Origin of the sequence: Pseudomonas sp. SWRI50 (genome assembly GCF_014269095.1) — a bacterium.
GTDB classification, from domain to species: domain Bacteria; phylum Pseudomonadota; class Gammaproteobacteria; order Pseudomonadales; family Pseudomonadaceae; genus Aquipseudomonas; species Aquipseudomonas kermanshahensis.
The window spans coordinates 1-56,522 of sequence record NZ_JABWRW010000030.1; the positions used below are offsets into that span (position 1 = coordinate 1).

The 56,522-nt window shown below is 63.2% G+C and carries 52 protein-coding genes (1 of these 52 running past the window's edge); 29 read left to right on the forward strand and 23 right to left on the reverse strand.

Annotated elements, in window-relative coordinates:
* Positions 1-387 precede the first annotated feature (387 nt).
* Complete coding sequence (locus HU750_RS23600; RefSeq protein WP_186682716.1) at positions 388-1,284, forward strand: formate/nitrite transporter family protein; 897 nt, start codon at positions 388-390, stop codon at positions 1,282-1,284.
* 3 nt (positions 1,285-1,287) lie between these two features.
* Here the strand turns inward: HU750_RS23600 and HU750_RS23605 are convergent, their stop codons facing one another.
* Complete coding sequence (locus HU750_RS23605; RefSeq protein WP_186682718.1) at positions 1,288-2,382, reverse strand: MBL fold metallo-hydrolase; 1,095 nt, start codon at positions 2,380-2,382, stop codon at positions 1,288-1,290.
* A gap of 130 nt (positions 2,383-2,512) precedes the next feature.
* Here HU750_RS23605 and HU750_RS23610 point away from each other — a divergent pair, with 130 nt between their 5' ends.
* Both HU750_RS23610 and HU750_RS23615 read left to right on the forward strand, forming a co-directional pair.
* On the forward strand, positions 2,513-3,586 hold the full coding sequence (locus tag HU750_RS23610) for a diguanylate cyclase (RefSeq protein ID WP_186682777.1): 1,074 nt from the start codon (positions 2,513-2,515) through the stop codon (positions 3,584-3,586).
* Between the two features lie 56 nt (positions 3,587-3,642).
* Complete coding sequence (locus HU750_RS23615; protein WP_186682720.1) at positions 3,643-6,231, forward strand: bifunctional diguanylate cyclase/phosphodiesterase; 2,589 nt, start codon at positions 3,643-3,645, stop codon at positions 6,229-6,231.
* 45 nt (positions 6,232-6,276) lie between these two features.
* Here HU750_RS23615 and HU750_RS23620 read toward each other — a convergent pair whose 3' ends face one another.
* The 8 genes from HU750_RS23620 to HU750_RS23650 form a co-directional block, all read right to left on the reverse strand.
* Positions 6,277-6,597: a DUF2025 family protein gene (locus HU750_RS23620; protein WP_186682722.1), complete on the reverse strand. Its 321-nt coding sequence runs from the start codon at positions 6,595-6,597 to the stop codon at positions 6,277-6,279.
* A 160-nt stretch (positions 6,598-6,757) separates the two neighbouring features.
* Positions 6,758-7,627, reverse strand: a complete 870-nt coding sequence (locus tag HU750_RS23625) for an efflux RND transporter periplasmic adaptor subunit (RefSeq protein WP_027594248.1) — start codon at positions 7,625-7,627, stop codon at positions 6,758-6,760.
* A gap of 35 nt (positions 7,628-7,662) precedes the next feature.
* Complete coding sequence (locus HU750_RS23630) at positions 7,663-7,869, reverse strand: DUF1656 domain-containing protein (protein WP_186682724.1); 207 nt, start codon at positions 7,867-7,869, stop codon at positions 7,663-7,665.
* Positions 7,856-9,844: an FUSC family protein gene (locus tag HU750_RS23635; protein WP_186682726.1), complete on the reverse strand. Its 1,989-nt coding sequence runs from the start codon at positions 9,842-9,844 to the stop codon at positions 7,856-7,858. The genes HU750_RS23630 and HU750_RS23635 overlap by 14 nt, the downstream gene beginning before the upstream one ends.
* 181 nt (positions 9,845-10,025) lie before the next feature.
* A complete protein-coding gene (gene ccoM / locus HU750_RS27370; protein WP_003254862.1) occupies positions 10,026-10,142 on the reverse strand; it encodes a cytochrome c oxidase subunit CcoM in 117 nt (38 codons plus the stop codon).
* 135 nt (positions 10,143-10,277) lie between these two features.
* Positions 10,278-10,439 carry a hypothetical protein gene (locus HU750_RS23640; protein ID WP_077068735.1) on the reverse strand — a complete coding sequence of 54 codons (162 nt, stop codon included), beginning with the start codon at positions 10,437-10,439 and terminating at the stop codon, positions 10,278-10,280.
* 67 nt (positions 10,440-10,506) lie between these two features.
* Positions 10,507-10,836 carry a hypothetical protein gene (locus HU750_RS23645; protein ID WP_027594245.1) on the reverse strand — a complete coding sequence of 110 codons (330 nt, stop codon included), beginning with the start codon at positions 10,834-10,836 and terminating at the stop codon, positions 10,507-10,509.
* A gap of 61 nt (positions 10,837-10,897) precedes the next feature.
* Complete coding sequence (locus tag HU750_RS23650; RefSeq protein WP_027594244.1) at positions 10,898-11,593, reverse strand: M949_RS01915 family surface polysaccharide biosynthesis protein; 696 nt, start codon at positions 11,591-11,593, stop codon at positions 10,898-10,900.
* Between the two features lie 151 nt (positions 11,594-11,744).
* On the opposite strand from HU750_RS23650, the gene rapA reads away from it, so the two are divergent.
* Positions 11,745-14,591 carry an RNA polymerase-associated protein RapA gene (gene rapA, locus HU750_RS23655; protein ID WP_099455117.1) on the forward strand — a complete coding sequence of 949 codons (2,847 nt, stop codon included), beginning with the start codon at positions 11,745-11,747 and terminating at the stop codon, positions 14,589-14,591.
* Positions 14,592-14,807: 216 nt separating this feature from the next.
* The gene (locus tag HU750_RS23660) at positions 14,808-17,072 is read left to right on the forward strand and encodes a putative bifunctional diguanylate cyclase/phosphodiesterase (RefSeq protein WP_186682728.1); all 2,265 of its coding nucleotides are present in this window, start codon (positions 14,808-14,810) and stop codon (positions 17,070-17,072) included.
* Here HU750_RS23660 and HU750_RS23665 read toward each other — a convergent pair.
* Both HU750_RS23665 and HU750_RS23670 read right to left on the reverse strand, forming a co-directional pair.
* Positions 16,972-17,859 (reverse strand): NAD(P)-dependent oxidoreductase, encoded by an 888-nt coding sequence (locus HU750_RS23665; protein WP_027594242.1) that lies wholly within the window; start codon positions 17,857-17,859, stop codon positions 16,972-16,974. The two genes, HU750_RS23660 and HU750_RS23665, sit on opposite strands and share 101 nt — an antisense overlap.
* Positions 17,860-18,064: 205 nt before the next feature.
* Positions 18,065-18,376, reverse strand: coding sequence for a DUF2288 domain-containing protein (locus HU750_RS23670; protein WP_027594241.1), 312 nt, complete (start codon positions 18,374-18,376; stop codon positions 18,065-18,067).
* Positions 18,377-18,736: 360 nt separating this feature from the next.
* Between HU750_RS23670 and HU750_RS23675 the strand changes: the two genes are divergently transcribed.
* The 8 genes from HU750_RS23675 (at position 18,737) to nhaA (ending at position 27,812) form a co-directional block, all read left to right on the forward strand.
* Complete coding sequence (locus HU750_RS23675) at positions 18,737-19,852, forward strand: branched-chain amino acid ABC transporter substrate-binding protein (protein ID WP_186682730.1); 1,116 nt, start codon at positions 18,737-18,739, stop codon at positions 19,850-19,852.
* A gap of 187 nt (positions 19,853-20,039) precedes the next feature.
* Complete coding sequence (gene livH, locus HU750_RS23680; protein WP_008097482.1) at positions 20,040-20,963, forward strand: high-affinity branched-chain amino acid ABC transporter permease LivH; 924 nt, start codon at positions 20,040-20,042, stop codon at positions 20,961-20,963.
* Complete coding sequence (locus HU750_RS23685) at positions 20,960-22,216, forward strand: high-affinity branched-chain amino acid ABC transporter permease LivM (protein WP_085273537.1); 1,257 nt, start codon at positions 20,960-20,962, stop codon at positions 22,214-22,216. The genes livH and HU750_RS23685 overlap by 4 nt, the downstream gene beginning before the upstream one ends.
* Entirely contained in the window at positions 22,213-22,980 is a 768-nt protein-coding gene (gene livG / locus HU750_RS23690) for a high-affinity branched-chain amino acid ABC transporter ATP-binding protein LivG (protein WP_027594237.1), read from the forward strand. Before HU750_RS23685 ends, livG begins: the two co-directional genes overlap by 4 nt.
* The gene (locus tag HU750_RS23695) at positions 22,981-23,682 is read left to right on the forward strand and encodes an ABC transporter ATP-binding protein (protein ID WP_085273538.1); all 702 of its coding nucleotides are present in this window, start codon (positions 22,981-22,983) and stop codon (positions 23,680-23,682) included.
* Between the two features lie 237 nt (positions 23,683-23,919).
* The gene (locus HU750_RS23700; RefSeq protein WP_186682732.1) at positions 23,920-24,594 is read left to right on the forward strand and encodes a COG3650 family protein; all 675 of its coding nucleotides are present in this window, start codon (positions 23,920-23,922) and stop codon (positions 24,592-24,594) included.
* Between the two features lie 103 nt (positions 24,595-24,697).
* Positions 24,698-26,311 (forward strand): NAD(P)/FAD-dependent oxidoreductase, encoded by a 1,614-nt coding sequence (locus HU750_RS23705; protein ID WP_186682734.1) that lies wholly within the window; start codon positions 24,698-24,700, stop codon positions 26,309-26,311.
* 325 nt (positions 26,312-26,636) lie between these two features.
* Positions 26,637-27,812 carry a Na+/H+ antiporter NhaA gene (nhaA, locus tag HU750_RS23710; protein WP_186682736.1) on the forward strand — a complete coding sequence of 392 codons (1,176 nt, stop codon included), beginning with the start codon at positions 26,637-26,639 and terminating at the stop codon, positions 27,810-27,812.
* A gap of 78 nt (positions 27,813-27,890) precedes the next feature.
* On the opposite strand, the gene HU750_RS23715 is transcribed toward nhaA, so the two are convergent.
* A complete protein-coding gene (locus tag HU750_RS23715; RefSeq protein WP_027594232.1) occupies positions 27,891-28,355 on the reverse strand; it encodes an outer membrane lipoprotein in 465 nt (154 codons plus the stop codon).
* A 151-nt stretch (positions 28,356-28,506) separates the two neighbouring features.
* On the opposite strand from HU750_RS23715, the gene HU750_RS23720 reads away from it, so the two are divergent.
* Positions 28,507-28,749 carry a 30S ribosomal protein S3 gene (locus HU750_RS23720; RefSeq protein ID WP_085273541.1) on the forward strand — a complete coding sequence of 81 codons (243 nt, stop codon included), beginning with the start codon at positions 28,507-28,509 and terminating at the stop codon, positions 28,747-28,749.
* 30 nt (positions 28,750-28,779) lie between these two features.
* Here HU750_RS23720 and pdxH read toward each other — a convergent pair whose 3' ends face one another.
* The 5 genes from pdxH to dinG all read right to left on the reverse strand — a co-directional run bounded on the left by pdxH (position 28,780) and on the right by dinG (position 36,262).
* On the reverse strand, positions 28,780-29,427 hold the full coding sequence (gene pdxH / locus HU750_RS23725) for a pyridoxamine 5'-phosphate oxidase (RefSeq protein ID WP_027594230.1): 648 nt from the start codon (positions 29,425-29,427) through the stop codon (positions 28,780-28,782).
* A gap of 19 nt (positions 29,428-29,446) precedes the next feature.
* Positions 29,447-30,433: an OmpA family protein gene (locus HU750_RS23730; protein ID WP_099455126.1), complete on the reverse strand. Its 987-nt coding sequence runs from the start codon at positions 30,431-30,433 to the stop codon at positions 29,447-29,449.
* Positions 30,434-30,532: 99 nt separating this feature from the next.
* A complete protein-coding gene (locus HU750_RS23735) occupies positions 30,533-31,678 on the reverse strand; it encodes a serine hydrolase domain-containing protein (RefSeq protein WP_099455127.1) in 1,146 nt (381 codons plus the stop codon).
* Positions 31,679-31,798: 120 nt separating this feature from the next.
* On the reverse strand, positions 31,799-34,036 hold the full coding sequence (locus HU750_RS23740; RefSeq protein ID WP_186682738.1) for a beta-galactosidase: 2,238 nt from the start codon (positions 34,034-34,036) through the stop codon (positions 31,799-31,801).
* Positions 34,037-34,117: 81 nt separating this feature from the next.
* The gene (gene dinG / locus HU750_RS23745; RefSeq protein WP_027594226.1) at positions 34,118-36,262 is read right to left on the reverse strand and encodes an ATP-dependent DNA helicase DinG; all 2,145 of its coding nucleotides are present in this window, start codon (positions 36,260-36,262) and stop codon (positions 34,118-34,120) included.
* A 97-nt stretch (positions 36,263-36,359) separates the two neighbouring features.
* Between dinG and HU750_RS23750 the strand changes: the two genes are divergently transcribed.
* The gene (locus HU750_RS23750; protein WP_186682740.1) at positions 36,360-36,824 is read left to right on the forward strand and encodes a CopD family protein; all 465 of its coding nucleotides are present in this window, start codon (positions 36,360-36,362) and stop codon (positions 36,822-36,824) included.
* A gap of 34 nt (positions 36,825-36,858) precedes the next feature.
* On the opposite strand, the gene HU750_RS23755 is transcribed toward HU750_RS23750, so the two are convergent.
* The 3 genes from HU750_RS23755 to HU750_RS23765 all read right to left on the reverse strand — a co-directional run bounded on the left by HU750_RS23755 (position 36,859) and on the right by HU750_RS23765 (position 38,759).
* Complete coding sequence (locus tag HU750_RS23755) at positions 36,859-37,617, reverse strand: hypothetical protein (RefSeq protein ID WP_099430253.1); 759 nt, start codon at positions 37,615-37,617, stop codon at positions 36,859-36,861.
* Complete coding sequence (locus tag HU750_RS23760) at positions 37,610-37,885, reverse strand: DUF1145 domain-containing protein (protein WP_027594223.1); 276 nt, start codon at positions 37,883-37,885, stop codon at positions 37,610-37,612. Before HU750_RS23760 ends, HU750_RS23755 begins: the two co-directional genes overlap by 8 nt.
* A 181-nt stretch (positions 37,886-38,066) precedes the next feature.
* Positions 38,067-38,759 (reverse strand): PA1041 family peptidoglycan-binding anchor lipoprotein, encoded by a 693-nt coding sequence (locus tag HU750_RS23765; RefSeq protein WP_027594222.1) that lies wholly within the window; start codon positions 38,757-38,759, stop codon positions 38,067-38,069.
* Between the two features lie 159 nt (positions 38,760-38,918).
* Between HU750_RS23765 and HU750_RS23770 the strand changes: the two genes are divergently transcribed.
* From HU750_RS23770 to pdeM, 10 genes are all read left to right on the forward strand, one after another.
* Entirely contained in the window at positions 38,919-39,413 is a 495-nt protein-coding gene (locus HU750_RS23770; RefSeq protein ID WP_027594221.1) for a DUF6231 family protein, read from the forward strand.
* Positions 39,414-39,415: 2 nt separating this feature from the next.
* Complete coding sequence (locus tag HU750_RS23775; protein ID WP_186682742.1) at positions 39,416-39,892, forward strand: YchJ family protein; 477 nt, start codon at positions 39,416-39,418, stop codon at positions 39,890-39,892.
* A gap of 2 nt (positions 39,893-39,894) precedes the next feature.
* On the forward strand, positions 39,895-40,371 hold the full coding sequence (locus HU750_RS23780; RefSeq protein WP_186682779.1) for an LEA/WHy family protein: 477 nt from the start codon (positions 39,895-39,897) through the stop codon (positions 40,369-40,371).
* A 7-nt stretch (positions 40,372-40,378) separates the two neighbouring features.
* Positions 40,379-40,582: an SEC-C metal-binding domain-containing protein gene (locus tag HU750_RS23785; protein ID WP_033694179.1), complete on the forward strand. Its 204-nt coding sequence runs from the start codon at positions 40,379-40,381 to the stop codon at positions 40,580-40,582.
* A 429-nt stretch (positions 40,583-41,011) separates the two neighbouring features.
* Positions 41,012-43,453, forward strand: coding sequence for a penicillin acylase family protein (locus HU750_RS23790; protein WP_186682744.1), 2,442 nt, complete (start codon positions 41,012-41,014; stop codon positions 43,451-43,453).
* Between the two features lie 175 nt (positions 43,454-43,628).
* The gene (locus HU750_RS23795; RefSeq protein ID WP_186682746.1) at positions 43,629-44,645 is read left to right on the forward strand and encodes a ligase-associated DNA damage response exonuclease; all 1,017 of its coding nucleotides are present in this window, start codon (positions 43,629-43,631) and stop codon (positions 44,643-44,645) included.
* Complete coding sequence (locus HU750_RS23800; RefSeq protein WP_186682747.1) at positions 44,642-46,300, forward strand: ATP-dependent DNA ligase; 1,659 nt, start codon at positions 44,642-44,644, stop codon at positions 46,298-46,300. Before HU750_RS23795 ends, HU750_RS23800 begins: the two co-directional genes overlap by 4 nt.
* Positions 46,301-46,398: 98 nt before the next feature.
* Positions 46,399-47,514, forward strand: a complete 1,116-nt coding sequence (locus HU750_RS23805; RefSeq protein WP_027594211.1) for a succinylglutamate desuccinylase/aspartoacylase family protein — start codon at positions 46,399-46,401, stop codon at positions 47,512-47,514.
* 67 nt (positions 47,515-47,581) lie between these two features.
* Positions 47,582-50,035, forward strand: a complete 2,454-nt coding sequence (locus tag HU750_RS23810) for a ligase-associated DNA damage response DEXH box helicase (RefSeq protein WP_186682749.1) — start codon at positions 47,582-47,584, stop codon at positions 50,033-50,035.
* Positions 50,032-50,685: a ligase-associated DNA damage response endonuclease PdeM gene (gene pdeM / locus HU750_RS23815; RefSeq protein ID WP_027594209.1), complete on the forward strand. Its 654-nt coding sequence runs from the start codon at positions 50,032-50,034 to the stop codon at positions 50,683-50,685. The genes HU750_RS23810 and pdeM overlap by 4 nt, the downstream gene beginning before the upstream one ends.
* Before the next feature lie 12 nt (positions 50,686-50,697).
* Here the strand turns inward: pdeM and HU750_RS23820 are convergent, their stop codons facing one another.
* Together HU750_RS23820 and dcd are read right to left on the reverse strand one after the other, a co-directional pair.
* Positions 50,698-50,925 carry a hypothetical protein gene (locus HU750_RS23820; protein ID WP_099455137.1) on the reverse strand — a complete coding sequence of 76 codons (228 nt, stop codon included), beginning with the start codon at positions 50,923-50,925 and terminating at the stop codon, positions 50,698-50,700.
* 95 nt (positions 50,926-51,020) lie between these two features.
* Positions 51,021-51,587 (reverse strand): dCTP deaminase, encoded by a 567-nt coding sequence (gene dcd, locus HU750_RS23825; protein ID WP_012313046.1) that lies wholly within the window; start codon positions 51,585-51,587, stop codon positions 51,021-51,023.
* A 340-nt stretch (positions 51,588-51,927) separates the two neighbouring features.
* Here dcd and HU750_RS23830 point away from each other — a divergent pair, with 340 nt between their 5' ends.
* Positions 51,928-52,137 carry a cold-shock protein gene (locus HU750_RS23830; protein ID WP_027594207.1) on the forward strand — a complete coding sequence of 70 codons (210 nt, stop codon included), beginning with the start codon at positions 51,928-51,930 and terminating at the stop codon, positions 52,135-52,137.
* Positions 52,138-52,279: 142 nt separating this feature from the next.
* Here the strand turns inward: HU750_RS23830 and apbC are convergent, their stop codons facing one another.
* On the reverse strand, positions 52,280-53,374 hold the full coding sequence (apbC, locus tag HU750_RS23835) for an iron-sulfur cluster carrier protein ApbC (protein ID WP_027594206.1): 1,095 nt from the start codon (positions 53,372-53,374) through the stop codon (positions 52,280-52,282).
* Positions 53,375-53,532: 158 nt separating this feature from the next.
* Between apbC and metG the strand changes: the two genes are divergently transcribed.
* The 3 genes from metG to HU750_RS23850 all read left to right on the forward strand — a co-directional run.
* A complete protein-coding gene (gene metG / locus HU750_RS23840; protein WP_027594205.1) occupies positions 53,533-55,572 on the forward strand; it encodes a methionine--tRNA ligase in 2,040 nt (679 codons plus the stop codon).
* An 87-nt stretch (positions 55,573-55,659) separates the two neighbouring features.
* Positions 55,660-56,208, forward strand: a complete 549-nt coding sequence (locus HU750_RS23845; protein ID WP_186682751.1) for an Rnf-Nqr domain containing protein — start codon at positions 55,660-55,662, stop codon at positions 56,206-56,208.
* Positions 56,205-56,522, forward strand: the start of a protein-coding gene (locus HU750_RS23850) for an RnfABCDGE type electron transport complex subunit D (RefSeq protein ID WP_225935670.1). 666 nt of this gene lie beyond the right edge of the window; 318 of the gene's 984 nt are visible here — the first part of the coding sequence; it begins with the start codon at positions 56,205-56,207; the stop codon falls past the right edge of the window. The genes HU750_RS23845 and HU750_RS23850 overlap by 4 nt, the downstream gene beginning before the upstream one ends.

Below are 56,522 nucleotides of genomic sequence, written 5' to 3' on the forward strand. Positions count from 1 at the left end.
CATGGTCACTTGTGATGCTGATAATCTTTGTGACTATCAGTCCGTACTCACAAGCACCCACACGAATTGCTTGATTCAATTTGTTAAAGAGCGTTTGGTTAAGAGCTTTTCATCTCAACCGAGGCGCGCATTCTACGCTTTCCTCATTTGCTGTCAAGCGTTTATTTTGAAGTTTTTTAACTTCGCTTTCTTTCGAAAGCTTTTAACTTCAACAACTTGCCGCTTGCCCCGAAGCGTTCATCGCTGCGAGGAGGCGAATAATACGCGCTTTGAAATCAGAGTCAACACCCTGATCTGAAAAAACTTTCCAGCAGTACTTGGCCGGCCTTCGCAACTAATGAACACGCAACCGATCTGTAGATAAACACCCCACGGAGCGTGGCAACCATGAGCGAGACGCAAAGCGAGAAAACGCCAGGCCTGTCGGCGGACGAAGAGCAGGAGGTCAGCCATAACCAGCCGCCAAGGGCAGCGGTGCTGCACGAGATCATTCGCTACCAAGGCGACCAAGAGCTTGAGCGCACGATCGCAGCCCTGTGGTGGTCAGCGCTGGCCGCCGGGTTGTCGATGGGGCTCTCGCTCATGGCCATGGGGTTGTTCTATGCCCGCCTCCCCGAGGGCGACAGCGCCCAGGTGATTGCAAGCATTGGCTACAGTGCAGGTTTCCTGGCGGTGATCCTCGCCCGCCAGCAACTGTTTACAGAGAACACACTCACCGCCGTGCTGCCGGTGATGACCTCGCCTACCCTGGCCAACTTGGGTCGCCTGCTGCGCCTATGGAGCGTGGTATTGCTCGGCAACCTGGCCGGTACCCTGCTGGTCGCCTGGGTCATGCTGGAACTGCCGATCTTCGACGGCAAGACCGACGTGGCATTTCTGGAGGTCGGGCGCAAGGTAATGAAGAACGATATCGGCCAGATGTTCGCCAAAGGCATCGTGTCGGGCTGGATGATCGCCACCATGGTCTGGATGATCCCGTCGATGGAGCACGCCAAGATCTGGATCATCCTGATGATCACTTACTTCATGGCGCTGGGTGACTTCACCCATATTGTCGTCGGTTCGGTGGAAGTGTCCTACCTGGTCTGGGCCGGTGAAGAGACCTGGCGCAGCTTCTTGCTGGCATTCGCCCTGCCGACCCTCGCCGGTAACATCATTGGTGGCAGCTTCATCTTCGCGCTGATCAGCCATGCGCAGGTGCGCAGTGACAGCGGTAAGCCACCTTCGCGTTTACTGGACGACCAGAAGCCGCCCTCACCTCGCCAGCGAGACGCTGAAAAATGACCCTCAGCGCACCGCCACAGCGCGCTCTGTCGACCGCTCTCGCTGATGCGCAGGTTTGGGCTGCCACCAGTTCTGCCCGGCATGCGGCGAGTCCAGGCTGACCCGCTCGCCCATCTGCGGGGTGCATAGCCGCACCTGCGCTTGCTCAGTGAGGGCCAGGATGCGCTCGAATGGCTCTTGCCAGGCATGGGTGGACAAGTCGAAGGTGCCGTTATGAATCGGCAGCATCCAGCGCCCCTGCAGGTCGAGGTGTGCCTGCAGGCTCTGCTCCGGCTGCATGTGCACGCTCGGCCAGGCGACGTTATAGGCCCCGGTCTCGATCAGGGTCAGGTCGAAAGGCCCGAAACGCTCACCGATCTGCTTGAAGCCCTCGAAGTAGCCTGTATCGCCGCTGAAAAACACCCGCAGCTGTTCATCGATCACCACCCAGGACGCCCACAAGGTCCGGTTACTGTCGAACAGGCCACGCCCTGAAAAGTGCTGGGCTGGGGTCGCGACAAAGCGTACCCCTTCAACTTCAGTGTCCTGCCACCAATCCAGTTGGCGCACCTTGTCTGCTGCAACCCCCCATTCGATCAAGAGGTCACCCACCCCAAGCGGTGCCAGAAACACCCCCGTACGCGGGGCAAGCCGTCGAATCGCCTGCTCATCCAGATGATCGAAGTGATCATGGGACAGGATCACCGCGGCCAATGGCGGCAGTTCGTCCAGGCCAAGCGGTGGCGCATGGAAACGTTGCGGCCCTGCCCACTGCACCGGTGAGGCGCGCTCGGCGAATACCGGGTCGGTAATAAAGAAGCGCCCGCGCAACTTCAGCAATATCGTCGAATGGCCAAGGCGCCACAGGCTGTGATCAGGTGCATCAAGCACCTGCTGCCGGGTCATGGGCTGCACATGGAGGGGGGTGGAGGGCCGAGTGTCGGGCGGCTTGCGCAAAAACAGGTACTTGAGGCCGATGCGCAGCTTTTTCATCACGCCGTCTTGAGGCAGGCGGGCCTGGTTATGGAAACGACCGTCCCGTTGAGGCGCCGACTCGCCGGCAGCGTTAGCCATGGGAACCATGAGCATGAGCACTCCAAGCAACAGGAAAGCCTTCATATTACCCCACAGTGATCAGATCAACCGTGAATTGGCTTGTAAGGTCATTTTTCATAGATGAAACACTGTTCAACAATATTCACACGCGTTATGCGATAAACGGCGCCTTAGCAGAAGAACGATGACCATGATGGACAACCGCAGCGGCAAGGGCCTTTCTTTCGTCAAGCGCATCTACCTGCCGCGCATCATCGGCATGGGCATCGGCCTGTTCAGTGTAATGGCTGCCATGGCGCCGCTATCGCCGCCTACCTGGGTCTGGCTGCTGGTGCTGTTCAACGGGATTGTCTGGCCGCATTTAGCCTACCTGTGGGCGATGCGCTCGGCAGCGCCTTATCAGGCAGAACAGCGCAATCTGCTGCTGGACTCGCTGATGGGCGGTTTCTGGACCGCCGCCATGCACTTCAACCCACTGCCCAGCGTGACCGTGCTGTCGATGATGACCATGAACAACGTGGCCGCGGGCGGCAAACGCCTGGTCGTTCGTGGCGTGCTGGCCCAGCTTGCCGGCATGCTCGTGGCCACGCTCGTGCTCGGCCCTGGCTTGCAACTCACTGCCACGCCCTTGCAGGTTTACGCGTGCTTGCCAATGCTGACGCTCTACCCGCTGGCCCTGGGCTGGGTCTGCTACCGCCTGGCAATCAAACTGGCAGAGCATAAGCGCCGCCTCAGTGCGCTCAGCCTTACCGACAGCCTGACCGGGTTGCTCAACCACGGTGCCTGGAAAGACCTGCTGCTGGTCAAGTTTCAGACTTGCCAGCAACAACAGCAACAGGCGGTCATCGCCCTGATCGACATCGACCACTTCAAGACCATCAACGACACGTTTGGCCACGTAGTCGGCGATTGCGTGCTGCGTCAGATGAGCGAAGAGCTCAAACGCAACCTGCGTGAGGTCGACCAGGCCGGGCGCTACGGTGGCGACGAGTTCTGCGTGATCCTGCCGGACACCAACGAGGCCCAGGCCTGCCTGGCCATGGAGCGCTTGCGCGAGCGGGTGGCGAGCTACCGTAACCCGCAATTACCACACTTGCGGATCAGCCTCAGCATCGGCCTGTCTGCCTTCGACGCCGACCTTGAATCCCCCGAACACTGGCTCGAACAGGCCGACAAGGCGCTCTACACCGCCAAGCACGCTGGCCGCGACCAGGTCAATTTCGCGCAACGCGAGGCCACCGGCCTCAGGCTGGCCTATCCTGACTGAACCTCCTTCCTGATTGCCTTGCAGGAGGCTGCTGTTCTTGAAGGAGTCACCCGCACATGGCCAGGACCGCCAACCTTCCACCCACCCTACCCACACCCCGATTTCAAGTTCGCCGCTTGATTGCAGGCTTTTGCGTGGTCTTTGGCCTGGCCTGCCTGGTCACCTTGGGCGCATTGCTCAACATCGCCGCCACCCTCGATCACCAAGAGCAACAGCGCAGCGCTTTCCATGCCTCGCAAGCGCTCGAGCAACGGCTGCTTGCCTCACGCCAGTTCCTGTCCAGCTATGCCGTGTGGGATGCCGCCTTTGAACACCTGGCCGGCAAGGCGGACTGGCAGTGGGCCTATGAAGAGAAGAACGTCGGTGAATCGCTGTACAGCGCCAGTGGCTACGAAGGTGTGTTCGTGGTGGACGACCAGCGCACCACCTACGCCCTGTTCAAAGGCAAGCCCAGTGAAGCGAGCGCCAGCACTTATATAGAAGCGCCGCTACAACCCATCATCAATGAAGCACGGGGGGCTGCCAGCGCCCGCGAACAAATCACCCGGTTCGTGCTGTTCAACGGATGGCCCGCCGTGCTTAGCGCCGCGGCCGTACGGCCAGACAAGGACGTGTCGGACAGCGAAGTACGCCAGGCACCCGTCATGCTGTTCGTCGACCAGCTGACCGACGACAAACTCACACGGTTGGGTACCGGCGCCGGCCTGGCGGGCATGCACCTCGAGAAAGACGCTACCGGCGAGCATGGCCAGCAGCGTATCGCGCTGGGCGATACCGGCTTCCACCTGGCCTGGACCAGCCCGCTGCCGGGCCAGCAATTGCTGTGGGCGATGCTGCCGCCGCTGCTGTGCGCGCTGCTGATACTCGGCCTGGTGATGCTTTACCTGTTCTGCCACGCCTTGCGCAGCTCCCGCGCCATCGACCTTAGCCTGGCGCGCCTGCAGCAGAGCAACCAGGCCCTGGAGGCCAGCGAGCAGCGTTTTCGCGCCGTCGCCGAAGCCGCATCCGACTGGATCTGGGAAACCGACCGACAACAACGCCTGACCTATCTTTCACAGCGTTTCGTCAGCGTCACCGGCTACCCGGTGGACGACTGGCTGGGCCAGCCGGTGAACCAGCTGCTGGCCTGCGACACCACGCCACTCTCACCCTGGCTGGACGCGTTGGCCGCCGCCGACCCACAGCAGTTGGCAAACCTGCGCTGTACCTACCGTGACCATAACGGGCAAAACCGCTATTGCCGCATCTCGGCACGGGCGATCTGGTACGACGGCAAGCCGACGGGTTTTCGTGGCACCGCCAGCGACATCACTGACGAGGTCGACGCCCATGCACGCATCCAGCACCTGTCACTGCATGACCCGCTGACCGGTCTTGCCAACCGCAACAAACTCGCCCGGCACCTTGAGCAGTTGTTATTGCGCGGCAGCGACGCGCCCCCACTCACGTTGCTGCTGCTGGACCTGGACAACTTCAAGCCGATCAACGATTCCCTCGGCCATGCCGCCGGTGACGCTGTGCTGCAAGAGGTGGCGACACGCCTGCGCGACACCACCCGCGATGTCGACCTGGTGGCGCGCCTGGGTGGCGATGAGTTCATTCTGGTGCTCAATGGCATGGATAACCGCACTGAAGTCGACCGTTTCTGCGCTCGCCTGATTAGCCTGCTGCAGCAACCCATCGTCTTCGACAACCAGCCCCTGCACATCGGCGCCAGCATCGGCGTCGCCCAGAGCCGCACCCAGGGCTTCGATGCCGGCGAACTGATCCGCTGCGCCGATATCGCGCTGTACCAGGCCAAAGCGGAGGGCAAGAACACCTGGCGCTACTTCGCCGCCGAAATGAACAAACAGATCCAGTACCGCCGACAACTGGAGAATGATCTGCGCCGGGCCCTGCAAAACCAGGAATTCGCGTTGCATTACCAGCCACGCTATCGCCTGGGCGACCTGCGCATCGTCGCCGTCGAAGCCCTGCTGCGCTGGCAGCACCCGCAGGAGGGGTTGCTCGGGCCAGACACCTTCATCCCGCTGGCCGAGCAGAGCGACATCATTGTCGCGCTGGGCCGCTGGGTGCTGCGCGAAGCCTGCCGCACGGCCCACGACTGGCCGGTGGGCCTGCTGATATCGGTAAACCTGTCACCTGCGCAGTTCTTGCGCAGCGACGTGGTGGCCGACGTTCGCGAGATCCTGCTGGAAACCGCGTTCCCCGCCCAGCGCCTTGAACTGGAAATCACCGAAAACGTGATGCTCAACGACATCGAAGGCGCGCTAAGCACCATGCTTTCGCTAAAGGAGCTGGGTGTTCGCCTGAACATGGATGACTTTGGCACCGGTTACTCATCACTGGGCTATCTGCGCACGTACCCGTTCGACAGCATCAAGATCGACAAACGCTTCATAGCCGGGCTGAACAACACCAGTGGCAATGATCGCGCCGTGGTGCAAGCCATCATCAACCTGGGTGAAGCCATGGGGCTGACGGTGACGGCCGAGGGCGTAGAAAGTGAACAGCAGCTCAAAACACTGGAGAAGGACGGCTGCCATGAGGTGCAGGGTTATTTCCTGAGCCGGCCTTTACCTAAAGAGGCGCTCGAAGCCTTGCTGCAACAGGCGCCCACAGGCTCGGCCAGGCGCCTGCTGTAAAGGCAGCCTTCGCAGAACAAGGCTGCCCCCGTGAACAGCAGGGCGTCAGCGCTTGTTGCGCTCGGCCACGATCTCGGGCAAATCACTGCGCCGCAGGTAAGCGCGCAAGGGCTCGCCAATGTTCAAGCGATCATCCACATGCTGGTCCAGCAGCAGTGCCAGGCGTTGTCGGCACAACGCCATGCGCGGGCCTTGCTCGGGCCGCCAGACGAATTCGCTGCAGGGGGTGATACTGTCGTCGGCCACGTCCATGCCGAACGAGTCCTCGGAAAAACGCACGATATGAACGCCGCGCTTGCCATGAAAGCCAACGAAACCGTTGAGCTGCTCCGCCGCGTTGCAGATGTCCTGGGAAGTGATGGCCATGCCGTAACCTCGCAATCAAGTCGAAAGTGACGCACGCCGGGCTGCAAACGGTCGCCTCTGCCGGGCAACTCGCAGCGGCCAGCCTAACGCAAGTCACCGCGCATTCGCCAAGGTTTTCCGCCAGCCGCCGACAGCCCCGGAAAAGGGTTCGGCATTCCCTTCATTGCGTAACCCGGTCCTCGTGCACCTGCACGCTGGCAGTCATGCCGGCACTCAGGTTCATGCCCTGCGGGATCTCGTCCAGGCGGATCCGCACAGGTATCCGCTGCGCCAGGCGCACCCAGTTGAAGGTCGGCTCCACCTCCGGCAACAGTTGGCTATCCGGATTACTGTTGCGGTCGGTGATGCCCCGGCTGATGCTCTCCACATGCCCCTGCATTGCCTCGCCCGCCCCCATCAGCCAGACCTTGACCGTGTCACCGACGCGGATGCGCGGCAGTTTGGTTTCTTCGAAGTAGGCCTGGATATAGAAGGTCGAATCGTCCACCAGGGCCATCACCGACTCCCCGGTGTTCACGTAGTTGCCCTGGGCCAGGCGCAGGTTGGTGATATGGCCACTGCGCGGCGCCCGCACTTCGCTGCGCGCCAGGTTGATCTTGGCCACTTGCAGTTGCGCCTCGGCCTCATGCAGTTCACCGCGGGCGATGGCGGCGTTGATCTGGGCATTTTCACGCAGCTCGGCACTGATTGCCTCCGGCCCCAGGGCAGTACGCCGCGCCGCTTCGCGCTCGCGCAAGCGCAGTTGCTGGGCACGGGTCTCGGTCACGGCGCTGGCCTGGTCGAAGGCTGCCTGGAAGCGTTCACGGTCGATGCTCATGAGCAAATCGCCCGCCTTGACCTGCTGGTTGTCATGCACCTTGAGCTCGCGCACCCAACCGGATACGTCTGGGGCGATCACCACCACGTCGGCGCGCACCCGGGCATCGCGGGTCCAGGGTGTCAGCATGTAGTACTGCCACAGCTGGTAGCCTGCCAACAGGGCAAGGGCCACCACACACAGGGTTACCAGGGTACGTACGGCAGCACGCATTGAATCACTCCTTACAAAAATCGTTACAAGAGCCTTTAGGCAGCCCCCAGTACTCGCACCACCAGGAACAACACACACACGAACAACGCCGCGTCGAACAGCGCTTCATGCCAGATCCAGCGACCCAACGGCGTGGCGTGCACCAACAAGCGCAACACCCCGGTGAGCACCAGCGCCAGCAGCACATAAATCAGAAACGGGCTCAGCAGCACCCCGCCCAGCGCCCACTCACGCAACCCCATGCACGTCCTCCTGCCAGCGGCACCATTTGCCCCAGCTCTTCTGCAACTGCAGCACTGCACCTTCAGCCAGGCGCAACGGGTCGCTTGCCGGCAGCCGACGCAAGGCGGCGATGAATTGCTCACTGGCGCTGTCCAGGCGTTGCCCACGGCCCGGCGCCGGCCCCTTGGCCAGTACCGCCTCCACCTGCTGCAGGTACTCGCGTTCAGCGCGGCCCAACGGCGCCTGGGCGACCGCCAGGCACATGCGCAGGTGCACCAGTTCGTCGCCGATGTCCAGGCCGTGCAAGCCGTCATCCCAACGCTTGCGCTCGCTTTCGGGCAATTCGCCGGCATGCCGCGCCAGTTGCAAGAGGCGATCGGCCATTCGCCCGCCAAACCAGCTGTCGGCGCCGCGCAGGTCGCGCCGGGTCAGGCGCACCAGGTCGCTTTGGGTCGCCGCCCGCAGGCGCTTGCCCAGCCAGGCCGGGTGACGGAACACCAACAAACGAAAGGCCATCACCGCAGCAGACACGCCCACCAGCATCGCCAGCGCGCTGTTGAGCATGCTGGCCACGCCAAACTGCATGGCATTGAGCGGTGATACCAACACGATGAAGTGCAGGCAATACGAAGTCGCGGTCGCGCCGGTACGCGGGTGGGCCATGCCCAACGCACCCAGAAACAGCGGCACACCCATGCCCAGGCAGAGCATGGCGAAGCTGCTCCACTGCGGCAAAAGAATCTGCCCGACCAGAAACGCCGCGGGGATCGCCAAAAAGATGCCGCGCAAGAAACTAAGGCCGATCTGAGCGCCGTTTTCGCGGCTGGCAAACAGGCTGCAAACCACACAGGTCAGCACCAGGCCGCCCGGCGCAGAGGGCCAGGCGGTCGCCAGCCAGAAGCCACTCATCACCAGAAACGCCAGCGCGCTGCGTGAACCGAACAACAGTGCCAGCGACCAGTCGCGGTGTGCGGCCAGGCCCTGGGACACATCCTTGGGCGCCCTGCCCGCTTCGACGTCGTCCAACGCCTGGGTCGCAGCCATCGCGTAGTCCAGCAACAGCGTCATGCGCGCCAGGCAGTAATGTTCGGCAGCGCTTATCTGCTCATCATGGGCGGCATCCCAGATGCGTTGGCGCAACAGCAACAGGCCGGGTTGGTCGGGTGCGCCCAACTGCGCGCGCACCGCCTCCAGCCAGGGCGCCAGGTGCCGAGCTTCACCTTCATCGAGCTGGCGCCACTGCCGGCGCACCGAGCGGGAGATACGCAGCAGCACCATCAGCTTCTGGCTCAGGCCGCGAATGGCGCGCGCCCGCTGACGCCCGCGATTGCCTTCGAACCAGGCATGTTCGCGCTGGCTGTCGATGGCGACGATGCGCCCAAGGCTTTCCAGCAGCCCTTTGCGCGCCTCATCCTCTCCCCCCAGCATGGCACTGGCCGCCTGCAGGCCATTTTGCCAAGCCTGCCGGGCTTGTCCGCCCAGTTGCTGTTCCACACGCAGCGGCCAGATCAGGGCGCTGGTGGCGGTAGCGCAGAAAATCCCCAGGCAGATCTCGGTGCAGCGCGCCACGGCCTGGTCGAACACCTGCAACGGGTGGTCGATCGCCGGCAGGGCGATGATCGCGGCGGTGTAGCCGGCTAGCACAAAAGCGTAGGCCCAGGCACTGCGCAGTTGGGTCGACGCGGCCGTGCACAGTGCCAGCCACAGCGCGAGGGTGATCAGGAACAGGCCTGGCGTCTGGGCGAACAAGCCGATAAATACTACCGACATGAACGTGCCGACCAGGGTGCCGGCCAGGCGCGCAAGGCCCTTCTGCACCACCATGCCGGACAACGGCTGAGCCACGATGAACGCCGTCATCAATGCCCATGACGGCTGTTCCAACCCCCAGCGCATCGCCAGCCAAAGCGCCAGGCCGCCACCGAGCACGGTCTTGATGGCGAACTTGAGGGCGAGGCTGCTGGGAGCGAACAGGGCCTGGAAAGTGATGGGCACGAGGCGGACCTTGCGGGGATGATCAGGTAAACGATAGACAATGAAGCGAAGGATAATGCGGAAACGATTAATTAGCTAGCTAATCATCTTTATTGGGATGCGCTGCCCGACATTTCGCAGGCAAAAAAAATGGGCGACCGAAGTCGCCCTAAATGCCTTGCGTGCTCGTGAACCCGGAAGGTCAGCGCGGCTTGCGCTTGTTCGAGTCCTTCCAGATGAAAATGCCCAGACCGGCAAAGAATGCGACCATCAACCCAACCGTTACCACACCTGCGATAACCACGTTGTCGAAGAACATGTCGGCCTCCCTCTTCGTTTGCCGTTGTCCGATGGATGCAAGGTAACGAATGTGGGGGCGGGGAAAATTGACCGGGGTCAATGGTGCCCGGGACCGGGCACGCGGGGCGGGCGCAGGGTTGACCTGCGTCAAGTTTCAGCGCTTCTTGGGCTTGCCCTTGGGCTTCTTTTTCTTTGCCGCGCTCAGGGGCATGGCTTGCTCGAAGGCCTGGCGCACTTCGTTCAGGCGCTTTTCCTTGAGGTCGTGGACGCGCTTGGCACGTTCGGCATCAAAATCGATGAGGTTGTCTTGGCTCATGGGTGGGCTCGACGATCAACAGAGACTTGCATGATGAAGCCAGCCAGTGACGCTGACCAGCCCCGCGTCAGACTTCGATGTCGACCAACAGCCCCTGACGTGGGCTCTCACCCATCAAGGGGGCGACCGGTACGGTGTTGTCGGCGTTGACTTCATCACCTGGTAACGCGCTGTAAAGCTCGCCGTCGCTTTTTTGCCGACGTTGCTGTTGACGACGCTGTTCATCACGCAGGATCAAAGCTTGCTCCTGCGGGTCGCGCTGCTGCTTGAGGTTGATGGCGCTTTCACCGGAGGTCGGCTGCGCGGGGACCACCGGCTTGATGTCGGGAGTGGGTTTGACCGGGTCCTGTTGCGAGGTTACCGGGGCTGCACTGAGCGGAATAATCGGCGGCAACATGGAAAGTCTCCTATTACCCCTGTATCGGCGGGCGTTGTCCTACCTTGAATAGAGACAACGCTTATTCGACTTCGTCATCGGGGTCGTCATCGCTCGGCGGGCTCGCCTCGCTCCAGGGCCGCTTGTAGACCTGCTGCCAGACCGCGTCCATGTGCTCGCGCAGTACCTGCGGCGCGCTTTTGAGCGAGGCGCTGTCTTCGCGCTCGCCGCCGATCGGCTCCTCGCCCGCCGGGGTGATCAGTGATTGGCCAGTAATGGTGTAGATGGCCTGGCCTTCGCGCATTTCGATGGCGATATCGTGAGGGTCGATGCCGCCGCCGCAGAAGGCATGGCTGGCAACCGTCAGTTCAGCGATACCGTCCTTGTTCAGGTCACTGACATCGCTGACATCGGAATAGAAGTCGACATCCAGGTCCAGCCCCGGGCAGGTGGTTTCCTGTTCGATCTGCCAACGTGCCTTGAATGCATCGCTTTCGGCCGTGCGCCCATACAGCGTGGCCTTGAGCACTACCTTGTCCACTTCCTGCTGGTTTTCCGCGTCGGTGGCCTGGCCGTCGGTGCGGCTCAGCACCAGCAGGCCTTCGCCGTCGCGGTCACGAAAGTGCACGCTCTTGATCGGCGTCTGCACGCCCAGTGCCTCAAGCTGCCCAGGCGTAATCGCCGGCAAGGTCTCGAAGCTTTTTTGCTCGCAGCCGGCCAGCAGCACAAGGCTGCTCACGGCCAGGGAAACGTTCAACCAGCGGTGCTTGGCGGACATGTTGGTGCGCGGCCCTCGTCTACAAGACGGTGTTGGTCGATGAAACGGCTAGACTGTTGGTCTTCGGCACCCTTCGGTGCACTTCAACACTTTGGTCTGACCGGCCGATCCGTTAACATAGCCGGCTTTTCATCGCGGGAGTTCAGGCAGTATGGCGCAGCAGTATCAACCGGGGCAACGCTGGATCAGCGACAGCGAAGCAGAGCTCGGCCTGGGTACCATCCTGGCGCAGGATGGCCGCCTGTTGACCGTGCTCTACCCGGCCACTGGCGACACCCGCCAGTATTCCCTGCGCAATGCGCCGCTGACCCGCGTGCGCTTCTCGCCAGGTGACCAGATCACCCACTTCGACGGTTGGAAGCTGACCGTGCGCGAGGTCGACGATGTCGATGGCCTGTTGGTGTACCACGGCCTGGACGGGCAAAACCAGCCGCGTACCCTGCCGGAAACCCAACTGTCGAACTTCATTCAGTTCCGCCTGGCCAGCGACCGCCTGTTCGCCGGCCAGATCGACCCGCTGTCGTGGTTCAGCCTGCGTTACAACACCTTGCAGCACACCAGCAAGCAGATGCAGTCGTCGCTCTGGGGCCTGGGTGGCTGCCGCGCACAACCGATCGCCCACCAGTTGCACATCGCCCGTGAAGTCGCTGACCGCAGTGCACCGCGGGTGCTGCTGGCGGACGAAGTCGGCCTGGGCAAAACCATCGAGGCAGGCCTGATCATCCATCGCCAGCTGCTTTCAGGGCGTGCCAGCCGCGTACTGATCCTGGTCCCGGAAAACCTCCAGCATCAATGGCTGGTGGAAATGCGCCGGCGCTTCAACCTGCAAGTGGCGTTGTTCGACGCCGAGCGCTTCATCGAGAGCGATGCCAGCAACCCGTTCGAAGACGCCCAGCTCGCGCTGGTGGCCCTGGAATGGCTGGTTGACGACGAAAAAGCCCAGGACGCGCTGTTTGCCGCAGGCTGGGACCTGATGGTGGTCGACGAAGCCCACCACCTGGTCTGGCATGAAGACCAGGTCAGCGCCGAGTACGGCCTGGTCGAGCAACTGGCCCAGGTGATCCCTGGCGTGCTGCTGCTCACCGCCACCCCCGAACAGCTCGGCCAGGACAGCCACTTCGCCCGGCTGCGCCTGCTCGACCCCAACCGTTTCCACGACCTTGTGGCGTTCCGTGCCGAGAGCGAAAACTATCGCCCGGTCGCCGAGGCGGTACAGGAGCTGCTTGACGAAGGTCGCCTGTCGCCGGAGGCCCACGCCACCATCCATGGTTTCCTCGGGGCCGAAGGCGAAGCTTTGCTGGCAGCCGTCAGCGATGGCGACACCCAAGCCAGCGCGCGCCTGATCCGCGAGCTGCTCGACCGCCACGGCACTGGCCGCGTGCTGTTCCGCAACACCCGCGCAGCCGTTCAGGGCTTCCCCGAGCGCGAGCTGCATGCTTACCCGGTAGCGATGCCGGAGCAATACCGCGACCTGCCGCCTGGCGAAAAAGCCGAGCTGTACCCGGAAGTCGCCTTCCAGGCGCAGGGCGACATCACTGACGACGAGCGCTGGTGGCGTTTCGACCCTCGGGTCGACTGGCTGATTGATACCCTGAAGATGCTCAAGCGCACCAAAGTACTGGTGATCTGCGCCCATGCCGAAACCGCCATGGACCTGGAAGACGCCCTGCGCGTGCGCTCCGGCATTCCTGCCTCGGTCTTCCACGAAGGCATGAGCATTCTCGAGCGTGACCGCGCCGCCGCCTATTTCGCAGACGAAGAGTTCGGCGCCCAGGTGCTGATCTGCTCCGAGATCGGTAGCGAAGGCCGCAACTTCCAGTTCTCTCATCACCTGGTGATGTTCGACCTGCCGGCCCACCCGGACCTGCTCGAGCAGCGTATCGGCCGTCTCGACCGGATCGGCCAGAAGCACACCATCCAGTTGCACGTGCCCTACCTGCAGGACAGCCCGCAAGAGCGCCTGTTCCAGTGGTACCACGAAGCGCTCAACGCCTTCCTCAACACCTGCCCGACCGGCAATGCCCTGCAGCATCAGTTCGGCCCTCGCCTGCTGCCGCTGCTCGAAAGCGGTGACAGCAAAGCCTGGGATGCACTGGTGGCCGATGCCCGCGGCGAACGCGAGCGCCTGGAAGCCGAGCTGCACAGCGGCCGCGACCGCCTGCTGGAGCTCAATTCTGGCGGGGCCGGTGAGGGCCAGGCACTGGTCGAGGCGATTCTCGAACAGGATGACCAGTTCGCCCTGCCGATCTACATGGAAACCCTGTTCGACGCGTTCGGCATCGACAGCGAAGACCATTCGGAAAACGCCCTGATCCTCAAACCGAGCGAGAAAATGCTCGACGCCAGCTTCCCGCTGGGTGACGACGAAGGCGTGACCATCACCTACGACCGCGCCCAGGCGTTGTCCCGCGAGGACATGCAGTTCCTGACCTGGGAGCACCCGATGGTTCAGGGTGGCATGGATCTGGTCTTGTCCGGCTCGATGGGCAACACCGCTGTTGCGCTGATCAAGAACAAGGCGCTGAAGCCAGGTACCGTGTTGCTCGAACTGCTGTTCGTCAGCGAGGTGGTAGCACCGCGCGCCCTGCAGTTGGGACGTTACCTGCCGCCGGCAGCCCTGCGCTGCCTGCTCGACACCAACGGCAACGACCTGGCGTCGCGCGTGGCATTCGAAACGCTCAACGACCAGCTCGAAAGCGTGCCGCGCGCCAGCGCCAACAAGTTCGTCCAGGCGCAACGTGATGTGCTGGCCCAGCGCATCAGTGGTGGTGAAGCCAAGATCATGCCGACCCACGTCGAGCGGGTGGCCGAAGCGCAGCGTCGCTTGCAGGCCGAGGCCGACGAAGAGTTGGCGCGCATGGTTGCCCTGCAAGCCGTCAACCCAAGCGTGCGCGACAGCGAAATCGACGCCCTGCGCAAGCAGCGTGAAGAAGGCCTGGCGATGCTTGAAAAAGCTGCCCTGCGCCTCGAAGCCATTCGCGTGCTGGTAGCCGGCTGATACACCCCGCCCCTGTAGGAGCAGCGCAAGGCTGCTCCTACACGTGGCGCGGCACAAGCAGTCATATTCCTGGCTGCTATTGAACGCATAACCAAATCGTAGCAATCAAAGTGCCATTAGTCAGGAAGGCCTAACCACCTCTTCCTATACTGCCTCTGGACAGTCTCCCAAGGCGTTGTACCGGAGACGCGTGAAAACTCGGCCAAGAGGCACGCAATGGACTGGTTGGGACTGCAACTGTTCGCCGATCTGCCGGCAACCGGACGCATCGTCATCGATTGTCGCCACGAGCCTTTCCTTGTTCTGCTCGCCTTTAGCGTGGCCTGCGCGGCTTGCTTCGCGACCCTGGACATGGCCGAGCGCCAATCCCACAACGAACACCCCACCGCACAACGCCAGTGGCGCGTGCTTGGCGCCTGTTGCCTGGCCGGCGGTGTCTGGGCCATGCATTTCATCAGCATGCTGGCCTTCCAGGCGCCGGTGGAAGTCCACTACGACGTCTCGCTGACCGTCCTCTCGTTGCTCATTGCATTGATCGTTGCCTGGCTGGGCATGAACAGCCTCAACCGCAGCCAAATGCGAGTGCAGCATTACCTGCAAAGTGCCGTGCTGATTGGTGCCGGTATTATCCTGATGCACTTTGTCGGCATGGCCGCCCTCGAGACCGGCGCCCGGCAGTACTACCAGACCGGGCTGTTACTGGCCTGCGTGGTCATCGCCATACTCACCAGCCTCGCGGCGTTGCTGTTGGCGCGGTATTTCCGCAATGGCAGCGGCACGTTGCACCAAGCCCTGAAGTACGGCGCCAGCCTGGTGATGGCCGGTGGCATCGTAGCGACTCACTTCACTGCGATGTCGGCCATGACCCTGGTCATCCCCGCCGATACCGCCCTGCGCCTGCCCTCGGCAGACAACAGCCTGCAACTGGGGCTGACCATTGCCTTCATTACCCTGCTGATCAGCGGCGCCAGCATCAGTGCGGCACTGGCCGACAAGAAGCTGCAAAGTAAGGAGCATGACCTGCGCCGGGTCAGCATCCTGCTCAGCCAATTGGACCAGGCACGGGCCTCGCTGCAACAGGCCGCGCATTACGACGCCCTGACCAACCTGATCAACCGCCGCGGTTTCAATCAGGTATTCGCCGAACGCCTCGCCGAACAGACCACCAGTCAAAACCGCCTGGCGGTGATGTTCCTCGACATCGACCATTTCAAGCGGATCAACGACAGCCTTGGCCATGCCGCCGGCGACGAACTACTCAAGGTGATTGCCAACCACATCAAGGCAGCCACCCGCAGCCACGACCTGGTGGCGCGTTTCGGGGGCGACGAGTTTTGCGTGGTCACCAGCCTCAACAACCGTGACGAGGCACGTCACCTGGCGCAGCGCATCATGCAACGGATGAAGGAACCCATCGACCTGGGTGGCCGGCGCATGGTCATGACCACCAGTATCGGTATCAGCATTTTCCCCGACGATGGCCACACCGCTGAAGAGCTGCTCAAGCACGCCGACCTTGCCCTGTACCAGTCCAAGGGCAACGGCCGCAACAGCCTCAACTTCTTCAACGACAGCCTGAAAACCCGCGCCACCCTCGCCCTGCAGCTGGAAGAAGAACTGCGCATCGCGCTGCTGGAGGAACGCGGGCTGTGCGTGCACTACCAGCCCATCTTCGACCTGCGCAATGGCCAGGTGGCCAAGCTCGAAGCCTTGGTCCGCTGGCAGCACCCGCAACACGGCTTGCTCGGGCCCGACCGGTTCATCGGTATCGCCGAAGCGAATGGTTTGATCATCGACCTCGACCTGTGGGTGCTGCGCCACGCCTGCGCCGACCTGGCGCAACTGCACCGTCACGGCTTTGCCGACCTTAAGGTCACCGTCAACTGCTCGGCGGTAACCCTCAGCCACGATGAGCTACCCAGCGAAGTGGAGAAAGCGCTGTATCACTCGGCGCTGGCGCCCCGCCACCTGGAGCTTGAAGTCACCGAGAATGCCTTGATGGGCGATATTCAGCGCACGGTCAACCTGCTCAAGCGCGTGCGCGCCCTCGGCGTGGCCTTGTCGATTGATGACTTTGGTACCGGTTATTCGTCACTGGCCTACCTCAAGCGCCTGCCGCTGGACGTGCTGAAAATCGACCGGACCTTCCTGCAGGAGGTACCCGGCAGCCAGAAAGACCGCGAGATCGTCCAGGCCATCATCGTCATGGCCCACACCCTGCACTTGCAGGTAGTCAGTGAGGGGGTGGAAACCGTCGAGCAACTTGAATTCCTCGAAACCCACGGCTGCGACTACCTGCAAGGCTACCTGCTCGGCCGCCCGGTGGCGTTGGGCGAATTGCGGCCCATCCTGGAGCGGCTGGAGCGCGACAAAGGCGTGCTCAGCCCTTGCTGCGATACAGCGATACCAGGGTCGCCGGATCTTTTTGCAAGTAGCCCTGGCTACCGTGCAAGCGCATCAATTGCGCGGCGAGGCCACTGAGCGGTGTCGCCGAACCCTGCTCGCGGGCAAATTTGACCGCGCTGTCGAGGTCTTTGAGCAGCGTACGCACATGCCACTTGATCGGCTCGAAGCGGCTTTCGGCCATTTGCGGGGCGAGGATCTGCAAGGGTTTCGAATCGGCAAAACCTCCCGCCAACGCCTCAGCGATCAGTGTCGCATCAACCCCCGATTGCTCGGCCAACGCCACCACTTCGGCGATCACCAACGCATTGCAGGCCACAATCATCTGGTTGCAAGCCTTGGTCACCTGGCCTGCACCCACGGCGCCCATGTGCGTTACACGTTGGCCCAGGGTCAGCAGCACCGGCTGCGCGCGTTGCAAGTCAGCCGCTTCGCCACCCACCATGATTGCCAGGGTGCCGGCCTCGGCCCCCGGCGTGCCACCGGACACCGGCGCATCCAGCCAGGCCATGCCACACAGCGCCGCGAGCTCGGCAGCCATCTCACGGGTGGCGGTCGGTTCGAGGCTGGAGAAGTCGATCAGCAGTTGGCCACTGCGCCCGCCCTGGGCAATGCCCTGTTCACCAAACACCACCTCGCGCACCACCGGCGTGTCAGCCAGGCACAGCAGCACCATATCGCTGTCGCGGCACAATGCGGCCGGGCTTGCTGCCAGGCGCGCGCCTGCCGCCACCAGTTCGGCGCATTTGTCCGGGCTGCGGTTCCACACCGTCAAGGGGTAGCCGGCAGCCAGCAGGCGCCGACACATCGGCAGGCCCATCAGGCCAATGCCGGCGAATCCTAGCGAAGGTAGTTGTGAACTCATGAACGACTCCTTGCACATTTGTTATTTTTTGAGGCCGCAATCAGGGCCTAAGGCGCGCGTGTACCCGCGAGGGGGCGCGCAGCGGCCACATTACGCATCCCGTAAACTGTTACCGCCACGCCGAATTGTTACTTACCTCTACCCGGCTGATCGCCTTCAAGCACCAAATTAAGGCGGGCTGCGCATTTTCACGCACCAAAAACGATCACGCCGATTCCGAACGCTTCGCTTGAATCACGATAAACGGTGAAACCACCACCGCCCAGATCTCTGGGTCGCGGTTTTGCAGGTCCAATGCCTGCTCAGCAGTCACCGGCCCCACAGTGCCATCACTGCGCCACTTGGCGAAGATCTCGCTGCGATTCTCGGCCATTGCTTCGGCAACGGCGATCAGGTCCAGGCTAGGGTCGACCCAAATCAGGTCACCCTTCGCCCAGAAGCGCTCCAGTGCTTTCCACTCGATGATTGCCGTCTCGCCAAGCAATTTGGCATAGAGGGTGCTTGTTTGATCAGTCATGGGTTTGTACCCGCAAAAATCGGCCAATAAAAAAGGCCGGTATTTTTGCAGAAAAACCCGGTTTCAAATACGTAATTTGGTCGATCGGCCCCGAACTTGTGGGGTGGGGCCGCAGATACAGGCAAATTGATGGCGCCTTTCTGTATCTTTGTGTCGATCAAGCGACAACCCAGGAAACAGGCTCTTTTTGACCGCTTTTCAAGCGCTCGGACAGCGCTCTACACTGTACCGGTACAGTTCCGGGACATGTTCCGGGGGAAGGTGGGCATGCAGTATGGCGTGGCCATACCGCACATCCCGCCCGGTCTGTAGCCCTGGCCGCCAGGACTATAAGAATTACAACAGAATGAGTGGAGCACTATGATCAAGATTTCCAAGCTGTTCGCCGCAATGGTTCTGGCCGGGGTAGCCAGCCATTCGTTTGCCGCCGATACCATCAAGATCGGGATCGCAGGGCCTAAGACCGGCCCTGTCACCCAGTACGGCGACATGCAGTTCATCGGCGCCAAGCAAGCCATCAAAGACATCAACGCCAAGGGCGGCGTCGATGGCAAGATGCTCGAAGCCAAGGAATACGACGACGCCTGCGACCCTAAACAGGCCGTGGCAGTCGCCAACAAAGTGGTCAACGACGGCGTCAAGTTCGTCATCGGCCACCTGTGCTCCAGCTCCACCCAGCCTGCGTCCGACATCTACGAAGACGAAGGCGTGATCATGATCACCCCCGCCGCCACCAGCCCAGAAATCACCGCCCGTGGTTACAAGCTGATCTTCCGCACCATCGGCCTGGACAGCGCCCAGGGCCCGGCAGCCGGCAACTACATCGCCGACCACGTCAAGCCCAAGGTCGTTGCGGTCCTGCACGACAAGCAGCAGTACGGTGAAGGCATCGCCACCGCGGTCAAGCAGACCCTGGAAGGCAAAGGCACCAAGGTAGCCGTCTTCGAAGGCCTGAACGCCGGTGACAAGGACTTCTCCTCGATCATCCAGAAGCTCAAGCAGAACAACGTCGACTTCGTCTACTACGGCGGCTACCACCCAGAGCTGGGCCTGATCCTGCGTCAAGCTCAGGAAAAAGGCCTGAAAGCCAAGTTCATGGGGCCGGAAGGTGTCGGCAACGACTCCATTTCGCAGATCGCCCAGGGCGCTTCCGAAGGCCTGCTGGTTACCCTGCCGAAGTCGTTTGACGCAGACCCTGCGAACAAGGCCATCGTCGACGCCATCAAGGCTGACGGCAAAGACCCAAGCGGCCCGTTCGTGTTCCCGGCCTACTCGGCTGTCGAGCTGATCGCTCAAGGCATCAAGGCCGCCAAGTCGGAAGACACCGACAAGGTGGCAGCCGCCATCCACGCCGGTTCCTTCAAGACCCCTACCGGCACCCTGTCGTATGACGAGAAGGGCGACCTGAAAGACTTCAAATTCGTGGTCTACGAATGGCACTTCGGCAAGCCGAAGACTGAAGTTTCCCCTCAGTAACTGCGTGACTAAATAGCTGACCGTAGAAGCCCACTGTGCGAGCAGTGGGCTTTGTTTTACGAGGTTCATGGGCCTGATCCCCGCGATCCGGGGGCCGGTCCACCTGAAAATCTTAAAACCGTCACCCGCGGTTTCCTGGCCGTACCCCTGCCAGTGAAATGCAAATCAGGTTTTTAGGAGCGCTGTAATGCCTGAGATCTACCATTTCTTCCAACAACTGGTTAATGGATTGACCATCGGCAGCACCTATGCCTTGATCGCCATCGGTTACACGATGGTGTACGGCATCATTGGCATGATCAACTTCGCCCACGGCGAGGTGTACATGATCGGTTCCTACGTGGCCTTCATCGCCCTGGCGGGCCTGGCCATGATGGGTATCCATTCGCTGCCGATCCTGATGACCGTCGCCTTCGTCGCGACGATCTTCGTCACCAGTGCCTATGGTTACAGCATCGAACGGGTTGCCTACCGCCCCTTGCGCAACAGCAACCGTCTGATCCCGCTGATTTCCGCCATCGGCATGTCGATTTTCCTGCAGAACACCGTCTTGCTTTCGCAGGACTCCAAGGACAAATCCATCCCCAACCTGATCCCTGGGAGCTTCTCTTTCGGGCCAGGCGGTGCTGAAGAAGTACTGATCAGCTACATGCAGATCCTGGTGTTCGTCGTCACCCTGGTGGCCATGACCCTGCTCACCCTGTTCATCTCCCGTTCCCGCCTGGGCCGCGCCTGCCGTGCCTGCGCCGAGGACATCAAGATGGCCAACCTGCTGGGCATCAACACCAACAACATCATCGCCCTCACCTTCGTCATCGGTGCCGCACTGGCGGCGGTGGCGGCCGTGCTGCTGAGCATGCAGTACGGGGTGATCAACCCCAACGCCGGCTTCCTGGTGGGCCTCAAAGCCTTCACCGCCGCTGTGCTGGGTGGCATCGGCAGCATTCCGGGCGCCATGCTCGGTGGGCTGGTGCTGGGTGTGGCCGAAGCCTTCGGCGCCGACATTTTCGGCGACCAGTACAAGGATGTGGTGGCATTCGGTCTCTTGGTACTTGTCCTGCTGTTCCGGCCGACCGGCATCCTGGGCCGCCCGGAGGTTGAAAAAGTATGAACAAAAATCTTAAACAGGCGTTCTTCAGCGCCTTGCTGGTCTGGGCCGTGGCCTTCCCGGTGCTCGGCCTGAAACTGAGCATCGACGGCATCAGCCTGGCCGTGCACAGCCAAGGGTCGTTCACCATCAGCATCATCGCCGTCTGCTCGGTGCTGATGTTCCTGCGCGTGCTGTTCGACAAGCAGTGGAGTTCGGTGATGGGCCGCCGCTCGGATCGCAAGCTGGTCCCGCCTGCGGTGAGCAACTACCTGACCCTGCCCAAGACCCAGCGCTGGATCATCATGGGGCTGATCGTGGCTGCGCTGGTCTGGCCGTTCTTCGGCTCGCGCGGTGCGGTCGACATCGCCACGCTGATTCTGATCTACGTGTTGCTGGGCCTGGGCCTGAACATCGTGGTCGGCCTCGCGGGCCTGCTCGACCTGGGTTATGTGGGCTTCTATGCCGTGGGTGCCTACAGCTATGCCATGCTGTCGCATTACCTGGGCTGGAGCTTCTGGGTCTGCCTGCCGATCGCCGGCCTGATGGCCGCCACCTTTGGCTTCCTGCTCGGCTTCCCGGTGCTGCGCTTGCGCGGTGACTACCTGGCGATCGTGACCCTGGGCTTCGGCGAGATCATCCGCCTGTTCCTGCGTAACCTCACCGACTGGACCGGTGGCCCTAACGGCATCAGCAACATCCCCAAGCCAGAGTTCTTCGGCCTGACCTTCGAACGCCGTGCCGCCGAGGGCATGCAGACCTTCCACGAGTTCTTCGGGCTGGAATACAACTCGATCAACAAGGTCATCTTCCTCTACCTGGTAGCGCTGCTGCTGGCCTTGCTGGCACTGTTCGTCATCAACCGCCTGCTGCGCATGCCGATCGGTCGTGCCTGGGAAGCCTTGCGTGAAGACGAGATCGCCTGCCGCGCACTGGGCCTGAACCCTACCGTGATCAAGCTCTCGGCGTTCACCCTGGGTGCCTGCTTCGCTGGTTTCGCCGGCAGCTTCTTCGCGGCTCGCCAAGGCCTGGTGACCCCCGAGTCGTTCACCTTCATTGAATCGGCGATCATCCTCGCCATCGTCGTGCTCGGCGGCATGGGCTCACAACTGGGCGTGATCCTCGCGGCCATCGTGATGATCCTGTTGCCTGAGCTGATGCGTGAGTTCAGCGAATACCGGATGCTGATGTTCGGTGCGCTGATGGTGTTGATGATGATTTGGCGTCCGCAAGGCCTGCTGCCTATGCAACGTCCACACATGGAGCTGCGTCGATGAGCCGCGAAATTCTGCAAGTCAGCGGCCTGAGCATGCGCTTCGGCGGCTTGTTGGCGGTCAACGGCGTGGCCCTGACCGTCAAGGAAAAACAAGTGGTGGCGCTGATCGGCCCGAACGGCGCCGGCAAGACCACCGTGTTCAACTGCCTGACCGGCTTCTACAAGCCCAGCGGCGGCACCATCTTGCTCGATGGCCAGCCGATCCAGGGCCTGGCCGGCCACCAGATCGCCCGCAAGGGCGTGGTACGGACCTTCCAGAACGTACGCCTGTTCAAGGAAATGACCGCGCTGGAGAACCTGCTGATCGCCCAGCACCGGCACTTGAACACCAACTTCTTCGCAGGCTTGTTCAAGACCCCGAGCTTCCGCCGCAGCGAGAAGGAGGCCATGGAGCGCGCGCAGTACTGGCTGGAAAAGGTCAACCTGACCGAATTCGCCAACCGCACCGCCGGCACCCTCGCCTACGGCCAGCAACGCCGCCTGGAAATCGCCCGCTGCATGATGACCCAGCCACGGATCATCATGCTCGACGAACCGGCAGCAGGCCTGAACCCGAAAGAGACCGAAGACCTCAAGGCACTGATCGCCTACCTGCGCGAATCACACAACGTTACCGTGCTGCTGATCGAGCACGACATGAAGCTGGTGATGAGCATCTCCGACCATATCGTGGTGATCAACCAGGGTACCCCCCTGGCCGACGGCACGCCGGAGCAGATTCGCGACAATCCTGATGTGATCAAGGCTTACCTGGGGGAAGCGTAAATGCTGAAGTTCGAGAACGTTTCCACCTTCTACGGCAAGATCCAGGCACTGCACAGCGTCAACGTGGAAATCAACCAGGGCGAGATCGTCACCTTGATCGGCGCCAACGGCGCAGGCAAGTCGACCCTGCTGATGACCTTGTGCGGCTCGCCGCAGGCGCACAGTGGCAGCATCAAGTACCTGGGTGAAGAACTGGTCGGCCAGACCTCCTCGCACATCATGCGCAAGAGCATCGCCGTAGTCCCCGAAGGGCGCCGCGTGTTCGCCCGCCTGACGGTCGAAGAGAACCTCGCCATGGGCGGTTTCTTCACCGACAAGGGCGATTACCAGGAGCAGTTGGACAAGGTCCTGCAGCTGTTCCCGCGCCTGAAGGAGCGCTATATCCAGCGCGGCGGCACCATGTCCGGTGGCGAGCAGCAGATGCTCGCCATTGGCCGGGCGCTGATGAGCAAACCCAAGTTGCTGTTGCTCGACGAGCCCTCGCTGGGCCTGGCCCCGATCATCATCCAGCAGATCTTCGACATCATCGAACAGCTGCGCCGTGACGGCGTGACCGTGTTCCTGGTGGAGCAGAACGCCAACCAGGCGCTGAAGATCGCTGACCGTGCCTATGTACTGGAAAACGGACGGGTGGTGATGCAGGGCACGGGTGAAGCGCTGCTGAGTGACCCGAAGGTGCGTGACGCGTATCTGGGTGGTTGATGAGCAAAGGGCCTTCGGGCCCTTTGTTCTACCTGCTGCATTTTTATGGCCTGTGCCGGCCTCTTCGCGGGTAAACCCGCTCCCACAGGTACTGCACAGCTTTGAAAGTCTCTGCGGGTCTGTGGGAGCGGGTTTACCCGCGAAGAGGCCGGCACAGGCTATCAACAAAGCTTGTGATCGCCGCGCACCCTGAGTAACGTGGCCAGCTCTTTTGCAACGATCGCCGGAGCCCGCCCCATGCGCCTCACCCCCTCCCTGCTGCTCGCCGCCATGCTGCCCCTGTTCGCCGGCTGCCAGCTCATGGCTGCCACGCCGACCGACCCGAACATCGGCACCACGCGCATGCAGGGCGAACTGAGCGCCGCCGGGGGCCAGTTGCTGTTCAAACCCTGTAATGAAAGCCGCCGTTTCGTGATCAACGACGCCGCCAGCACTGGCATCCTGCAGGAAGCCGCCAACCTCGCCAAGGATGCTGGCGACAAGCTGTTCGTCGACGTGCGCGGCCGCCTGACTGGCAGCAAGCAGGCCAACACCGACGGCCAGCTCGACGTCCGCCGCCTGTACCGCCTGGAGCCCTCGACCCGGGCCTGTGAAGACCCCAACTTCAAACAACTGACCCTGCGTGCCAACGGCCACGAACCCGACTGGGACATCAAAGCCAGCGGCAAAGGCATGGTCGTCAACCGCGTAGGCCAGGCGCCGCTGCCCCTGCCGTTCCTGGAAGAAGAAGTACCCGGTGGCGGCCTGACCCTGACCAGCGAAGCCAACGGCCAGCACGTGGAGCTTTGGGTCGCACCGCAACGCTGCGTGGACAGCGCGACCGGGGCAGTCCGTCACTTGCGCGCCGAGCTGCGCATCGATGGCAAGACCCTACAAGGCTGCGGTTACTACGGTGGTGCACGCGACAACTGATCGCCGGGCGCTTTTATCCTGCCAGTCAGGGCGGCGAACAGCTTATACTTGGCGGTTTGTGTAAAGCCGCCGGCCGCCCATGGCCGGGATACTGGACCCTGCCATGCTACGAATCACCGAACTGAAGCTGCCCTTGGACCACCCTGACGAAGCCCTGCGCGAAGCCATCGTCCAGCGCCTGGGCATCCGCGATGAGCAATTGCTCAGCTTCAACCTGTTCAAGCGCAGCTACGACGCACGCAAGAAAAACAGCGAACTGCTGTTCATCTACACCATCGACCTCGAAGCCAGCAACGAAGCCGAGCTGCTTCGCACATTCGCAGACGATCGCAACATCGGCGTCGCGCCTGACGTTACCTACAAGTACGTCGGCCACGCCCCTGCCGAGGTCGAGCAACGCCCGATCGTGGTCGGCTTCGGCCCCTGCGGCATCTTTGCCGGCCTGTTGCTGGCGCAGATGGGCTTCAAGCCGATCATCCTCGAGCGCGGCAAAGAAGTGCGCCAGCGCACCAAGGACACCTGGGGCCTGTGGCGCAAAAGCGTGCTCAACCCGGAGTCCAACGTGCAGTTCGGCGAAGGCGGCGCCGGGACGTTCTCCGACGGCAAGCTGTACAGCCAGATCAAGGACCCGCTGCACCACGGCCGCAAGGTGCTGGAAGAGTTCGTCAAGGCCGGTGCGCCCGATGAGATCCTCTACATCAACAAGCCGCACATCGGTACCTTCCGCCTGACCGGTATGGTCGAGCAGATGCGTCAGGACATCATCGCCCTGGGCGGCGAAGTGCGCTTCCAGGAGAAAGTCACCGACCTGCTGACCGATGATGGGCAACTGACCGGCGTGGTATTGGAAAGCGGCGAGCAGCTGCATTCGCGCCATGTGGTCCTGGCCCTGGGCCACAGTGCCCGCGACACGTTCCGCATGCTGCACGCCAAGGGCGTGTTCATGGAGGCCAAGCCCTTCTCGGTCGGCTTCCGTATCGAGCACCCGCAAACGCTGATCGACAAGGCGCGCCTGGGCAAGTACGCCGGCCACCCGAAGCTCGGCGCCGCCGACTACAAACTGGTGTATCACGCCAAGAACGGCCGTTCGGTCTACAGCTTCTGCATGTGCCCAGGCGGCACCGTGGTCGCAGCCACCAGCGAGCCCGGCCGCGTCGTTACCAACGGCATGAGCCAGTACTCGCGTAACGAACGCAATGCCAACTCCGGCATCGTCGTCGGCATCGACCCGGAACGCGACTACCCGGGTGGCCCGTTGGCCGGTATCGAGCTGCAGGAGCGCCTGGAAGCCCACGCCTACGTGATGGGTGGCAGCAACTATCAGGCACCGGCGCAGTTGGTTGGCGACTTCGTGGCCGGCAGACCGTCCACTGCCCTGGGCAGTGTCGAACCGTCGTATAAACCGGGCGTGACCCTCGGCGACCTGGCGCCGAGCCTGCCGGACTTCGCCATCGAGGCGATCCGCGAAGCACTGCCGGCATTCGATCGGCAGATCAAAGGCTACAACCTGCACGATGCGGTGCTGACCGGTATCGAGACGCGCACGTCTTCACCGCTGCGGATTACCCGGGGTGAGGACTTCCAGAGCCTGAACCTGAAGGGGCTGTTCCCAGCGGGCGAAGGTGCGGGTTATGCGGGCGGTATTCTGTCCGCTGGCGTCGATGGCATTCGCATTGCCGAGGCGGTGGCGCGGGATATGCTCGGGCTGAACGCATAAGGCCCGCTTCGGGTAGGAGCAGCCTTGTGCTGCGAAGAGGGCGGTGAAAGCAGCGAAGCGCTATGTGCTGCCACTGGCCTCTTCGCAGCGCAAGGCTGCTCCTACACGGCATCGAGTCTGCGGGGCTCTGCAGTGCCAGAAAAGCCTGCAGAGATAATCGGATTCCCCCTACCCACGCTTTCCGCAACACCGTCTAGGCTTGCCACAGCCCAGGCAGCAATAACATATAACAAAAACGAATATAGTTTTTGTTTTAAAGCATATCGCCACAGGCTAGGGTGTACGCCCGTTCCATCCTTAATCTCTCAGGGAGAGCCCATAGCCCGTGCGTAGCCTCTTCACCCGATTCTTTCAGCTCGAAGCTGCCAGCGGTCTGCTGTTGATCGCCGCGGCCGTTCTTGCGCTGGTCATCAACAACTCACCTTTGTCCTACCTGTACAACGGCCTGCTCGAGGTCCCGGTGGCGGTCAAAGTTGGCGCGCTGGAAATCGCCAAGCCCTTGCTGCTGTGGATCAACGACGGCCTGATGGCGCTGTTCTTCCTGCTCATCGGCCTGGAGGTCAAGCGCGAGGTGGTCGACGGCCACCTCTCCAAGCCCTCGCAGATAGTCCTGCCCGCTACCGCTGCGGTGGGTGGCATGGTGATACCAGCCCTGATCTACTGGTTCATCAACCGCGACGACCCCGCTGCGGTCGCCGGCTGGGCCATCCCCACCGCCACCGACATTGCCTTCGCCCTCGGCGTGCTAGCACTGCTGGGCAAGCGCGTACCGGTTTCGCTGAAGCTGTTCCTGATGACCCTGGCGATCATCGATGACCTGGGTGCGATCATTGTCATTGCCCTGTTCTATTCGGGCACCTTGTCGAGCGTCTCGCTGTTGCTGGCCGGCGCCTGCCTGGTAGCGCTGCTGGCCATGAACCGGCTTGGCGTGGTCAAACTCGGGCCCTACCTGATCATCGGCCTGGTGCTTTGGGTGTGCGTGCTCAAGAGCGGTGTTCACGCCACGCTGGCGGGTGTCGCCCTGGCGCTGTGCATCCCACTGCGCACCCGCAACGCCGAAACGTCGCCGCTGCTGTCCCTGGAGCATGCCCTGCATCCTTGGGTTGCCTACGCCATTCTGCCGCTGTTCGCCTTCGCCAACGCCGGTGTTTCGCTGGCAGGCATGAACCTGGAAAGCTTCACTCATCCAGTACCGATGGGTATCGCTGTCGGCTTGCTGCTGGGTAAGACGGTAGGGGTCTTCGGCCTGACCTGGGTGGCGATCAAACTTGGCCTGGCCGCGTTGCCGGCAGGCGCAAACTGGGGGCAATTGCTGGGGGTGGCGATCCTCTGTGGCATCGGCTTCACCATGAGCTTGTTCGTGGGCTCGCTGGCATTCGTGCCCGGCAGTAGCGATTATGCGGGCATGGACCGCATGGGCATCCTTACGGGCTCGTTCTTCGCCGCGGTCATCGGCTATGCCGTCACTGCGATGGCCAGCCGCAAACCCCTCGCAAGCTAAAAACAGTGGCATTAAAAAACCCCGACTGGCGTGGCCATGTCGGGGTTTTTTATTGTAGCGCTACAACCGGGTCAAGGCTCAGTGCGAGACGCGGCTGGTACCGTCGACGGTCATGATGCGAACACGGTCGCCAACCCGGAAAATCTCGTTTTCCTGAACGGCCTGCACATAGGCACGCATGCTGCCGTCATCTTCACGCACGGTGATTTCAACACCCTGGGTGCGAGTGATGCCTTCCTCGGCGGCAGAACCTGCCAGGCCACCGGCCACTGCACCAATTACGGCCGCAACGATGCTGCCGCGGCCACCACCGACTGCACTGCCGGCAACGCCACCGACAATGGCGCCAGCGCCACCGCCGATTGGGGTCTTGGTGCCTTCGATCTTGACCGGACGGAGGGATTCGATGGTACCCATACGCACTGTCTGCACGCGACGGGCCTCATCACGGGAGTAGCTATCGCCGGTCAGGCTCGAGGCACAGCCCCCCAGCAACAGCGACATGGTGGTAAAGGTCGCCACCAGCAAAGCGGATTTACGCATAGGTAAAATCTCCAAAAGTCATCGGTGTCCATTAGACGCTGCGCGTTGACGGCTGTCACGACGCAGACGCAATAAAATTGTTTTCATTCAGCCTGGGTACAGCCTGCATGGACTGTATCGTGGGGCCTTTCAAGTGAGACCAAGGATAGCCATGGATTACTTCATCGTCGTGGTGACAACTGTCGCAGGGCTGTACTTCCATGGGTGGCTGTATGTGCGCATGCGCCGCTGGATGGACCGCGACCTGGCGCTATCGATGGCCGGGAAGGATGCGCAGAAGCGTGACTACATGTTGCAGCGGCTGGAGCAGGCACGCAGAGAGAAGGTCAAGCGCAAGGCGCTGGCGAGTTGGTTGGCACGTGAGGCCGAGGCTTATCCCGGCGTAGCGGAATAAACACCTGGGGCCGCAAGCGGCCCAGGGTTATCAAGGCGCCAGCCGCTCTCGCAGCCATTGCCCATCGACCAGGCGGTAATTCAACCGGTCATGCAGGCGGCTCGCCCGCCCCTGCCAGAACTCGATACGCTCAGGCAACAGACGGTACCCTCCCCAGTGCTCGGGGCAATGCGGCTGAGTGTCACAAAACCGCGCCTCGGTCGCCTTTACCAGCGCTTCCAACGCTTCGCGGCCGGTTATTACCTGGCTTTGCGGCGAGGCCCAAGCCCCCAGGCGGCTGCCCAGCGGTCGCACCTGGTAGTAGTCGTCCGACTCCTTGGCCGTGACCTTTTCCACACGCCCTTCGATACGTACCTGGCGCTCCAGCGCCGGCCAGAAGAACGTCATGGCGGCGAAAGGGTTGGCCTGCAGTTGCTGGCCCTTGGCACTTTCGTAGTTGGTGAAGAAGGTAAAACCACGGTCATCGAGCCCCTTGAGCAGCAAGACGCGGCAATGGGGCCGGCCCTCGCCATCGACCGTGGCGAGGGTCAAGGCGTTGGCCTCGACCGGGGGCTGTTCAGTCTTCACCGCATCGGCGAACCACTGGTGGAACAAAGCGAACGGCTCCCCCGGGGCCTGGGCTTCTGCCAGGCCATCACGGGTGTAGTCGCGGCGCATATCGGCCAGGGTTTGAGTCATGGCTGCGTTTCCTTGACGATCAGTTGGTCTTCGCAGGGCTGTTGGCGGCTACTTTCTTGTCGGTGGTCGCCTTCTTGGCAGCGGGCTTGGCCGGCGCGGCTTTGCTTTTTGCAGCCGTCTTGGCGGGTGCCTTGGCCTTGGCGACAGGCTTTTTCGCGGCCGGTTTGGCAGCGGCCTTGGCAGCCGGTTTGGTGCTGACAGCCTTGGCGGCGGGTGCCTTGGCATCCTGAACCGCGACCATCGACGCTGGGGTCGGTGCTGGCGCGGCCTGTTGGTATTTGGCCAGCAGCGCGACCATGGTGTTCTGAGGCGTCAGCAGCAATTCCACACGGCGGTTCAGTGCACGGCCTTCGGCGCTATCATTGGCGGCGCGCGGCATCACCGACCCCATCCCCTTAAGGCTCAGGCGATCACGTTGCAGGCCGCTGAGGCGGAAAATCGCCGACACCGAGGCGGCGCGCTCCAGGCTGAGCTTCTGGTTAGCCGCAGCAACACCGCTGCTGTCGGCATGGCCCAGCACCAACACGGCGGTCTTGGAATCGCCCTCGACGGTCTTGGCTACACGGGTGATCGGGCCCAGGGTCATCGGCAGCAGCATGTTCGGGCGGTCAGGGTTGTACGAACTGTCCACCGGAATGGTCACAGCCAGCACGTTGTCACGGCGCTCCAGTTCCAACTTGCTGTCCTTGATCGCTTCACGCAGCTTGGGCTCGTATTCGTCCAACCAGGCCTGGGTGGCTTTCTGGTCGATCTTGGGTACAACAGGCCCTTTGGCCGTGTCGTCGCCGCCAAACGGCCACCACCAGCGGCTGGCGCTTTCGGACTTGGCATCGGCCTTGGCGACCTTTTCGGTGACGGCTTGCTTCACTTCCTGCTCGGCAACCTGGTCCGACCCAAAAGGCCACCAGTTGAAACCACTGCCCTTCGCGGCGTCCGGGGAGTGACTGGCGCAGCCGGTGACGGCGGTCAGGCACAGGGCGAGTGCTAAGGTTTTATGTGAAGACATCAGCGATACACCATGAAATAGAAGAAAATTTTGCCAACGCACTTAAAGCGTAGACATTGAGGATAGTCAAAGGGGTCAGCCAATACCCGCATTACCCGATCAAAGGCAACGGGCAAGGACGCGGACCAACTTCTGGGCTCTTGGGTCCATGAGCACATACGGGCCAAGGGTATTGACCACAAAACCGAATGCCACATCGTGCTCCGGGTCGGCGAAACCTACCGAGCCGCCTGCGCCGGGATGCCCGAACGCACGGGCACCGAGGCCAAAGGTGGCATTGGCCACCTCGGGCTGGTCAAGCATGCAGCCCAGGCCGAAACGGGTCTGGGTCAACAAGGTGCGATCCTGCCCGATACTGTGCTCGCGGGTGAGTTCGTCGAGCAGTTCGGACTCGAGCAGGCTGCCATCGAGCAGCCCGGCATAGAAGCCTGCCAGGCTGCGGGCATTGCCGTGGCCATTGGCCGCCGGTTGCTGCATGCGCCGCCACTCGGGCTTGTTGGTACTGGTGAGAATCGCTGGCGGGTTGGTGAACGCACGGGTCGACAGCGCCTCGGGCTCACGCATGGTCACCTGCAGCAAGCGCTGGGCCGCGGCATCGCCGGGGTTACCCTTGCCGCGTGCGATATGCGCCACACGGTAAAACGCTTCATCCGCCAGGCCGACATGGAAGTCCAGCCCCAATGGCCGGGCCGTACGGGCCACGATCGAATCGCCGGGGCCACGGCCGTCTGCACGGCGGATCAGCTCCCCGATCAGCCAGCCATAAGTGATGGCGGCGTAGCCGTGTTCGGTGCCAGGCGCCCACCACGGGGTTTCGGCGGCCAAGGCATCGACCATCGCCTGCCAGTCATACAACGCCTCGGCAGGCAGTAACTCACGGATGGCCGGCAGGCCCGCGCGATGGCTGAGCAACTGGCGCAGGGTGATGGACTGCTTGCCGGCCTGAGCAAATTCGGGCCAGTAACGCGCGACCGGAACATCCAGCGCCAATTTGCCCTCGCCTACCAGTTGCAAGGCGGTGACGGCGGTGAAGGTCTTGGTGCAGGAGAACAGGTTGGCGATGGTGTCGCTGTGCCAGGCCTGCTGCCCGTCCTTGTCGCTGGTGCCCGCCCACAGGTCGATCACGGTCTCGCCGCCCACCTGGATGCACAGCGCCGCGCCACGCTCCTGCGGATCATCGAACAACTCGGCGAAGGCTTCACGCACCGCCTCGAACTTCAGCTCATAGTGACCCTGGATCTGCACCCACTGTTCTCCGTACGACCTTCTGAAAATGGCGTGCATTGTTTCAGTAGTTGGCGGTTTTGCAAACTGGCTTAGGCTGGGTGGTCGCAGGTAAAGGGGCCGTTCGACGGCCCCGATGGCTCACGGCTGCGGCTTGACCAACTGCGCGCGCAACTGACCAATGGCCTGCTGGTTGTTTTTACGCACCGCCTCGACGAACCCTGAGTAGGGCACATCGGTGATGGCCACCAGCCCCAGGTGCCCATTCTCACCATCGAGCAGCCGCCCACTGGCCGGTTGGTCCAGGTACTGGAACCAATGCGCACCGACGATCATCGGCTGCGCCAACGCGGCCTTGAGGAAGTTGCCATAGGCCGGCCCACGGTCTTCTTCACGCGCCACCTCCAACGGCCCCGGCCAGAACGGCCCACGGTCGCGGGAGCCGAACTGGAACTCGGACACCAGCACCGGCTTGTCCAGCTCGGCAAGGCGGGCGAAGTCGTAACCGTCCTCAGGCTTGAGGGTATAGAAGTTGAAACTCAGCACGTCGCAGAACTCCGCGCAGGCCTTGACCGCTTCTGGCGTGCTCACCGCATAGCGGCCGCCGAGCAGCAGGTGATTGGGCGCGTGCCACTTCAACGAATCGGCGATGGTCTTGAAATAGGTCTCGGCGAACACCTGCTGGAAGTACTGGTAATCCCGCTCGATTTCCGGGTGCTCCGGGTTGGGCAAGGGGGCCTCGAAACCGGGGTCTTCCATCAGCTCCCAGGCGGACAGTTCAATCCCCCACGCCTTGGACAGGCCCTCCTGGTTGCGGTATTTGTCCCGCAGTTGCTTGAGGAAGGCGCGCTTGGCGGGCACGTCGGTGGTCAGGCGCAGTGTGCCGTAGGCCAGCCCGTAGCGGGCCTTGGGGTCATTGCCCGGTGCGGCCCAGGCCAGCTCGTTGTCAGCGAAGTAGCCGATCAGCCACGGGTCATCACGGTGGTCCCGGGCGGCGATGGCGACCGCGCGCTCAGTGGCCATGGCGAACCGGGGGTCGAAGGGGTCGGGCATGCTGCCCCACCAGTCCATGCCCGTGCTGATGCTGGCATAGTCACCGACAATCGACAGCGGCAAGGTGTAGGGCATGCGCTTGGCCTGGCCCAACGCCGAATCGCTCCAGTTACCCAGGGTGTTGAAACCCCAGGCTTGCAGGCGATCGAGCGCGTGCGTCTGCCAGCGCGAGGCATCCAACACCAATGGCGGGCACTCTACTGCAGGCTGCCCCTCAACGCTGGGCGGGCAAGGTTTGCCATAGGTGCGCTGGATATTGGCGGCATAGAAGTCGAACCATCGCCCCTGCTTGAAGTTGCGCCCTTGCGAGGAGGCATTGCCGTCGTCGTTGTTACCCTTGCCATAGAACGCCGCCAGCGGATCATTATCACCGGGCAGCGCCTTGAACATGCCGTCACGGCCTTCGACGTAGGTGCGCCCGCCATCCGCGGCCACGGCGTTGACACCCAGCGAGTAGAACGGGTGGCCATCCGGCGTTACCAGGTACCAGCGCCCGTCACGCTTCTCGGTTCGGAAAAAGCCCTTGGCCTCGAACGCCGCCCCGTCCAGCAGCCCGCCATAGGTGTCCAGGGGCTGCTTGCCAAGCTCAGCCAGCCAGCCCTTGAGTTGCTGCTGTTCGCGCACATCGGCAGCCTTGAGCTGCTCGTCGCTGGCAATTTTCTCAGGCCATTGGCCACGCGTGGACTGGCCATAAGCATCGATCAGCTCGTGGTAGGCCGCTTTGTAGGCCTGGTCGTCATCCTGAATACCCACTTTCTCGATCAGCAGGCTCTGCGCCACCTTGGGGTTGGGGATCGTCAGGCTGACAGAGGCCACTTGCTTGAGGTCTACCGCGCCCGCGCTACTGGTCAGCAGCAGGCGCTGGCCGGCATACGTCCACGGCATTGGCGGGCCAGCGCGCATACCCTGGCTCAACGGCGAGGTGGCCGTGAGCGGCACCATCACTGTCTGGGCCGGCCCGGCTGGCAGGTCGATGCGGCTGGTCAGCGTGCGGCCATCAGTGCCCAGCACGGTGACATCCACAGTCAGCGCCCAATCCATGGCGCTTTGCAAGCGCAAGGTCAGGAACTGCCCGGCCGACCAGTCCCAGGCACCGCTCTGCGGGCTCAGGCGCAGGGTCGGCCGCTCGACCGGGTTGAACACCACACGCCGCAGCACCTCCCCCCCGGCCGTTTGCTCTGCGTTGTACTGCGGCATGCCGGCATCTTCGGTCACCACGTTGACCACCGAGGCCGGGCGCACGAAGCTGAACAGCGTCTGCTGCCCGGCCAGCAAGGGCGAGCTGAACAACAGGGCGAATACGACAGGCAGGGTACGGCGGACCATAGGGCTAGGGCTCTCCTTCAGGGCCCTCGTGAGCCCAAGACTGAGTGATGGACAACAAGCCGGAGCAGTGTGCTCCGGCCGTCAGGAAATCTCCCGCCGGAAGGGCGGCAGCGCATTGAGAATAGCCTTGCCGTAGCGCTGGGTGACCAAGCGCCGATCGAGCAAGGTGATGACGCCGCGATCCTGCTCGGTCCGCAGCAACCGGCCACAGGCCTGGATCAACCGCAACGAGGCATCCGGCACGGCAATTTCCATGAACGGGTTGCCGCCACGGGCTTCGATCCACTCGGCCAGGGCCGCCTCGACCGGGTCGTCGGGCACGGCGAAGGGGATCTTGGCGATCACCACATGCTCGCAATAGGCACCGGGCAAATCGACACCTTCGGCAAAGCTGGCCAGGCCGAACAACACGCTGTGCTGGCCATCATCGACCCGCGCCTTGTGCTTGTTCAGGGTCTCCTGCTTGGACAGGTTGCCCTGGATCAGCACCAGCTTGCGCCAGTCCCGGTCCAGGCCGTCGAACACATCCTGCATCTGCTTGCGCGACGAGAACAACACCAGCGCACCCCGGGCATCATCGAGCATGTTGGGTAATTCGCGGATGATGGCGGCGGTGTGCGCCGCCGCATCACGTGGGTCGGCGCCCAGGTCGGGCACCCGCAGCAGGCCGGCATCGCCATGCACGAATGGGCTGGGGACCACGCAGGTAACAGCATCACGCGGCAGGCCCGAACGCATGCGGTAGCGGTCGAACTTGCCCAGGGCGGTGAGCGTGGCCGAGGTCACCAGCGCGCCGTGGGCGACACTCCACAGGCTGCGACGGAGCATTTCGGCGGCGAGGATGGGGCTGGCGTTGACTTCGATGTCGAACAACGCCCCACTTTCGGCCAGGGTCAGCCAGCGCGCCATGGGCGGGCTGTCTTCGGGGTCTTCGGCGGTGAAGGCCGTCCACAGCTCCCAGTTGCCCTGAGCGCGGGTCACCAGGCTGCCGAACAGCGGGTACCATTCTTCGGCCTGGTGGCTGGCGATACCGATATTCACTTCACCGTCCATGCCTTCCTTCAGCAGGTCAGCCAGGCGGGTGAACAGGTCGTTGAGACGGGCGAAGCCCTTTTTCAATTCGATGCCCACCTCGCGGATCTGCTCCGGCACCACGCCACCTTCGAAGCGATAGCGCGGGCGTTCACGGCCCTCGGTATCTTCGCTGGGGCGGAAGTCCGCGACCTGTTCGCACAGGGTGAACATGAACTGCTGCTGGGTGCGGATCTCCCGTGCCAGCTCCGGCACCTGTTCGATCAGTTTGCCCAGGTCACCCGGCAACGGGTGCTGGGCCAGCAGCTTGGTGAGGTTCTTGGCGGTCTGCTCCAGCCAGTCAGCGGTGGAGCGCAGGCGCGAGTAATGCGCGAAGTGGCCAATGGCTTTGTCTGGCAGGTGGTGGCCTTCGTCGAACACGTACATGGTGTCGCGTGGGTCGGGCAACACCGCGCCGCCCCCCAGGGCCAGGTCAGCCAGGACCATGTCATGGTTGGTGACGATCACGTCGACCTTGCCCATGCCCTCGCGCGCTTTATAGAACACGCACTGCTGGAAGTTCGGGCAGTGGCGGCCGGTGCATTGGCTGTGATCGGTCGTCAGGCGCGCCCAGTCCTGGTCTTCCAGGGCTTCGGACCAGCTGTCGCGGTCGCCGTCCCAGCGGTTACCCGCCAGTTTCTCGATCATGCTGTTGAACAGTTTCTGGCTGCGCTCGTCGACTTCGATGTGGAAGCCTTCTTCCTCAAACAACTGCGCGGTGGCCGATTGTGCGTGGCCTTCTTGCAGCAGCACATCGAGCTTGGACAGGCACAGGTAGCGGCCGCGCCCCTTGGCCAGGGCGAAGCTGAAATTCAGCCCGCTGCTGCGCATCAGGTCGGGCAGGTCCTTGAAGACGATCTGCTCTTGCAGGGCGACGGTCGCGGTGGCGATGACCAGGCGCTTGCCGGCAGCCTTGGCGGCCGGGATCGCGGCCAGCGCATAGGCGACCGTCTTGCCGGTACCGGTACCCGCCTCGACGGCGACAACGGCAGGCTCGCCGGCACGGCGGCCTTCATCGTCGCAGGCGATGTCGCCGAGCACCTTGGCCACTTCGGCGATCATCAGGCGCTGGCCGTACCGCGGCTTGAGGCTCTTGGCTTCGAGAAAACGCGAGTAGGCGCCCTGGATGGTGGCTTTGAGTTCGTTGCTGATCATGGTCTGCAGGCGCCCGGAGGGCTGGATATATTTTCAGTGTTTCGCATGGGCGGCTATCATACCCCGCTATTGCCCTTTATGCCGCATGGAGATCCGGATGCTTGCCTTTGCCCTCCCCTACACACTGCATGTCCTGGCCGCGCTGGTCTGGGTCGGCGGCATGTTCTTCGCCTGGCTAGTGCTGCGCCCGGCAACGGTTGCAGCCCTCGACGGGCCTGCGCGCCTGCGGTTGTGGGTGGAAGTTTTCCGACGCTTCTTCAGATGGGTCTGGTTGGCGGTCGCGATTTTGGCGATCAGCGGTATCGGCATGTTGCACATGCGCTTCACAGGCTTCGAGACCGCGCCCAAGTACGTGCATGTGATGATCGGTGGCGGCATTGCCATGTTCGCCCTGTTCATGCGCATCCAGGCCTTACTGCTGCCCGAGCTGAAAACAGCCGTGCAGGCCGAGGACTGGGCGACGGGGGCCGCAGTACTGGGCAGGATTCGACGGATGGTCGGCATCAACCTGCTGCTGGGCATCGCGGTGGTGGCCGTGGCCAGCTCGCGGTGGGTGCTGTAGGCGACGCAACCCTGGGCCGCGCCGCCCGCGCGGGTCAAAGGCGCTGCAGGATCAACTCACCCGAGGCACCGGCCAGGCCTGGCTGGCCCGGTTGCCCCGGCCGCCCGCTGGCACCGGCATCGGTGCGATAGACCAAACACCCTTTACTCGCCCCGCCTTTGCCTGCCTTGCCCGCTGTGCCGGCTTGGCCCGGGGCACCGCCATCCAGGCGCACTACAATGCGCGATTGAGCAAAGCCCTGCGGCACACTCAGGCGAATTCGCCCACCCGCCGCACCGTCATGCCCGTTGCCGCCATCATCGCCATTGGCGCCGCGGCTGGCTTGGCCCCAGGTGCAGCCCCCGGCTTGGCCGTTGGCACCATCGAGGCCTGCATAACCCGGCGCGCCGGCACCGCCTCGGGCATCGATCGACAGTTGCTCGGCCTCTAACTCATCCAGCTTCAAGTCCAGGCTTCGCCCGGAACGGGCCGCACGCTGGTAGGTGCCTGGCGCACCCGGGGCACTGATCTGGCTGCCCTCACCCAGCCGGGCACTGCGTGCTTCAATGCGCAGCGGGTGGTCAGCGGGGGCAATGGCGATACGCGCCTCACGCCCCAGTTGCAGGTGATCGACCTTCAACTCGGTGAGCGTGGCAGGCAAAAGCAGCGTCGCCGAGTCGGCCACGCGCAGGGACTCAAGGTGCACGCTGGCCGACTTGTCGGGCAAGCGCAGCATGGAATTGGAAGCCACCTCAAGGCTTTCGGCCTGGGCCAAGGGCGCGGCCAACACCGCCAGCAACATCAGATTACGCATTGCGCGGCGCCTCCTGCGCACGAGGAATGGACATGACATGGAAGATCCCCGTCAGCAGGATCTGCAAGCGGTCGAACCAACGGTGGCTGCGCCCACGCAGGCTGGCGTTGAAGAACAACACCTCGAGCACATGCAGGCTCAGCAAGACAATGCCTGCCGCGTTGATCAGAAGATTGAATGGCAAGGGTTGCGGCATCAACAGATTGAACAGCGCCACGCCCCAGAAGATAACGGTCAGGACCTTGCCCAGGCCCAGGATGAACTTCATAGCCCCGCCCCTCTACATTTATTGTTATGTCGAAGCGGCCCGTTCGAGCGAGCCGTGCGACCAACAGTACCTGTAATGCCAAGGCGTGCGCCAGAGGCCCTGCAGTGACGCTTGTCGGATCGAACTGCCCAGCAGCCTGCGCCCGCGCCACTGCTCCAGGCGCGGACGCGGGTGCTGGCCGTCACCGCTGGATCTTGATCTCGGTGCGACGGTTCATGGCGCGCCCATCGGCCGTGGCGTTGTCAGCCACTGGCTGGGTTTCCCCGGCACCCACTATCGAGACGAAGCTGCTGCGCGGCACACCGCTCTCGACCAGGTAATCGGTCACCGAATGGGCACGGCGCTCGGACAGTTTCTGGTTATAGGTGTCAGAGCCCACGCTGTCGGTATGGCCGCTGACACTCAGGCGGGCACTCGGTGCTTCCTGTTTGAGGCGGGTGGCGATGGTGTTCAGCCGCTCTTTATCCTTGGCTGTCAGACGCGCAGAGTCGAACTCGAAGTGCACATCGCGGATGACGATGACCTCTTCCTTCTGCACCACGACTTCCTCGACCACCGCGACCGGTTCTGGCGGGCAGCCATTGGCATCGACCTGCACACCGCGTGGGGTGCCGGGGCACTTGTCACGGCTGTCCGGCACGCCGTCACCATCCTCGTCGCCATCGCCATGGGCCCAGCAATAGCCCGCCGCCAGGCCACCGCCCAACAACGCGCCCCAGCCAGCCCAGCTGGAACTCTCGATGGCACCCAAGGCGGCGCCGCCTACGCCCCCGACGGCAGCACACTTCGGCCAGTCGGTTTTTTGCAAACCTGCACAACCAGTCAACACACTGGTGAGCAGTACCAGGGGTATCGCTGTGCGTACTATGCTCATTTTCGTTGCTTCTCCTAGGGGAATCGGCATAAGGCCGATCTCTGGGAGTAAAGACCGCGCAATCCATCCCTGCCAGCAATAAGCCACGACGCGGTCACATGCCGCTTTGCCCAGGCGCTGCGGCCCGTTAGTCTTGGATGACTTGAACGAGGATTGGCAATGACCGACGGTTTTTCCCAGCGCACGCCCCAGCAGGCCTTGGCGGCCCTGCTCGAGCGTTTTACCCCTCAACGCCTGTTGCTTGTAGGCACGCGCTTCCCCGCACTGGACGCCTTTGCCGAGGCACACCCGCAGGTGGCCATCGCAACGACTGCACCCGGCCCGTTGCCGGCAGACCTTGCCGGTCAACGCTTCGACTTGGCGGTGCTGGTGGACTGCCTGGAGCACCTGCCCAAGCGTACCGGCCTGGAACTGCTGGGCGGCATTCGTAACCTTAATGCCAGCCGGGTTGCGGTGCTGGCCGACCTCTCGGCCTGCGGTTGGCAAGACACTGACTTTTTCGCCCTGGCCTTGTCTGCCAGCGAAAAATTCCGTCGTGAAGGGCAGGTGTTGAGCCTCTTCACCTATGATCTACATGACTACAAGCAAGTCCCGGACTGGCTCAATGCGCGATTCTGGGCCAACCCTGAAAATTTTGGAAAGTACTGGTGGTGATGATGAGTGTCTCGGTCTGCCCTTGCGGCAGTGGCAACCTGCTCGACGCCTGCTGCGGGCACTACCATGCCGGAACCCCGGCACCGGATGCCCAGACGCTGATGCGCTCGCGCTACAGCGCTTACGTGCTGGGCCTGATCGACTACCTGGTGAGCACCACCCTGCCGGCCCAGCAAGCGGTGCTGGACCGCGGCGCCATGGCCAGTTGGAGCGCCCAAAGCACCTGGTTGGGGCTGGAGGTGGAAAGCGCCGAGGTGCTGGGTGGCCAACCCGAGCACGGTTTTGTCACCTTCACCGCGCGCTGGCACGATGAGGACGGCGATCACCAGCACCGCGAGCGCTCGGCGTTCGTCCAGCATGAGGGGCGCTGGTACTTCATCGACCCCACGGTTGGGCTGAAGGCCGGGCGCAACGACCCTTGCCCTTGCGCCAGCGGTCAGAAGTTCAAGAAATGCTGTGCCAGTTACGTGGCCAGCTGAGCATGATCGCCCAGGCCCGCGTACTGCTGCTCGGCGCCCTGCTGGCACTGCTAGCGGGCTGCGTCAGCTGGGGCGGCGACGACTGGCGCGAACCTGAGGTGCACCTGGTCAGGGTCGAAACGGTCAAGGCCAGGCTACTTGAGCAGGAGTTCGTGCTGCACCTGCGCGTCGACAACCCGAATGACAGCCGCTTGTTCATCCGCAGCCTGGCGTATTCGATACGGCTCAACGACCTGTTGCTGGTGCAGGATGAGACCAGTGTGTGGCGCAGCGTCGGCGGCCATGCCCGGCGCACCTTCAAGATCACCGCGCGGACCAACCTGTGGCAGCACCTGAAGCCGCTGGCCAAGCTGCTTAAAAGCGAGCAACCACTGCATTACACCTTGCAGGGCGAGCTGGCCACCGGGTTGCTGTTCCACCGGGACCTGCACTTGTCGCGCAGTGGTGAGATAATCCCCGGTGATTTCATACCGGAGTAACTTTGCAATGACCCAGCAACCTCATGTTCATGGCCCTGACTGCAACCACGATCATGATCACCACCACGATCACGACCATGGCCATGTGCACGGCCCGCACTGCAACCACGGCCATCAGGAACCTGTTCGTAACGCCCTGAAGGACGTTGGCCGCAACGATCCTTGCCCTTGCGGCAGCGAGAAGAAGTTCAAGAAGTGCCACGGCGCTTGATCGGCACGTTGTGCTGAGGGCCTGGGTGTAGGGCTTGAGTGATGTGATGCTCTCAAGATCGAGCGCCGCCCGCGCGGCGCATCGCGAGCAACGCTCGCTCCTACGTTTGTTTCGGGCCAGTAAAGCCTGTGATAGAGGCGCGCGACCGCCTTGTTTGTTCGACTCGATATCGTGTCAGGCGCCAAGGGGCCGCGCGCCAATGCCACAGGAAAAACTGGCCCGAAACAAACGTAGGAGCGAGCGTTGCTCGCGATGCGCCGCGCGGGCGGCGCTCGATCTCGAGAACACCACTTCACTAAAGCCCTACACCTGCACGCCCCTCCCACATACCATTCGTAAATAAACCGCCTCAGCACCTTGCACCGCGCCTGCGTGCTCACTACCTTAGCGCCTTCCAAACCCCCGCCACGCCTTGCAGGAGCCCTTGTCATGGCCGCCCCCGCCTTTCCTCCCTTCCGCCCGCGGTTCACGACCGCTGCCACGCTGCTCGGCATGCTCGGACTCGCCGGTTGCCAGATGGGCGGCTACCAGGACAGCGTGCCACCGACCACCGGCGTACAGCCGCTCAAAGGCCTGGCACAAAACGTCTCGGTCCGGCGCAATGCCATGGGCGCACCGTTGATCGAGAGCGGCAACTTCCATGACGCGCTGTTCAGCCTCGGTTACGTACACGCCGGGGATCGCATCGAGCAGATGGTCGCCATGCGCCTGCTCGCCCAAGGCCGCCTCGCCGAACTTGCCGGCAGCGATGCCCTCGACATCGACCGCCTGATGCGCGCCGCCAACCTCAAGCAAAGCGCCGCCCAGCAATACGCCGACGCCTCGCCACGGCTCAAGCGCTTCTTCGAGGTCTACGCCCGCGGCGTCAACGCCTACCTGTTCCGCTACCGCGACAAGCTGCCCGCCAGCCTGGCCAGCAGCGGCCATCGCCCTGAGTACTGGAAGCCAGAAGACTCGGCGCTGATCTTCAGCCTGTACGCCTTCAGCCAATCGGTGAACCTGCAAGAAGAACTCAGCGCCCTGACCCTGGCGCAGAAGGTCGGCAGCGACAAGCTGGCCTGGCTGCTGCCCGGCGCACCGGACGAACCGTTGGCCGACAGCGAAGTGGAAAAGCTCAAGGGCCTCAACCTCGCCAGCCAGCTACCCGGCTTGCCCGCCCTGGCGGCAGCCAGCCAAAAGCTCGCCGACCTCGACCTGCTCGGCAGCCCAGGCTCGGCCAACCTGGCCTTGGCAGGCCAACGCAGCCGCAGCGGCAAGAGCCTGCTGGCCAGCGACAGCCAGGCCGCCTGGGCGCTAAGCCCGGTGCAGATCCACACTGGCAAGTACCAGGTCGCCGGCCTGTCGCTGCCGGGCCTGCCGATTGTGCTGGCCGGCTACAACGGCAAGATCGCCTGGAGCAGCAGCGCCGTGATGGCCGACAACCAGGACCTGTACCTGGAGCAACTGCGCCGCCAAGGCAACCAGCTGAGCTACCTGGCCGACGGCAAATGGCTGCCAGCACGGGCACGCAGCGAAACCTTCTTCGTGCGTGGCCAACGCCCGCTGCGCGAGGTCATGTACGACACGCGCCACGGCACCCTCCTTGCCCAGCCGGCAAGCGCCAGCCTGGGCCTGGCCCTGAACCTGCCTCAATTCAAGGGCGACCGCAGCCTCGACGCGCTGTTCGACCTGACCCGCGCCAAGACCGTCGAACGGGCATTCGACAGCACCCGCGAAGTCGCCGCCGCGGCGCTCAACTTCGTCTTCGCCGAGCCAGAGCACATCGGCTGGCAAGTCAGCGGGCGCTACCCAAACCGCCGCGAAGGCCAGGGCCTGCTGCCTTCGCCCGGCTGGGACGGCCGTTACGACTGGGACGGTTACGCTGACCCGATGCTGCACCCTTACGATCAGGACCCGCCGGCTGGCTGGATCGGCCACGCCAACCAGCGCAGCCTGCCGCGCGGCTACGGCATGCAGTTATCCAACACCTGGTACTACCCCGAGCGCGCCGAGCGCCTGGCTCAGTTGGCAGGCAACGGCCGTCACGACAGCCGCAGCCTGATGGCCCTGCAAAACGATCAAGTCACCCTGCTGGCCGACAAGCTCAAGCAGATGTTCGACGCACCGGGTATGGCTCAACCGCTCAAGCAAGCCATCGATGCCCTGCCACCTGCACAGCGTGATAAGGCTCGCGACGCCTTGGCCCGGCTCAAGGCATTCGATGGCCGGCTGAGCCCGGTGTCGGCAGATGCCGCGCTGTACGAGCTGTTCCTTCAGGCCTTCGCCCGCGAAACCTTCCTCGACGACCTCGGGCCAGAATCCAGCCCTGCCTGGCAGGCCTTCGTCAGCAATGCGCGGCTCTCCTACTCGGCACAGGCCGATCACCTGCTGGGCCGCGAGGACAGCCCGTTCTGGGATGACCGCAGCACCCCGCAGAAAGAAGACAAACCGGTGATTCTCGCCCGCAGCCTGGCCGCTGCGGTGGATGCCGGCACTGCGCAACTCGGCGCCGACCGCCGCGCTTGGCAGTGGGGCAAGCTGCACCAGTACCGCTGGCCGGCACCGGCCTACCATGGCCTGGGTGATGCCCTCAGCCGTTCACCGCTGGCTGCCGGCGGCGACTTTAGTACCCTGGCCCTCACCCCCTACGCCTGGGGCAGGGACTTCGACACCCGCCTGCCAGCGTCGGCACGCATGGTCGTCGATTTCGGCCAGGCCGAACCGTTGCAGGTGCTGACCAGCAGCGGCCAGTCCGGCAACGCGGCAAGCCCGCACTACAGCGACGGGTTGGATGCCTGGTTCAAGGGGCGTTTCATGAGCCTGCCGCTGCAACCGCAGAACTTTGGGCGGGCCTATGGCAACCCGCGGCTGACCTTGGTGCCGGGTCGGTAAAGGGGATGGTGTGATGGTCTGGGTGTATGGCGCAGGCCTTGTAGCGCCTGTGAGATCGAGCGCCGCCCGCGCGGCGCTCGATTTCACAGGCGCCACACCCCCCACGACGAACTCACTCGAACTTCCCATCGCCCACCGCGCTCCTAACTGGTAACCCACCACCGGCGCCCGTGCCATGGACCTCGTTATCGCCCGCCCCGAAGGCCTGTACTGCCCGCCCGGTGATTTCTACATCGACCCCTGGCGGCCGGTGGACCGTGCCATCATCACCCACGGCCACGGCGACCACGCCCGCACCGGCAATAATCACTACCTGACCGCCGCGCCCGGCGCGGGCATCCTGCGCAGCCGACTGGGCCAGGACATCAACCTGCAAACCTTGGCCTACGGCGAGCGCATCCTCCACCACGGTGTCACCCTAAGCTTGCACCCCGCCGGCCATGTGCTGGGCTCGGCGCAAGTACGCCTGGAATACCAAGGCCAGGTTTGGGTCGCTTCGGGCGACTACAAAGTCGAACCCGACGGCACATGCGCCCCGTTCGAGCCAGTGCGTTGCCACACCTTCATCACCGAGTCGACCTTCGGCCTGCCTATCTACCGCTGGCCCCGCCAGCCTCAGGTGTTCGCCGGTATCAACGCCTGGTGGCGCGCCAATTGCGCACAGGGCAAGGCCAGCGTGTTGTTCTGCTACGCCTTCGGCAAAGCGCAGCGCATTCTCCACGGGCTGGACGCGACTATCGGGCCGATTCTGGTACACGGCGCGGTCGAGCCGTTGAACCGGGTGTACCGCGAAGCTGGCGTGCACCTGCCGGAAACCCGCTATGCCGGCGACATCCCGCGCAACGACCCATTAATGCGCCAAGCCTTGGTCCTGGCCCCGCCCTCTGCCGGGGGCAGTAGCTGGATGCGGCGCTTCGGCGATTACAGCGATGCCTTCGCCAGCGGCTGGATGCTGTTGCGCGGCACACGCCGGCGGCGTGGCGTCGACCGCGGCTTCGTGCTGTCGGACCACGCCGACTGGCCGGGCCTGCTGTGGGCCATTGGCCAGACCGGCGCTGAGCGCGTGATGGTCACCCATGGCTCGGTTAACGTGCTGGTGCGCTACTTGAACGAACAGGGCCTGGATGCTCGCGCCTTCGCCACCGAATACGGCGACGAAGACGAGCCCGCGACCTCGGAGCCCGAGGCATGAAAGCCTTCGCCGCACTGTACCTGCGCCTGGACGCGACCACCTCCAGCAACGCCAAGCTCGACGCCTTGCGCGACTACTTTGCCCAGGCGCCTGCCGAGGATGCGGCCTGGGCCGTGTACTTCCTCGCCGGCGGCCGCCCGCGGCAACTGGTGCCAACCCGTGTGCTGCGCGAACTGGCGACTGAGCTGGCAGAACTGCCTGAATGGCTGTTCGAAGAGAGCTATCAAGCCGTGGGCGACCTGGCCGAAACGATCTCGTTGCTGCTGCCCGAAAACAGCCATGGCAGCGACGAGGGGTTGGCCCACTGGGTCGAGACACACCTGCTGCCCCTTCGCGGCCTGCCGCCCGACGTGATCCGCCAGCGCCTCCCCCCACTCTGGGCGCAGCTCGACCGGCCAAGCCTGATGCTGTGCCTGAAGCTGATCACCGGCAGCTTTCGCGTCGGCGTGTCCAAGCTATTGGTCACCCGCGCCCTGGCGCAACTGGCCGGCCTGGACGCCAAGCGCGTGGCCCAGCGCCTGGTCGGCTACACCGACATCAGCCACCGCCCTACCGCCGCCGGCTACCAGCAGTTGATCGCTGCCGAGTCGGCGGATGAACACCGCCAGCGTGGCGGTCAGCCCTATCCTTTTTTTCTGGCCCACCCGCTGCAGGCGCCCGTCGAGCAGTTTGACGCGCAACTCGGCCCGCCGAGCGACTGGCAGATCGAATGGAAGTGGGATGGCATCCGCGCACAGGTGGTCAAGCGCGACGGCCAGCTGTGGGTCTGGTCGCGTGGCGAAGAGCTCGTCACCGATCGCTTCCCCGAGCTGCACAGCCTGGCGCAAACACTGCCGGACGGCGTCGTGCTCGATGGCGAGATCCTGGTGTGGAAACCAGGGGCAACGGACGATGCCCTGGCCGTGCAACCCTTCGCACTGTTGCAGCAACGCCTGGGCCGCAAGACCCTGGGCAAGAAGCTGCTGGCCGACGCGCCCGTGGTGCTGCAGGCCTATGACCTGTTGGAATGGCAGGGCGAGGATTGGCGCAACCAGGCGCAGCACGTACGTCGTCAACAGTTGCAACACCTGGTGGCAGATTACCCGCTAGCGCCTGTGCTGCTGTCGCCCTTGCTCGAAGGGCAAACCTGGGCCGAGCTGGCCGAACAGCGCGAGCAGTCGCGCAGCCTGGGCGTGGAAGGCCTGATGCTCAAGCAGCGCGAGGCCTTGTATGGCGTGGGTCGCACCAAAGACATGGGCACCTGGTGGAAGTGGAAAATCGACCCGTTCAGCGTCGATGCCGTGTTGATCTACGCCCAGCGTGGCCACGGCCGCCGCGCCAGCCTCTACAGCGACTACACCTTCGCCGTCTGGGACGCGCCCCCCGGCACGGCCGGGCGAGCATTGGTGCCCTTCGCCAAGGCGTACTCAGGGCTGAGCGACGAAGAGATGCGCAAGGTTGACGCGATCATCCGCAAAACCACAGTGGAAACGTTCGGCCCGGTGCGCAGCGTGACCCCGACCTTGGTGTTCGAACTGGGTTTCGAAGGCATTGCCCTGTCCAAACGCCATAAAAGCGGCATCGCCGTGCGCTTTCCACGCATGCTGCGCTGGCGCCTGGACAAACCGGTCGAAGAAGCCGACGACCTCGCGACACTGCAGGCGCTGCTGATCTGACAGTGCCTAATTCGCACAGGCGCAGACGCAAAAATTATGCTTCTATCTTTGTGCCGACCCGTGTCGCAGACCGTATTCGCCACGTAGCCAGGACTACCATGCACCATTCGACCCACGACCTGCTTTCTCCCGTACCGGGCATTTCACGCCAACTGCACAGCTTTCACTTTGGCCCACGCGGTGGCGGCAAGGTGTACATCCAGGCCTCGCTGCATGCCGACGAACTGCCCGGTATGCTGGTGGCCTGGCACCTCAAGCGCAGGCTGGCCGAGCTGGAACAACAGGGCCGTCTGCAGCGGGAAATCATCCTGGTGCCGGTGGCCAACCCGGTCGGTCTCGAACAGGTGCTGCTGGACGCCCCGTTGGGGCGCTTCGAACTGCAGAGTGGCGAGAATTTCAATCGCAACTTCGTCGACCTGTCCGATTCCATCGGCGATCAGATCGAAGAGCACCTGACTCAGGACGCCGCACACAACGTCGCCTTGATCCGCGAATACCTGCGCCGCGGGCTGGACGCCCACCCCGCACGCACCCCACTCCAGGCCCAACGCCTAATCTTGCAACGCCTGGCTTGCGACGCCGACCTGATACTCGACCTGCACTGCGACTTCGAAGCCGTCGAGCACCTGTACACGACGCCCGATGCCTGGCCACAGATCGAGCCACTGGCCCGCTACCTGGGCGCCCAGGCGAGCCTGCTGGCCACTGACTCAGGCGGCCAATCGTTCGATGAATGCTTCAGCCTGGTCTGGTGGCAGTTGCAGCAACGCTTTGGCAAGCGCTTCCCGATTCCGCTGGGCTGTTGCTCGGTCACTGTCGAATTGCGCGGCCAGGCGGATGTGAGCCATGACCTGGCCGGCAAAGACTGCCAGGCGATCCTCGACTTCCTGACCCACAACGGCGTCATCGAAGGCACCTGCGCCCCCCTTCCTCCACTGCCCCGCGCGGCCACGCCCCTGGCGGCCGTAGAGCCCGTTTCGACGCCGCTTGGCGGGTTGCTGGTGTACCACGCGCGCCCAGGCCAGCACCTGCAAGCCGACCAGTTGATCGCCGAAGTCATCGACCCGCTCAACGACCGGGTGACTGCGGTGCGCAACAGCCAACCCGGCCTGCTGTACGCCCGTAGCGTGCGCCGCATGGCGACGGCAGGCATGGTCATCGCCCATGTGGCGGGCGAGCAGGTGTGCCGCAGCGGCTACCTGCTGGGGAACTGATCCGGTAAAACCAATGCCCCTGGCGGGCGGTCAGTAGAAGCACAGCCTTCGAAGGATCACCCGCCCCATGGCCGCCTCCACCGACCTCGCCAACGCCTGGTTCGCCCTGCGCGGCTGGAAACCCTTCGCCTTTCAGCGCCGTGTCTGGGCGGCCGTCGAACGCGGCGAGTCCGGGCTGTTGCACGCCAGTACCGGCGCCGGCAAAACCTACGCCGTCTGGCTGGCAGCCCTGCGCGCGTTCGCCGTTGCCAGCTCAGCCCGCCAGCCGGCCCCCTTGCAGGTGCTGTGGGTGACGCCCATGCGCGCCTTGGCCGCCGACACCGCGCGTGCCTTGCAAGCGCCGCTCGATGAGCTGGGCCTGAACTGGAGCGTGGGCGTGCGCAGTGGCGACACTGGCAGCGCCGAACGCGCGCGACAGGCCCGGCGCCTGCCCAGCGTGTTGATTACTACCCCCGAGAGCCTGACCCTGCTGCTGACCCGGGCACAGGCCCGTGACGACTTCGCCAACCTGCGCCTGGTGGTGGTGGATGAATGGCATGAGCTGCTGGGTAACAAGCGTGGCGTGCAATTGCAACTGGCCCTGGCACGCCTGCGCCACTGGCACCCGCCGCTGCTGACCTGGGGCCTCTCGGCCACCCTCGGCAACCTGCAGCACGCACGCGACGTGCTGTTGCCAGGCGATGGGTTGCTGGTGCAAGGCCGGCAAGACAAGCAACTGCAGGTCGATACCCTGCTGCCCGACGCGATCGAGCGGTTCCCCTGGGCAGGGCACATGGGCTTGAAGATGCTCGATCAGGTCAGCCGGGAGCTCGACAGCAGCGCCAGCAGCCTGGTCTTCACCAACACCCGCGCCCAGGCCGAACTGTGGTACCAGGCGCTGCTCGAGGCACGCCCCGACTGGGCCGGCCTGATCGCCCTGCACCACGCTTCGTTGTCCCGCGACACCCGCGACTGGGTCGAGCGAAACTTGAAGCAAGGTACGCTTAAAGCCGTCATCTGCACCTCCAGCCTGGACCTGGGCGTGGATTTCCTGCCCGTGGAGCGGGTGCTGCAGATCGGCTCGGCCAAAGGCATCGCCCGCCTGATGCAGCGCGCCGGTCGCTCTGGGCACGCACCGGGGCGCCCCTCGCGGGTTACCTTGGTGCCCACCCACAGCCTGGAATTGGTGGAGGCCGCTGCGGCCCGGCATGCCCTGCTCGCCGGGCAGATCGAGGCCCGCCGCTCACCACAGCTGTGTATGGATGTGCTGGTGCAACACCTGGTCAGCATGGCCTTGGGCAGTGGCTTTCGCCCCGAGCAGTTGCTGGCCGAGGTACGCAGCACCTGGGCCTTCCGCGCGTTGCGCGACAGCCAGTGGCAGTGGGCGCTGGACTTCGTCTGCCACGGCGGCAACTCGCTCAGCGCCTACCCTGACTACCAACGTGTCGAACCCCACGCCGACGGGGTCTGGCGGGTTGCCAGCGAGCGCCTGGCACGGCGCCACCGCATGGGCATCGGCACCATCGTCAGCGAGGCCAGCCTGCAGCTCAAGTACTGGAGCAAAGGCGGCGGTGGCAAGTCGCTGGGCAGTGTCGAGGAAGCGTTCATCGCCCGCCTGCGGCCCGGTGATAGCCTGGTCTTCGCAGGGCGCGTGCTGGAACTGGTGCGCGTCGAGAACATGACCGCCTACGTCCGCCGCAGCACCTCGCGCAAGGCCGCTGTGGCCCGCTGGAATGGCGGGCGCATGCCGCTGTCCAGCGAACTGGCCGATGCCCTGGTCGAACAACTCGATGCCGCCGCCCACCAGCGTTACGAAGGCCCGGAAATGCGCGCCGTGCGCCCATTGCTGGCCTTGCAGGCAAGCTGGTCTGCACTGCCGACTACCCGCACGCTGCTGGCCGAAACGTTAAAATCTCGCCAAGGCTCGCACCTTTTTCTGTACCCGTTCGCCGGGCGCATGGCCAACCTCGGCTTGGCCAACCTGATTGCCTGGCGGGTCAGCCAGGTGCAACCGCTTTCGGTCTCAATTGCGGTCAGTGACTATGGCTTTGAGTTGCTCAGCCCAAGCGCCGTGGACTGGGCCAGGCATTTGCCCAGCGCGCTCTCGACCGAGCACCTGCTGGAGGATGTACTGGCCAGCCTGAATGCAGGCGAGATGGCGCTAAGGCGCTTTCGCGAGATCGCCCAGATCGCCGGCCTGGTGTTTGGCGGCTACCCGGCGGCGCAAAAGAGCACCCGGCAGATCCAGGCGTCGAGCGGGCTGTTCTACGAGGTGTTTCGCAAGCACGATGCCGACAACCTGCTGCTGGGCCAGGCACGGGACGAAGTATTGCGCGAAGAACTGGAAATCGAGCGGTTGCACCGGCAGTTGGCGAAGCTGGGCCAACTGCAGCTGGACCTGCGTGAATTACGCCGCCCAGGGCCACTGGCCTTTACCCTGCTGGTGGAAGGCATGCGCGAAACCTTGAGCACAGAAAAACTCGCAGACCGCATTGCGCGGATGGTGGCAGACCTGGAAAAAGTGGCGGGTAACAACGCATGAATGATCACCTGGCCATCGAGCACTGCGGCGAAACCCTGTGGTTACTGCCGGACAAAGCGCTGTACTGGCCTGCCCGCCGGGCCCTGCTGGTAGCGGATGTGCATATTGGCAAAGCTGCCAGCTATCGCGCCCTGCATCAGCCCGTGCCGCGGGGCACAACCGAGGCCACCTTGGCGCGCCTAGACCAACTGCTGACAAGCCATGAGTGCCAGATGCTGATCATTTTGGGCGATTTCCTGCATGCCAAAACCGCGCGCGCACCGGCAACGCTGGCCAAGCTGCAAACATGGCGGGAACGGCATGCCGGACTGCGCATCGTGCTGGTGCTTGGCAACCATGATCGCCACGCGGGCGACCCACCGCATTCGCTGGACATCGAGGTGGTCGAAGAACCATGGCTATTGGCACCTTTCGCCTTGCAGCACGAGCCTGTCGCTCACCCTCAGCACCCGGTGCTGGCGGGCCACGTCCACCCGGTGTTCGTGTTGCAAGGGCGGGCCAGACAACGTCTGCGCCTGCCCTGCTTCCTGATGGGTGACGCGATCAGCTTGCTACCGGCCTTCGGTGAATTCACCGGTGGCTGGCGCGTGCAACCCGACGCCGAAAACCGCGTGTTTCTGGCCGGCGCCGGGCGGGTATGGGCGCTCTAAAGCAGCGCCCACTCAGGCGACGGGCGCGGGAGGTGGTTCGTCGGGCAAGGTCGGCTCACCGGGCTCCATGGGCTGCGTTTCACCCGGCTGCGGCGGTTGTGGGGTATCGGGATCAGGCTGGTGAGGCACGCCGCCTGCCTGCATTGGCAGCGGATGCGCCAGCAGTGACCATGGCAACATACCGACCTGGTTAGGCTGCAGGCCAGCCAGCTTGGCACTGATTGCGGGATGGAGTTTCATTGGCAGCTCCTGACGAGAGCCGACACGCATCGTGCACATCGGCAAGTTACTCGTTGGAGTACCAAATGCGCGGGGAATTCCCCGCGCTCGTCGGCTCAGGTGCGTGGCAGGGTGACGCCGCGCTGGCCCTGGTACTTGCCGCCTCGGTCCTTGTAGGACACTTCGCACTCTTCGTCGGACTCGAGGAAAAGCATCTGCGCCACACCCTCGTTGGCATAGATTTTTGCCGGCAAGGTGGTGGTGTTGGAGAATTCCAGGGTCACGTGGCCTTCCCACTCGGGTTCAAGCGGGGTGACGTTGACGATGATGCCGCAGCGCGCATAGGTGCTTTTGCCCAGGCAAATGGTCAGCACGTTGCGTGGAATGCGGAAATACTCCACGGTGCGGGCCAGGGCGAAGGAGTTTGGCGGGATGATGCAGACGTCGCTCTTGACGTCGACGAAGCTGCCGGCGTCGAAGTTTTTCGGGTCGACGGTGGCCGAGTTGATGTTGGTGAACACCTTGAATTCGTCGGCGCAACGTACGTCGTAGCCGTAGCTGGAGACGCCGAAAGAGATGACACGGCTGTCGTGCTCGCCGCGCACCTGGCGCTCGACGAACGGTTCGATCATGCCGTGTTCCTGCGCCATGCGGCGAATCCACTTGTCCGATTTGATGCTCATGGCGGGGGTGTCCTGAAGAGTTGCGAGGTGAAAATCGTGAGGCGCATCTTACCGGTCCCAGCGCCCTCTTCAAAGTTCCATCCTGCATTCTTGCTACAATCCCCGCCAGGCGGGGCCTACAGCTGCCACCGATCTGAATTTCAGTAAAGCGGCCTCTGGCCATTGGCAGGTTGCGGAAAGTGGGTTAAGGTGACGCCACTGTGCTGCACGTGACACCGAGAATCTCTAGTTTGACGCACGATCCTGATCGGCCCATATCTGAATTTTCTGCTCTCTTTGCACTCAGTCCCGGGCAGGGTTTTTCCTGACCGTAATCAACTTTGTCCAAGGAGACAGAAACATGTCCAATCGCCAAAACGGTGTTGTTAAGTGGTTCAACGACGAGAAAGGCTACGGCTTCATCACCCCTCAGTCGGGTGACGACCTGTTCGTGCACTTCAAAGCCATCCAAGCTGACGGCTTCAAAACCCTGAAAGAAGGCCAGGCTGTTACTTTCGTCGCTACCCGCGGCCAGAAAGGCATGCAGGCTGAAGAAGTTCAGATCGCCTAAGTCGATCTCAGCTTTCTAGCTTTCAAAAAAACCCGCCTTCTGGCGGGTTTTTTTATGCCTGGCTGAAACCGGTGCTGGCTTCTTCACGGGGAAACCCGCTCCTACAGGCCTGAGGTGTACCTGTAGGAGGGGGTTTCTCAGGTCAATCCTCGCTGATGGTGATGCTCGGCATCGCCGGCGCTGCGGCTTCCTGCAGCACGATCCGCGCACCGACCTGGCGGGCCAGCTCCTGATACACCATGGCGATCTGGCTTTCCGGCTCGGCAATTGCCGTCGGCTTGCCACTGTCGGCCTGTTCGCGGATCAGCATCGACAACGGCAGCGAGGCCAGCAGGTCGACACCGTACTGGGCTGCCAGCTTCTCACCGCCGCCTTCGCCGAACAGGTGCTCGGCATGGCCGCAGTTGGAGCAGATGTGCACGGCCATGTTCTCGACCACGCCCAGCACCGGGATATTGACCTTGCGGAACATCTCCACGCCCTTCTTGGCGTCCAGCAGGGCGAGGTCCTGCGGGGTGGTGACGATCACCGAGCCCGCCACCGGCACTTTCTGCGCCAGGGTCAGCTGAATGTCGCCGGTGCCTGGCGGCATGTCGATGACCAGGTAATCAAGGTCATCCCAGGCGGTCTGGGTCACCAACTGCAACAGCGCACCCGACACCATCGGGCCACGCCACACCATTGGCGTGTTGTCGTCGGTGAGAAACGCCATGGACATGACTTCTACACCGTGCGCCTTGATCGGCACGAACCACTTCTGATCGCGAATCTGTGGCCGGGTGCCTTCTGCGATGCCGAACATCACGCCCTGGCTAGGGCCATAGATATCCGCGTCGAGAATGCCGACCCGGGCGCCTTCACGGGCCAGGGCCAAAGCCAGGTTGGCAGCAGTGGTCGACTTGCCGACGCCCCCCTTGCCCGAGGCCACGGCGATGATGTTCTTGACGTTGGCCATGGCCGGCACCTGGGCCTGGGCCTTGTGCGCTGCGACCACGCAGTCGATCGACACCTGGGCGCTGCTGACGCCGTCAAGGTTGCCGATCGCGGTCTGCAGCACCTGGGCCCAACCGTTCTTGAACAACCCAGCGGCATACCCCAGTTGCAACTGCACACTGACCTGCCCGCCCTGTATATCCACGGCGCGCACGCAGCCGGCGCTGACCGGATCCTGGTTCAGGTAGGGGTCGGTGTACTGGCGAAGCACGCCTTCGACGGCGGCACGGGTGACGGCACTCATGGAGACTCCCATTGGCAAACTGAATGTAAAACAGGCGCCTATCCTAACCCGTCAATCGTCAGCAGGTGCGTCTGTGGGGTGAAATATCTTCGCCAGCCCTTTATAGTGGCCGATCACCCTCATTTTTACCCCGTAGCCAGATAAGTAGCCGAGCCACCATGTCCGAGCCACGTCAGATTCTCGTCACCAGCGCCCTGCCCTATGCCAATGGATCGATCCACCTTGGCCATATGCTCGAGTACATCCAGACAGACATGTGGGTCCGCTTCCAGAAACTACGCGGCAACCAGTGCATTTATGTCTGCGCCGATGACGCCCACGGTTCGGCCATCATGCTGCGCGCCGAGAAGGAAGGAATCACCCCCGAGCAGTTGATTGCCAATGTCCAGGCCGAGCACAGCGGCGACTTTGCTGACTTCCTGGTGGATTTCGACAACTTCCACTCGACCCACAGCGAAGAAAACCGCGAGCTGTCCAGCCTGATCTACACGCGCCTGCGTGACGCCGGCCACATTGCCACCCGTTCGGTGACCCAGTACTTCGACCCCGAAAAGGGCATGTTCCTGGCCGACCGCTTCATCAAGGGCACCTGCCCCAAGTGCGCGGCCGAAGACCAGTACGGCGACAACTGCGAGAAGTGCGGCGCAACCTACGCCCCGACCGAGTTGAAGAACCCCAAGTCGGCCATCTCCGGTGCCACCCCGGTACTGCGTGATTCCCAGCACTTCTTCTTCAAGCTGCCTGATTTCCAGGCCATGCTGCAGCAGTGGACCCGTAGCGGCACCTTGCAGGATGCCGTCGCCAACAAGCTCGCCGAATGGCTGGACTCGGGCCTGCAAGAGTGGGACATCTCCCGCGATGCGCCGTATTTCGGCTTCGAGATCCCGGGCGAGCCGGGCAAATATTTCTACGTCTGGCTGGACGCGCCAATCGGCTACATGGCCAGCTTCAAGAACCTCTGCGCGCGCCGCCCAGAGCTGGATTTCGATGCTTTCTGGAAGGAAGACTCCAGCGCCGAGCTGTACCACTTCATCGGCAAGGACATCGTCAACTTCCACGCCCTGTTCTGGCCAGCCATGCTCGAAGGCGCGGGCTTCCGCAAGCCAACTGCGGTCAACGTGCACGGCTACCTGACCGTCAACGGCGCCAAGATGTCCAAGTCGCGCGGCACCTTCATCAAGGCCCGTACCTACCTGGATCACCTGCAGCCGGAATACCTGCGTTACTACTACGCGGCCAAGCTGGGCCGTGGCGTCGATGACCTGGACCTGAACCTGGAAGACTTCGTGCAGAAGGTCAACTCCGACCTGGTCGGCAAGGTGGTCAACATCGCCAGCCGTTGCGCAGGCTTCATTCACAAAGGCAACGACGGCGTGATGGTAGCCGGTGATGCCGCACCCGAGCTGACCGAAGCCTTCCTGGCAGCTGCGCCGTCCATCGCCGAAGCCTATGAGAGCCGTGACTTCGCCCGCGCGATGCGTGAAATCATGGCCCTGGCCGACCGCGCCAACGCCTGGATCGCCGACAAAGCGCCCTGGTCGTTGGCCAAGCAGGAAGGCAAGCAGGACGAAGTCCAGGCCATTTGCGCCCAAGGCATCAACCTGTTCCGCCAGTTGGTGATCTTCCTCAAGCCGGTACTGCCGGTGCTGGCTGCCGACGCCGAGGCCTTCCTCAATGTCGCGCCGCTGACCTGGAACGACCACCAGTCGCGCCTGGAAAACCACAGCCTGAATGCCTTCAAGGCACTGATGAGCCGTATCGAACCCGCCAAGGTCGAAGCCATGGTCGCTGCCAGCAAAGAAGACCTGCTGGCCGCCGAAGCCCAGGCGCCGGCAGGCAATGGCGAACTGGCCAAGGACCCGCTGTCGGCGGAAATCGAATTCGATACCTTTGCCGCCGTCGACCTGCGCGTGGCCCTGATCGTCAAGGCGGAGGCCGTACCCGGTGCCGACAAGCTGCTGCAACTGACGCTGGACATCGGTGACGAACGCCGCAACGTGTTCTCCGGCATCAAGTCGGCCTACCCCGACCCGTCCAAGCTGGAAGGCCGCCTGACCATGATGGTCGCCAACCTCAAGCCTCGGAAAATGCGCTTTGGCGTGTCGGAAGGCATGGTCATGGCTGCCGGCCCTGGCGGTGAAGAAATCTACCTGCTCAGCCCGGACAGTGGCGCCAAGCCAGGCCAACGCATCAAGTAAGCCCCCAGCCCCGGCCTCTGTGCCGGGGCTGTTCTATCACCCGCTGAATGCCGGACAATCGACACGATTCCCGGCTATCGTCATGTCATGAGTGACTACCTTCTGGTCCTGATCAGCGCCACCCTGATCAATCACCTGTGCCTGCAGCAACAGCCAATATCGTGGCTGCGCGTGCATGTGCTCGGCCTGGCCTGCGCCTTGTCCGTGGCACTCGCCATGATCGGCGCTCACCTGCTCAGGTGGCTGGTGCTCGACCCTTGGCAGCTCCACGACCTGAGCCTGTTCCTGTTGCTGCCCTGGTTGGCATTGCTGGCCTACGGCGTGCCATCGGCGCTGGCCAGGCTACGCGCCGACTGGCCCGTGGCAGACCTGCCTGCAGTGCTGCTGAGCAACGTCGCCGTGCTGGGGTTGGCCCTGGAGGAGACAAGCGCTGGCACGGCCTGGCTCGCGACGCTGAGCAAAGGTCTGCTGGCCGGCGTGGGCTTGTGGCTTGCGCTGGCCCTGTTCGCGGACCTGCGCCAGCGCAGCGCCCATGCCGACATACCTGTTGCCCTGCGTGGCCTGCCAGTCGAATTGCTCGGTGCGGGCATCATGGCCTTGGCATTTTCCGGTTTCAACGGACTTTTTGCGCAATGACCCCGACCAAGGCAAAGCCTGACCCACGCCTGCGTACCAGCATGGGCCTGGTGCTACTGGCCTGTGCCCCCGGTTTGCTAGCACTGCTGTGGGTGCAGGGCTGGGGGCTGCTGTGCAACCTGCTGCTGTGTGCCAGTGCAGCGTTGCTCTGCGAAGCGCTGCTATTGGCCCTGCGCGGCCAACCTGTAGGTGCGACGCTGAGCGACGGCAGTGCGCTGGTCACTGCGGTGCTGCTGGCGGCCGCCCTTCCTGCGCTGGCCCCTTGGTGGCTGCCCATGGTCGCTGCTGGGGTGGCGATCGGGGTTGGCAAACAG

Excerpts from the sequence above, each read along its gene's own strand:
- HU750_RS23670 (WP_027594241.1), bottom strand. The coding sequence starts at position 18,376 with ATGACTGATCAAACAAGCACCCTCTATGCCAAATTGCTTGGCGAGACG.
- HU750_RS23695 (WP_085273538.1), top strand. The coding sequence starts at position 22,981 with ATGCTGAAGTTCGAGAACGTTTCCACCTTCTACGGCAAGATCCAGGCA.
- HU750_RS23615 (WP_186682720.1), top strand. The coding sequence starts at position 3,643 with ATGGCCAGGACCGCCAACCTTCCACCCACCCTACCCACACCCCGATTT.
- HU750_RS23700 (WP_186682732.1), top strand. The coding sequence starts at position 23,920 with ATGCGCCTCACCCCCTCCCTGCTGCTCGCCGCCATGCTGCCCCTGTTC.
- HU750_RS23800 (WP_186682747.1), top strand. The coding sequence starts at position 44,642 with ATGAAAGCCTTCGCCGCACTGTACCTGCGCCTGGACGCGACCACCTCC.
- HU750_RS23830 (WP_027594207.1), top strand. The coding sequence starts at position 51,928 with ATGTCCAATCGCCAAAACGGTGTTGTTAAGTGGTTCAACGACGAGAAA.
- HU750_RS23775 (WP_186682742.1), top strand. The coding sequence starts at position 39,416 with ATGAGTGTCTCGGTCTGCCCTTGCGGCAGTGGCAACCTGCTCGACGCC.
- HU750_RS23720 (WP_085273541.1), top strand. The coding sequence starts at position 28,507 with ATGGATTACTTCATCGTCGTGGTGACAACTGTCGCAGGGCTGTACTTC.
- HU750_RS23805 (WP_027594211.1), top strand. The coding sequence starts at position 46,399 with ATGCACCATTCGACCCACGACCTGCTTTCTCCCGTACCGGGCATTTCA.
- HU750_RS23740 (WP_186682738.1), bottom strand. The coding sequence starts at position 34,036 with ATGGTCCGCCGTACCCTGCCTGTCGTATTCGCCCTGTTGTTCAGCTCG.
- pdxH (WP_027594230.1), bottom strand. The coding sequence starts at position 29,427 with ATGACTCAAACCCTGGCCGATATGCGCCGCGACTACACCCGTGATGGC.
- HU750_RS23755 (WP_099430253.1), bottom strand. The coding sequence starts at position 37,617 with ATGCGTAATCTGATGTTGCTGGCGGTGTTGGCCGCGCCCTTGGCCCAG.
- HU750_RS23760 (WP_027594223.1), bottom strand. The coding sequence starts at position 37,885 with ATGAAGTTCATCCTGGGCCTGGGCAAGGTCCTGACCGTTATCTTCTGG.
- pdeM (WP_027594209.1), top strand. The coding sequence starts at position 50,032 with ATGAATGATCACCTGGCCATCGAGCACTGCGGCGAAACCCTGTGGTTA.
- HU750_RS23620 (WP_186682722.1), bottom strand. The coding sequence starts at position 6,597 with ATGGCCATCACTTCCCAGGACATCTGCAACGCGGCGGAGCAGCTCAAC.
- HU750_RS23600 (WP_186682716.1), top strand. The coding sequence starts at position 388 with ATGAGCGAGACGCAAAGCGAGAAAACGCCAGGCCTGTCGGCGGACGAA.
- HU750_RS23750 (WP_186682740.1), top strand. The coding sequence starts at position 36,360 with ATGCTTGCCTTTGCCCTCCCCTACACACTGCATGTCCTGGCCGCGCTG.
- HU750_RS23820 (WP_099455137.1), bottom strand. The coding sequence starts at position 50,925 with ATGAAACTCCATCCCGCAATCAGTGCCAAGCTGGCTGGCCTGCAGCCT.
- livH (WP_008097482.1), top strand. The coding sequence starts at position 20,040 with ATGCCTGAGATCTACCATTTCTTCCAACAACTGGTTAATGGATTGACC.
- HU750_RS23790 (WP_186682744.1), top strand. The coding sequence starts at position 41,012 with ATGGCCGCCCCCGCCTTTCCTCCCTTCCGCCCGCGGTTCACGACCGCT.
- dinG (WP_027594226.1), bottom strand. The coding sequence starts at position 36,262 with ATGATCAGCAACGAACTCAAAGCCACCATCCAGGGCGCCTACTCGCGT.
- HU750_RS23605 (WP_186682718.1), bottom strand. The coding sequence starts at position 2,382 with ATGAAGGCTTTCCTGTTGCTTGGAGTGCTCATGCTCATGGTTCCCATG.
- HU750_RS23770 (WP_027594221.1), top strand. The coding sequence starts at position 38,919 with ATGACCGACGGTTTTTCCCAGCGCACGCCCCAGCAGGCCTTGGCGGCC.
- HU750_RS23665 (WP_027594242.1), bottom strand. The coding sequence starts at position 17,859 with ATGAGTTCACAACTACCTTCGCTAGGATTCGCCGGCATTGGCCTGATG.
- HU750_RS23730 (WP_099455126.1), bottom strand. The coding sequence starts at position 30,433 with ATGTCTTCACATAAAACCTTAGCACTCGCCCTGTGCCTGACCGCCGTC.
- rapA (WP_099455117.1), top strand. The coding sequence starts at position 11,745 with ATGGCGCAGCAGTATCAACCGGGGCAACGCTGGATCAGCGACAGCGAA.
- HU750_RS23705 (WP_186682734.1), top strand. The coding sequence starts at position 24,698 with ATGCTACGAATCACCGAACTGAAGCTGCCCTTGGACCACCCTGACGAA.
- HU750_RS23630 (WP_186682724.1), bottom strand. The coding sequence starts at position 7,869 with ATGGGGTTGCGTGAGTGGGCGCTGGGCGGGGTGCTGCTGAGCCCGTTT.
- HU750_RS23765 (WP_027594222.1), bottom strand. The coding sequence starts at position 38,759 with ATGAGCATAGTACGCACAGCGATACCCCTGGTACTGCTCACCAGTGTG.
- ccoM (WP_003254862.1), bottom strand. The coding sequence starts at position 10,142 with ATGTTCTTCGACAACGTGGTTATCGCAGGTGTGGTAACGGTTGGGTTG.
- apbC (WP_027594206.1), bottom strand. The coding sequence starts at position 53,374 with ATGAGTGCCGTCACCCGTGCCGCCGTCGAAGGCGTGCTTCGCCAGTAC.
- HU750_RS23660 (WP_186682728.1), top strand. The coding sequence starts at position 14,808 with ATGGACTGGTTGGGACTGCAACTGTTCGCCGATCTGCCGGCAACCGGA.
- HU750_RS23675 (WP_186682730.1), top strand. The coding sequence starts at position 18,737 with ATGATCAAGATTTCCAAGCTGTTCGCCGCAATGGTTCTGGCCGGGGTA.
- livG (WP_027594237.1), top strand. The coding sequence starts at position 22,213 with ATGAGCCGCGAAATTCTGCAAGTCAGCGGCCTGAGCATGCGCTTCGGC.
- metG (WP_027594205.1), top strand. The coding sequence starts at position 53,533 with ATGTCCGAGCCACGTCAGATTCTCGTCACCAGCGCCCTGCCCTATGCC.
- HU750_RS23625 (WP_027594248.1), bottom strand. The coding sequence starts at position 7,627 with ATGCGTGCTGCCGTACGTACCCTGGTAACCCTGTGTGTGGTGGCCCTT.
- HU750_RS23640 (WP_077068735.1), bottom strand. The coding sequence starts at position 10,439 with ATGAGCCAAGACAACCTCATCGATTTTGATGCCGAACGTGCCAAGCGC.
- HU750_RS23645 (WP_027594245.1), bottom strand. The coding sequence starts at position 10,836 with ATGTTGCCGCCGATTATTCCGCTCAGTGCAGCCCCGGTAACCTCGCAA.
- HU750_RS23810 (WP_186682749.1), top strand. The coding sequence starts at position 47,582 with ATGGCCGCCTCCACCGACCTCGCCAACGCCTGGTTCGCCCTGCGCGGC.
- HU750_RS23610 (WP_186682777.1), top strand. The coding sequence starts at position 2,513 with ATGGACAACCGCAGCGGCAAGGGCCTTTCTTTCGTCAAGCGCATCTAC.
- HU750_RS23845 (WP_186682751.1), top strand. The coding sequence starts at position 55,660 with ATGAGTGACTACCTTCTGGTCCTGATCAGCGCCACCCTGATCAATCAC.
- HU750_RS23785 (WP_033694179.1), top strand. The coding sequence starts at position 40,379 with ATGACCCAGCAACCTCATGTTCATGGCCCTGACTGCAACCACGATCAT.
- HU750_RS23685 (WP_085273537.1), top strand. The coding sequence starts at position 20,960 with ATGAACAAAAATCTTAAACAGGCGTTCTTCAGCGCCTTGCTGGTCTGG.
- HU750_RS23795 (WP_186682746.1), top strand. The coding sequence starts at position 43,629 with ATGGACCTCGTTATCGCCCGCCCCGAAGGCCTGTACTGCCCGCCCGGT.
- dcd (WP_012313046.1), bottom strand. The coding sequence starts at position 51,587 with ATGAGCATCAAATCGGACAAGTGGATTCGCCGCATGGCGCAGGAACAC.
- HU750_RS23780 (WP_186682779.1), top strand. The coding sequence starts at position 39,895 with ATGATCGCCCAGGCCCGCGTACTGCTGCTCGGCGCCCTGCTGGCACTG.
- HU750_RS23715 (WP_027594232.1), bottom strand. The coding sequence starts at position 28,355 with ATGCGTAAATCCGCTTTGCTGGTGGCGACCTTTACCACCATGTCGCTG.
- HU750_RS23650 (WP_027594244.1), bottom strand. The coding sequence starts at position 11,593 with ATGTCCGCCAAGCACCGCTGGTTGAACGTTTCCCTGGCCGTGAGCAGC.